Below are 53,383 nucleotides of genomic sequence, written 5' to 3' on the forward strand. Positions count from 1 at the left end.
AGATCCCAGCCTGCGCGCGCGCCCTTCTTATATTCATAGTACGCCGCCGCGCCGATCATCGCCGCATTGTCCGTACAGAAGATCGGTGACGGATGGAAGAACTGGATGCCCGCCTCTTTACAGGCCTTCTCCATGCCCGCCCGGAGAGCGGAGTTGGATGCCACACCGCCGGCGATCGCCACGCGCTTATAGCCGTGCTGTTTCGCCGCCTCGATCGTGCGCGATACCAATACTTCCACAACCGCATTCTGGAACGAAGCCGCCAGATCCGGCACATTGATCTCCTCGCCCATCATTTTCGCATGGTTAATATAATTTAAGACCGCCGATTTTAAGCCGCTGAAGCTGAAATCATATGGATTGTCGCCCACTTTTGCCCGTGGAAACTCAATCGCATGTGGATTCCCCTCTTTTGCCGCCTTATCGACCTTCGGGCCGCCCGGATAACCGAGCCCGACCGCGCGTGCCACCTTGTCAAAGGCCTCGCCTGCTGCATCGTCTCGGGTGCGTCCCAGAATCTCAAATTCGCCATAATCTTTCACAATCACCAGATGTGTATGTCCGCCTGACACGATCAGGCACATGAACGGCGGTTCCAGATCCGGATTTTCGATGAAATTTGCCGATACGTGCCCCTCGATATGGTGTACGCCGACCAGCGGCTTCTTCGCCGCATACGCGAGTGCTTTGGCTTCCGCCACACCGACCAAAAGCGCGCCAACCAGCCCTGGACCGTAGGTAACTGCAATCGCCGTCATCTCCTCCAGACTCATATGTGCCTCTGTCAGCGCCTCTTCAATAACCTGGTTGATCTTCTCGATATGCTTTCTCGACGCAATCTCCGGCACAACGCCGCCAAACAGCGTGTGAAGATCGATCTGGGAAGATATGATATTGGAAAGAACGGTACGTCCGTTTTTCACGACTGAAGCTGCCGTCTCATCACAGGAACTCTCGATTGCAAGAATGTAAACATCTTCTGATGGGTGTCCGTTTTCTGTATCATGCACGGAAATCTCTGCCCCCGATACCGGAGCTTTCCCCGGTCCCCGTTCCAATGCTCCTGAAACTGGCATTTTCATCCGTTCTTCCTTCTTTTCTTCTATATTCTCTCTCTTTTCTTCCGTCTGCATCGCCCTTACTCCTCATCAAATCCCAGCTCTGCCGTCCAGCCATCACGGGCGGCTTTCGCTCTCGGGAATATCTCACGCACTTTATCCATATAATCATCCGGACGGATGAGCGACGGGCTGTAATGAGTCAGCCACATTTCCTTCGGCTGGGCCTCCTTCGCCAGGTGCGCCGCCTCCTGGAATGTCATATGCTTGTATTCTCTCGCCTTGGCTTCTTTCCCGTCCTCGCCGTACATGCCTTCACAGATAAACAGATCCGCATCCTTCGCGTACTCCGCAATTACTGGAAGCGGTCTCGTATCGGTACAGTATGACACCTTGATTCCCTTCCGGTCACCTCCGAGCACCATATCCGGTGTCAGCGTTCTGCCTTCCTCCTCGATCGTCTCCCCCTTCTGCAGGCGGCTCCAGAACTTCTGCGGAATCTCCTGCGCCCGCGCGCGTTCCACATCGAACCGTCCCTTTCTCGGAATCGAAATCGAGTACCCATAACAGGTCACATTATGGTTGACCCGGTACGCATCGATCACATACGGTCCAATCTGAAGCTGCTGTCTCGGCTCCGTCAGCTCGATAAACTCAAGCGGAAACGGCAATTCCGGCGCGATCGTCCGCAGTGCCGTCACCACGCGTTCCAGTCCCTTCGGTCCAATCATCGTGATCGGCTCCGTCCGCTCCGCATTTCCCATCGTCAACAAAAGTCCCGGCAGACCGCTGATATGATCCGCGTGATAATGTGTAAAACAAATCACATCCACCGGCTTCGGACTCCAGCCCTTTTCTTTCAACGCAATCTGCGTGCCTTCCCCGCAGTCTATCAGCAAATTGCTGCCCGAGCAGCGAACCATCAAAGCCGTCAGCCACCGATACGGCAGCGGCATCATCCCGCCCGTTCCCAGCAAACATACATCTAACATGGAACATCCTCTTTTCTATTAAATAAATGATTCATAATAAATCTTTTTAATTAAAAGTCATGCAAAAAGCTGTCAAAACAGCTTTTCTCCTAACTCCCATATCATTTAATAATATCATAAAGAAATACTATGTTGCAAGCCAGAAATTCAGCAATCCAATTCACTGGCGAGACGCAGATGGCGCACCGCCTGTCCCGCGTTTCTCCGTTCCCCTCACGACTCTACAATAGTTCCGTCCTCTCCTCCTTATCTGCCTCAATCAGAAATTCCCGCGTCACTCCATCATAGCACTCCTCGCACAGATCAAAATGATGCACCTCCCCATCTTTCTCCGAAAAATAGTCCCATGCCACATCAAAATGCGCCGCTCCTTCGCGCAGAATGCCTTCTTTCACCGCCAGCTTCTTCCCGCACCGGTTGCAGACAACCGACAGAAGAATGCCGCTCTCTCCATATTTTCTCATGCTCTCCTCGCCTTTCTCTTCTATATACGCAAAATGGAGAAGCCATGTCCTCCACAGCTTCTCCATCATTATACTGTTTTTTATACCGGTTTTTAAGCGGAAAGTGCTGGAAATACTTACAGTACCTTATATCCCTTCGATGTCAGGCAGATGCTGACCTCCCTCACATCGTCCGTGTGAAGCACCATAACCGGCTTGCCAGAATCACGATTGAAGGAGAGATACAGGTAATCTACATTGATATTGCTCTCTTCGAGGGAAATTAACAGACGGTTGAGTGCTCCGACCTCGTCATCCAGTTCGACGCCAAGCACCTCTGTCAGACGACAGAGATAACCAGCTTCCGCCAGCACTTTCTCCGCGTGCTCTGGATTAGAAACAACCATACGGATAATACCGTACTCCGCACTGTCATTCGTGATCGAACCCCAGATGTTAATATTCTCCTTCTGAAGAAGGGATGTAATATTCTGTAAACGTCCTTTCTTATTCTCTGCAAAAATAGATACCTGACTCAGCATATGAACCTCCTACCGTTCTTTTCTTTTAATTTAACACTGTAAAGTGTTACGCTTTTATCTGTTAAACAGTATACTCATTTCCATTTCATCTGTCAATGCTTTTTCCGCTTCTTTTCCAATAAATCAGCGCATCTTCCGTCGGCCCGCTGTAATAATTCTTCCGAACCGCCTCTTTCTGAAAGCCATACGCCTCATACAGCGCAATCGCCGGGGCATTGGATGCACGCACCTCCAAGGTGATATCCTCGACGTTTTCTTCCTCTGCTTCCCTTAACAGCCGTTCCATCAGAAGCCGCCCATAGCCGCGCCCCCGGCACGCGCCGTGAACCGCGATCCGCATCAGCTCGCCTTCCCCGGCAATGACGCGGAAATTGCTGTAGCCACAGACGGTTTCATCCTCTTTCAGCACCCAGGCTTTATCCCAGCTGCTCGTCAGCAGATCCTGTAAAAGCTTCTCCGACCATGCATCCGAAAAGCATTCCAGTTCCAGTGCCCGGACCGCAGGAAGATCCCCCGGCTGTAAATCCACTATCTGAACACAAAGCTCTTTTTGCGTTCCCGTTCCTGCCGCCATTATTTCTTCTCCACGACCACAATACCGGCTGCCAGCTTATCCATCTCGCCCTGACGCTCTGCGACCTCGCGCTCGCGCTCCGCCTGCGATTTCCGCAGATAATCCGGCTTATGCTCGGCTGCCGTCTCGGTCTTTCCCTCTGCCAGATACACTGCGCCAAGCGCTGCCACCGCCGAAGCTCGCTGACGGCTCGCCTGTGCCGGTGCAAACGAATACGGCACCTTCATCTCTTCCTCGATCACCGCCCGGTTGACCGGCACACCGTCCCCCAGGAAAATCACGCGCTCGCCGCGCTCATTTAACTCGGCAATCAACGCATGGATATCCGTAATGCACTGTTCTTTCACAATCTCGAACTTCTCTTCATACCGATAGAGCCCCGTGTACACCTGCTGCCGTCTCGCATCCAGCATCGGGCAGATGAGCGCCGAAGCCCCGTACAGACAATATCCCATCGCATCCATCGTCGGCACATGGATCAGCGGCTTCCCAAGCGCCAGTCCCAGTCCTTTCGCTGTCGCAGAGCCAATCCGAAGCCCCGTAAAAGAGCCCGGACCGCCGGATACTGCGATTGCATCGATGCTTTCCAACGGCACCTCCAGCATTTTCACAATCTCATCAATCATCGGAAGAAGTGTCTGCGAATGCGTTTTTTTCAGATTCACCGTATATTCCGCCGTGATCACATCATCCGTAACAATAGCAACCGATGCCACCAGGGATGCGCTTTCGATTCCCAAAATTCTCATTTTCTCTTTCCTCCTGTCGCCGGCTACTGCTCGTTTACTGAAATTTTCCGGTAATCAAAGCCCTTTTCCAGATCTTTTTCAATTGTGATCTGGATCGGATGTTCCGGCAGGATCTCGCGGATGCGCTCCGACCATTCGATCAGGCAGATGCCCTCGCCGTAGAAATAGTCCTCATAGCCAATCTCATCCATCTCGTCCACATCGCCGAGACGATATACATCAAAATGGTAGAGCGGCAGGCGCCCATCGTCGTACTCCTGCACGATCGTGAAAGTCGGGCTGTTGACCGGTTCCTGAATTCCAAGTCCCGCGGCAAACCCCTGCGTAAAGACCGTCTTTCCCACGCCCAGATCACCATTCAAACAATACACCTGCCCTGCCTGCGCTTCCATTCCAAGCTTTTTTCCAAACGCATACGTCTCTTCCGGGCTGTTTGTTTCTATCATCATGCTCGAATTCCTCTTCTCTTTTCCTGCGGCAGATTTCTTGTAAGCATACTGAGAAAAATCTGCTCCTCCGAACCTCTGAACACGCGCTTCGGCATCAGGTACGCCTTGTCTCGACCCAGGTAAAGCACATATATTCCCGCGATCTTTTTCACTTTTACCAGCTTATCCCAGCTGATCTCACCCTTGCCGTTCGCCTGGCGGGCACGGATGCCCTCGTCTCCAATGTGAAATACAATCTCAGCTCCCGTTTTCGCATCCCGGGCGGTGCGCTCTGCCTGTTTCCAGATTGCAAAAATCTGAAAGCCTGTCAAGGCAATCACTCCCAGAATCACCAGATTCGTCACCTGCGTTCCCAGACGTTCCTCGCTGGCTGCCGCTGCAATAATAACGAGCACCGTCAGTATGATGCATCCGATTCCACGCAGTCCCGCCCAGAAATTGTACATCGAATAAATAAAAATCTCTTTTGGCTGTATTTTTACACGTAAGTCCATTTTATCTTCTCCCTAATTTTCTATGCCTTATCCGCCGCCCCATTCCAGTCAGCGCTCCTGCATCCTATAACCAACGGCTGAATCTGCCGTGGTTTACTTCGTCTCCCGGATTTTCATCGTCAGCGAAATGCGCTTCTTCGCCACATCAACCGCCAGCACCTTGACCTCCACGATATCCCCGACGCTGACCGCCTCCAGCGGATGCTTGATATAGCGGTCTGTCATCTGGGACACGTGAACCAGACCATCCTGATGCACGCCGATATCCACAAACGCACCGAAATCAATGACATTCCGCACGGTTCCTTTTAAAATCATGCCCGGCTTCAAATCCTTCATTTCCAGCACATCCGTGCGGAGAATCGGCTTCGGCATCTCCTCACGCGGGTCGCGCGCCGGTTTTTCCAACTCGCTCACGATATCGAGTAAGGTCGGCTCGCCGATCGAAAGCTCTTTTGCCAGCTTTGCCGTATCCGCGATCTCCTTGCGGATATTGCGGATGCCGCCCGCCGCGATCTCCTTCGGATCATGTCCAAGCTGCTTTAAAAGTGCCTCCGCTGCTTTATAGCTCTCCGGGTGCACACTCGTCGCATCGAGCGGATTCTTGCCGCCCTGGATCCGCATAAATCCGGCGCACTGTTCATACGCCTTCGGTCCCAGCTTCGCCACCTTCAAAAGCTCACGGCGCGTTGAAAATGCGCCATTCTCCTCCCGATATGCCACGATATTTTTCGCAATCGTCTTGTTAATGCCGGAAATATAGGCGAGCAGCGGCGCCGATGCCGTATTCAGATCCACGCCGACCTTATTTACGCACGTTTCCACCACGCCCTGCAGCGCCTCGCTTAAATTTTTCTGGTTCATATCATGCTGGTACTGACCGACTCCAATGGATTTCGGATCAATTTTTACCAGCTCCGCCAGCGGATCCTGCAGGCGTCTCGCGATCGATGCCGCACTTCTCTGTCCGACGTCAAACTGCGGAAATTCCTCCGTCGCCAGCTTACTCGCCGAATAAACCGACGCGCCCGCCTCATTGACGATGACATACTGGACTTTCTCCGGAATTTCTTTTAAGAGTTCCACGATGATCTGCTCAGATTCACGGCTTGCCGTACCATTTCCCACTGAGATCAGGGAAATGCCGTACTTGCGGATCAGCTTTTTCACGATCTCCTTCGACTCTTCCACGCGGTTCTGCGGTGCGGTCGGATAAATGACCGTCGTATCGAGCACCTTTCCCGTCTCATCCACAACTGCCAGCTTGCAGCCCGTCCGGAATGCCGGATCCCAGCCGAGCACCACGCATCCTGCAATCGGCGGCTGCATCAGGAGCTGTTCCAGATTCTTGCCAAATACCTGAATCGCGCCGCTCTCTGCCGTTTCTGTCAGCCCCGTGCGGATCTCGCGCTCGATGGCCGGTCCGATCAGGCGGCGGTAGCTGTCTAAAATGACCTCTTCCATCGCGCGCGCCGCATCCCCATCCGGGCGGATAATCAGCTGTTTCTCCATATACCGGACAATCTGCTCCTCCGGCGCTATAAGCTTCACGCTCAGAATCTTCTCTTTCTCACCGCGGTTGATCGCCAGCACGCGGTGTCCCGCCAGCTTTTTGACTGGTTCGGAAAAATGATAATACATCTCGTACACCGACTGTACCTTCTCATCCTTCGCGGACGCCTCCAAAAGACCGTCCTGCATCGTCTTTTTACGTGCGTAGTTGCGGTACTTTGCCATCTCGCTGATCCGTTCAGCCAGAATATCACGCGCTCCTTCTATTGCCTCTGAAACATCTGCAACGCCCTTTTCTTCCGACACATACTTCGCCGCTTCCGCCTCCAGGCTGCCGCCCGCTTCCTGCTTGTAAATCCAGACCGCTAACGGTTCCAGCCCTTTTTCACGGGCAATTCCGGCACGGGTACGACGTTTCGGGCGGTACGGAAGATACAGATCTTCCACTGCCACCAGCGTCGCAGCCTCGCGGATCTGTTTTTCCAGCGCCGGCGTCAGCTTCTCCTGGGCGCGGATCGCCCCGATCACCTGCTCCTTTTTATCCTCCAGATTCCGGAGATAGCGCAGACGCTCATCTAACTGGCGCAGCACCTCATCGTTCAGGGAACCGGTTGCCTCCTTGCGATAACGCGCGATGAACGGGATCGTGTTTCCCTCATCGATCAGTTTGACCGCCGCTTCGACCTGATTTTTCCCTATCTGAAGCTCTTCTTTTAATGCCTGTATAATATCCATGCAAAAACTCTCCTTCAATATCAATGCGCTGTTTAATCATACCATTCCAGCGCATATTTCGCAAGTCAATGCCTAACTGGACAAGCAGCTTTATTCATGATACACTTTTATCGGATTCAATCTGCCGGATTGGCATAGATTTTGTTTTGCCCTATTTGGCGGCTGTCTCTAATTTTCAGAAAAGGATGTAGCTGTTTTCTTTTTTCACAGTTATGAAAGGATTAGATATACGATGAGTTATTACGATGAAACACCTTCTCCGAAGGAACATTCAGATACAAATGAAACCCGGAGCAATCGTTCGCGCCGCTATGCCACGATGTCAATGATGTGCGGCATCTTCGCATTTTTCTCCCTGTTTTTGAGTTTTTCCGCCGCGATTCTGCTCGGAATGTCGGCGAATGTACTGTTTGTCCTATCCAAGGAGGAAGGACAGCCGCGGCGCGGCAGCGCAGTGGTCGGGCTGATACTGGGAGTTATGTCTACCATCTTTGGAGTAGTTGAGTTTTTCTGCCTGATCCAGGTGTACCATATGATTACGGATCCGCAATATGCGCCGTTTTTTGATCAGGCAATGGAGTTGTATGAGAGTTTGATTGGTCCGTTACAATAAAATGATTGGCAAGAGGACCTTTTTCTGTGTATTTCTTGCGTTAAAAAGCACACCGCGTCATGAATGACTTTGGCGTGCTTTTTACTTTATATCCTATTTTGTATAGCGAATCGTCTGGCGGATATCTTCCTCGAATGCCGCTGCCAGTTTCCGGAAGCGTGCTTCGGTCATTTCTCCGGTTATGACCGCAAATTCGTCCATCTCCGGGAGTTCGATGGTTTCTGCTTCACCGAAGGCTGCACGCACATCGGCAAGTTTGTCGGCTGATTTGCCTGCCAGTCGGAGGAAGTAGCTGAAGGTTACTTCGCCCATCGGTGCAACTGGCTGTTTTTCGTCGGTCCAGCCGGTCGGGATGTTGTCTTCCATGTGTCCGGCGATCTCTACGATGTCGCTGACGACTGCGCTGGCGGTCGGGAGTTTTCCGGCGCCGCTGCCGTAGAACATGACGGTTCCAAGTGTATTGCCGCGAACCATGACTGCATTGTATACGTCATTGACTGCAAAGAGCGGATGATCCGGTCCGATCATCATCGGGCATACATAGACGCTGGCTTTATTGCCTTCCATGCGGCTGGTTCCAAACAGTTTAATCGAAGTTCCCAGCTTTGCCGCATATTTGAAATCAGTATCGGTAATCTTTGTGATGCCCTCGGTCGGCACATCTTCGTAATTTACTTCTTTTCCAGTTGCCAGTGAGGTAAGAATCGTGATCTTGCGGCAGGTATCGTAGCCTTCTACGTCTGCCTCCGGGTTGCGCTCTGCATATCCGAGTTCCTGCGCTTTCTTCAGGGCTTCCTCAAAGGTCTGACCTTCTCTTGCCATCTTGGTAAGGATGTAGTTGGTTGTACCGTTTAAGATACCGCTGATTTCCTCGATCTTCTCGCCTGCAAGAGACTGGGTCAGCGGACGCAGAAGCGGGATGCCGCCGCCTACGCTGGCTTCGAAGAGGAAGTTTAAGTTCTTCTCGCGTGCAATCGCCAGAAGCTCGGTGCCGTGTGCCGCTACAAGTGCCTTGTTGGAGGTCACAACGTGCTTACCGGCTAACAGGCACGCTTTTGCAAACTTGTATGCCGGATTGACGCCGCCCATCGCCTCTACAACGATCTCTACGTCTTCGTCTTTTTCAATGATCTCAAAATCATGAACAATCTGCGCTTCGTGCGGATCACCCGGAAATTCACGCAGATCCAGAATATATTTTACTGCAATCTCTTTGCCGGTTTTTTCTGTGATTTTGTCTTTGTTGGTTTCTAATACTTCTACGACTCCGGAACCAATTGTTCCATAGCCCATCACTGCTACCTGAATCATAATCTTTACTCCCTGGCTATAATTTTTACGTTGTGTACTCCCGAATTTTCTTCCATCTCTTCGACCATATGCGATATATTTCCGGTATCCGAACGGACTTCCACGCTGAGTGTCAGCGTCGCCACATTGTTGACCGGAATACTCTGATGAATCGTCAGAATATTTGCCTTGTAAATCGCTACGATATGAAGAAGATCCGATAAAAGTCCCTGTTCATCATCCATCTGCAGCACCATGGTAATCGTTTTGCCCTTGGCGTTGTCGTAAAATGGAAAAATATCGTCCTTATACTTATAAAAGGAACTCCGGCTGATCCCAAGCTGGTCGGTCGCCTCCTGAATCGTCATCGCCTTTTCCGACGCAATGAGCTTCTTCGCTTCCGCCACCTTCAAAAGGACTTCCGGCACTGCTTTCTGCTTTAACAGATAATACTTTGTTTTTTCTTCCATTCCATCTCCGCTTGTGTACGCACCAGAAATACATTTGTGTTTACCAGAAAGATATTATCACATTTATTGACACTCTGCAATCTATTTCTTTCATTATAGTCGAATTGTATCTGTAAAAAAACAGCCCAAACTGACGGCACTCGACAGAGCGCTTTCTTCTCCGTCAAACTTTTGTGCCGCCAATCCAGGCTGTTTTATCTTCTTTTATGCTTCTTCTGTCTTCTGGTTTTTCAGGCTGATCCACTTTAAATACGCACTGATAAACAGATCAATATCACCGTCCATCACCGCGTTCACATTGCCGTTTTCCGCGTTTGTCCGGTGATCCTTGACGAGCGTGTACGGCTGCATAACGTAGGAACGAATCTGATTTCCGAAGTTGATGTCCTTGACATCGCCGCGGATGTCGGACAACTTCTCGGCATTTTCCTGTTGTTTGAGCAGGTACAGCTTTGCCTTTAACATCTGCATCGCCTTGTCCTTGTTCTGGAACTGGGAACGCTCATTCTGGCACTGTACGACGATACCGGTCGGCAGATGCGTGATACGGATCGCGGAGGACGTCTTGTTGATATGCTGTCCACCGGCACCACTCGAGCGATAGGTATCGATCCGCAGATCGTCCGGATTAATCTCCACATCCAGATCTTCTTCAATATCCGGCATGACATCACAGGAAACGAACGAGGTCTGACGCTTGCCAGCCGCGTTGAACGGGGAAATACGGACCAGACGATGGACACCTTTCTCCGATTTCAGGTAGCCGTAGGCATTTTCGCCGTTGACCTGCAGTGTGATGGACTTAAGTCCCGCCTCGTCGCCATCCAGGAAATCAAGCACCTCGGTCGTAAAGCCCTTTTTGTCCGCCCAGCGCTGGTACATACGATACAGCATACTGCACCAGTCCATCGCCTCGGTACCACCCGCGCCCGCGTTCAGCTTGAGGATCGCGTTGCAGCCGTCGTACTCGCCGGACAGGAGTGTCTTTGTGCGGAGTTCTTCCAGCTCTTTGACGAACTCATCTAACATCTCCTGAATCTCCGGAATCATCGCCGGGTCATTTTCCTCATAGCCCATCTCAATCATGACCTGGATATCCTCATACTGCTGTTCAAGGTGCTTGTAGCCATCCACGGTATCTTTGAGATTTTTCGCCTCACGGACCGTCTTGGTCGAGCGCTCCGGATCATCCCAGAAGCCCGGTTCTTCCATTGATTTGTCAAGCTCCGTGATGCGGCGCTCCTTATTTTCCAGATCCAGGGAATCCTTGACCTCTTTCAGCGTCTCATCGTAGGTTGATAACGTATACTTAAACTGATCTAATTCAACCATGCTCTCACCTTCTCCATTCTCATCTATCTGCTGCCATTTTTCTCAACGGTTCAGCATTCTTTCAGTTATATTTTGTTACGGATCACACACATATAGACCGTAACTCTTTTTTATATTTGGAAAAATTCCCGGAACCAGGTATTTCGCCATAGTTTCGGGAATTTTCTGCACAGACTGCTGCAAAATCACAGCAGCCTGCCTTCTTTCATCTATTAATTCTTCGCGTACAGCTTCCGTCCACAGCACTGTTTGTACTTCTTGCCGGAACCGCATGGGCACGGATCGTTCGGGTAAATCTTCTTCTCCTCACGCTTCTTCGGTGCCTGCACGGTGCTGTCGTCACGGTTGGTTCCCGTTACCTTGGCAGCCGGTTCACGCTCGACCTTCTGCTCTGCACGGATGTGGAACAGAATACGGACGGTATCCTCACGGATCGCTGCCGTCATGCTGTCGAACATCTCATAGCCGCTCATCTTATACTCAACCAGCGGGTCTCTCTGACCATACGCCTGCAGACCGATGCCTTCGCGCAGCTGATCCATATCGTCGATATGAGCCATCCACTTTGCATCAACCACTTTCAGAAGGATCACGCGCTCCATCTCGCGTACCTGTTCCGCGCTTGTAAACTCTGCCTCGCGTGTCTCATAAAGCTTCGTTGCCGCCTCTTTGAGCATATGTTTCAGCTCATTTTTCTTCATATGCTGCTGATCTTCCGCCAGCTGAATCGGCTCTAACGGGATAACCGGAAGCAGCAGGGAATTTAACTCGGACAAATCCCACTCAGCCGGTTCCTGCTCATCAGAGATGGACATATCTACGGCGTTTTCTACGATATCCGTGATCATCTTCATGATAACGGAACGCATATTCTCGCCATCCAGTACACGGCGGCGCTCTGCGTAGATTGCCTCACGCTGCTCGTTCATAACCTCGTCGTATTTTAACAGGTTCTCGCGGATACCGTAGTTGTTGGTCTCGATCTTCATCTGTGCCTTCTCGATCGCCTTGGAAAGCATCTTGTGCTCGATCTGCTCATTCTCCGGTACGCCCATGGCGTTGAACATATTCATCAGACGCTCAGAACCAAAGAGGCGCATCAGATCATCTTCCAGAGACAAATAGAAACGTGATTCACCCGGATCGCCCTGACGTCCGGCACGACCGCGCAGCTGGTTATCAATACGTCTGGACTCATGACGCTCTGTACCGATAATCTTTAAGCCGCCCAGTTCTCTGGAAATCTCATCCAGCTTGATATCCGTACCACGACCTGCCATATTAGTCGCGATCGTAACGGCACCGTGGATACCTGCATCTGCTACGATCTCAGCCTCCAGCTCATGGAACTTCGCATTTAATACCTTATGCGGAATGCCGCGTCTTGTCAGCATCTTGCTCAGAAGCTCGGAAGTCTCGATCGTAATGGTACCAACCAGAACCGGCTGTCCCTTTTCATGGGCTGCTGCCACTTCCTCGACAACCGCATGGAATTTCTCTTTTTTCGTCTTATAAACCGCATCCTCGTAATCAATACGCTGTACCGGGCGGTTCGTCGGGATGGAGATAACGTCCATCTGGTAAATGTTACGGAACTCCTTCTCCTCAGTCTGTGCCGTACCGGTCATACCTGCTTTCTTATTGAACTTATTAAAGAAGTTCTGGAACGTAATGGTAGCCAGTGTGCGGCTCTCACGACGCACATGTACATGTTCTTTTGCCTCAATCGCCTGATGGAGACCATCGGAATAACGGCGTCCCGGCATGATACGTCCGGTAAACTCATCGACAATCAGAACCTCGTCATCTTTTACCACGTAGTCTTTATCGCGGAACATCAGGTAGTTGGCACGCAGTGCCAGAATGATGTTGTGCTGGATCTCCAGGTTCTCCGGATCCGCCAGGTTTTCGATGTGGAAGAAATCTTCGACCTTCTTCACACCAGCCTCGGTCAGGTTGACTACTTTATCTTTCTCATTGACTACGAAATCGCCTGTCTCCTCGATCTCCTCGCCCATGATGGCTGCCATCTTGGAAAATTCTGCTGATTCCTCGCCCTTTTCCAACTGACGTGCCAGAATATCGCACACCTCATAGAGCTTCGTGGACTTGCCGCTCTGTCCGGAAATGATAAGCGGGGTTCTCGCCTCATCGATCAGGACGGAATCGACCTCATCGATGATCGCATAGTCCAGATTCCGCATAACCATCTGCTCTTTGTAGATCGCCATGTTGTCACGCAGGTAATCGAAACCAAGCTCATTGTTGGTAACGTAGGTAATATCACAGTTGTAAGCTTCCCGGCGCTCGTCGGAATTCATTGAATTTAAAACCACGCCGACCGTCAGACCGAGGAATCTGTGAACCTCGCCCATCCACTCTGCATCTCGTTTTGCCAGATAGTCGTTGACGGTAACGATGAATACACCCTTTCCAGCCAGCGCATTTAAGTACGCCGGTGCGGTGGAAACCAAGGTTTTACCCTCACCAGTACGCATCTCTGCGATACGTCCCTGATGCAGGACGATACCACCAATCAGCTGAACCGGGTAATGCTCCATATTTAATACTCGTCTCGCCGCCTCACGCACGGTTGCAAATGCCTCCGGCAGAAGGTCGTCCAGCGTCTCGCCGTTCGCAAGGCGCTCTTTGAACTTGCGCGTATTGTCGCGCAGTTCGTCATCCGATAAGGCAGTCATCTGCTCGCGCATACCTAGAATCTTATCCACGATCGGGCGGATCAGCTTCAGCTCACGTTCGCTGTGGGTACCAAACACTTTCTCTATCAGATTCATGCTTTTCTCTCCTATTTCTTACATTCTAAATCTAGTTATTTTATTTCATTCCATCATAAATGATATGTTTTAATACATAAAGATCATATAGGCATAGTTATACAATCTTATTTATTTTAACACTAACGGGAATTTTATTCAATGATTTCATTATTTTTTTACATTTACGCTGCGCACGCGCCCGGCTGAGATAACCCGAACCTGCCGTACCCGGAAAATCCCAGCCATAAAACAAGATCCTCCATACATGAACAAAGGGACCTGCTTACCTCGCTTTCAGCATGGTAAACAAATCCCTGTTTCTATGAAATATATCCCTGAAAATACCTATTTATTATTTTGCTTTTTTCAGCTCCTCAATTCCCCCGCCTGCTTCCAGAATCCGGGAAAATTCTTCTTCTTTTGCCGCGGACTTCTCCGCTTTTTCAAGCACTTCCTCGACAAGCTCATTCGGAACGATGCAGACACCGGAGCCGTCTGCCACGATCAGATCGCCCGGCATGACAAGGCAGCCGCAGAGGCTGACCGGTCCGTTCACTTCTGCACACTCCATGCGGTATTTTCCGGTCATCGGCGTCACGCCGCAGGAGAATACCGGGAAATCCATCCGGCTGATCTCCTCCGTATCGCGGCAGCTTCCATAAGCGATGCAGCCTGCAAATCCACGTACTTTCGCCAGATGGCAGCTCTGGCCACCGATATTGGAATACTCCAGATTGCCTCCGAAATCCGACACCAGCACATCGCCCGCCTCGCCCAGGTAGAAAATATCCTTCGTGGACATCAAAATCTTATCTTTGTCTCGCTGTCCCTGCGTCGCCGTCTTGCGGGACGGGATGCTGCGGACCGTGACAGCTGTTCCCACCAGGCGTGAGCCTGCCTTGACTGGCTTTAAGCAGGTGTTTGGAACAGCACCGTGAATGCCGTAAGTATCCAGAATGTCCGATACAGCCGTACTCATATCTTCCAGCGCATAGTAGCGGTCAATCACCTCTTTGCTGGTACGTGGAATCTGAATCTGCACAATCTTTTCGCGCGGAACTATTCCCCAGATGCGCCCTTCTGCCTTATATGTTTCATAATCAGCGTCTCTCTGCGTCTGCATTTCTTCTATATTCATAGACTCTCTTTCCCTTTCTTTTAAACTATTTCTCACGTTTTGGCTGTTTCAATCTTTCACGACTGATTATACGCCCGCAGTCCCCTCCCCATCGGGCATCCGGGATTCCGGGCGTACAGACAGGATTCAGCGTCTACTCACAATACTCACAAGCAACCGCCCGCTTCCCATTTTTATTTTGTGTTTTTATAAAAGTTAATCAAGCTTCCCGCCAGCAGAACTTCCTTCTCCGCCTCGGTCACATCCTTGAGATCCAGCATAAGCTTCCGGCTGCTGCCGTCTGTTCCGATAACAGTTGCTTCAAATTCCTTTGCACCCTTTTCAACTGCTTCACGGATACCCGGCAGATATACATACTCGCCAGCTTCCAGATTAATTTCCGCCTCATCGCAGGTAAATGGCAGGATACCCCAGTTGACGCAGTTGCTGCGGTAACGCTTGGTTGCGTACTCGATACAGATGTCAGCCAGACCGCCAAGCACCTTCTGACAGCTTGCTGCATACTCGCGAGCTGAACCATCACCCGGACGTTTTGCATACAGTACGGAACCAATACCGGTTGTCTGCATCAGCTCCTCAAGCGATGTTGTAACGCCAGCTGCCTGCAGTACCTGATAAAATTCACCAGCCTTAGCGCTGTCACCAGCCAGACGAGCTTTCTCATACTCCTGTGCCGCTTTCGCACGGCCAACATACTTCGGATCCTTACGAATCAGGGTAAATTCTGAAATCTTGTACGGATTAGAACGATAGGAGGCTGTCTCACCGGACGGAATCAGTTCGTCTGTGGTTGTCACTTCGTCACGGATTACGCTGGCTACCTGTAATAACAGATTTTCTTTTAACGGCTCCATCTCCGGCCAGTCCTTGATGGACGGTCCATAAACGATCTCTGTCTCCGGTTTTGCTTTTCCAAATCCATTGTATACAATGTTCTCGTAAATGTGCTCATTGAATTCATAGGATGGTGTTTCAAATACAACCGGGCAGTTCTCTGCAGAGGTTAAATAGCCGCCATTAAATGCAGTTGCCGCGATTGACTTGGAATCCATCAGTGCAACCGATGCGATCTGACCGGTTGCCGGGTTGCTTCCCTCACGGTTCGGGAAGTTACGAGTGCTATGACGGATACAGAAATCATTGTTTCCAGGTGCATCCGATGCGCCGAAGCACGGTCCGCAGAATGCTGTCTTCACACGCACCCCATATCCCATCAGGTCATTTAAGACACCGATTTTGTTTAACTCATACATAATCGGCTGAGATGCCGGATAAATATTGAATGGGAAGGTTCCCAGTCCTTTGTCCATCTTCTTCGCGATCTGGTCAACCGCATAGATATTTTCGAAGGAACCGGCTGCACAGCCTGCGATCGCCGCCTGATCAACCTTGATCTTGCCGTCATGAATCTTGGAGCAGAGATCCAGATGAATATCCTTGTTATTCTCGAAAACACGCTCTGCCTCTTTTTCTACCATCTTTAAATATTTCTCCGGTTCAGCGATGACATCTGCCAGCGGATATGCATTGCTTGGATGGAACGGAAGCGCAATCATCGGAACGATCGTATCCAGATTTACCTCTACTACGCCGTCATAGAGTGCTACATTGCCCGGAACCATCTCCTTGAAGCCCTGCGGACGCTTGTGAATCTCAAAATACTCTTTTACCTTATCATCCGTCGCCCACACAGAAGACAGACAGGCAGACTCGGTTGTCATCGTATCAATACCGTTTCTGAAATCCATTGAGAGGCTGTGTACGCCCGGTCCAATGAACTCAAGGACTTTATTCTTCACAAAATTATTCTTAAATACCTTGCCGATGATGCTCAAAGCCACATCCATCGGACCAACCCACGGCTTCGGGGTACCGGTTAAAAGAACGGCAATCACACCCGGATAGTCGATCTCATAGTATTTTCCCAGCATTGCCTTTGCAAGCTCCGGACCGCCTTCGCCGATAGAGACAGAACCCTGTGTACCATAACGGGTGTGGGAATCGGATACAATCGACATATCGCCGGAGTTAACGATCATCTCACGCATGTACTGATGGATGACTGCCTCATGCGGCGGAACGAAGATACCACCGGATTTGCGGCAGGCAGATTCTGCATATTTGTGGACATCGGTGTTAATAGTACCTCCGACTGCACACAGACAGTTATGGCAGTTTGTAAATACACACGGCATCGGGAACTCTTTCAGACCGCTTGCGTAAGCTGTCTGGAGAATGCCGACGTAGGTATTGTCATACACACCCATAGAATCAAACTGGATTTCCAGATGTTCCATATTGTCTGAGTGATTGTGTTTTGAAAGCACCTGCCAGGTCAGTGTTTCTTTCTTTGCTGCTTCTTCAGAAAGCTTTGCAGCTTCCTCTGCACTTGCAATGTGATCGTTATTTATAATGAATTGTTTTCCCTCATGTAAGGTTACCATATATGTACTCCTTTCGTTACGATTCGTGCCAATCGAATCATTCTCATTTTTCTGCTAAAAATCGGCTTTTCAATTCAAAAATATCTCGTTTTTTTCTCTACCGGGTCTTAAATACTATGCAGACTGGGCTCTCCGTTTCTACTACCACCGGATTTTCCTGTAAACTTCCATTCTCATTTCTCTTGAAGCATACAATGGTGTCTGTTACCTCATTGGCTGCAACAACCCACTCTCCATCCGGACTGACAGTCAGAAATCTTGGCTGTTCACCGCCGGTCTTAATGTTCTGCATCCAGCTCATCCGGCCTGTCTCAGCGTACAGATGGTACACGCTCACGCTGTCATGCTTGCGGTTCGATACGTACAGGGTCGTTCCCTCTGCATCCATATCGATAGCGCTCGCCCAGCCGTCTCCGGCATAGTCCTCCGGCAGACTCGTCAAAATCTGCATCGGCTCCAGCGTTCCCTCGTTCTCATCAAACCGGTACGCCGCTACCGTGCTGTCTTTCTCATTCACGCAATAGCAGAAACGATTGCTCGGTGCAAATACGCAGTGTCTCGGCTCTGCCCCTGTGCGTCCCTTGATGGCAAAATGCTCTCTCAGTGTTCCTTCTGTTCCGTTTGTTTCAAATAATGTAATTTTTCCGACACCCTGAAGCCTTCCCTGGGATGGAACTGCCAGCCAGCGTCCGCTCCGATCAAGCATCGTCTGATGCGGATGGGAAATATAACCCGGACCGCCGTTACCGGAAATGAAATACAATTCCTTGATTTTTCCAAGACTTCCATCCTTCAGCACCGGAATCAATGAAACTGCACCGGTCTGTAAATTTGCCACATACAGCCATTTTCCGCTTCTGTCAAGCACCAGATGCACCGGATTCGTTCCGTGTGTGCCCACTGTATTGCAGTAGACAAGATTTCCATCCGGCTGGATTCGATAAGCGCTGACTTCGCTGTAATCACCATGAATGGTATACAGCATGTCCTGTGCTTCATTCAGACAAAAATAGGACGGATTCACCGGACCTTCTAAAAGTCCAACCGGTTTCCAGGTTCCATTTTCTATCTCAAAAATACGGATGCCTTTGCCGCGGGCGTTGCGCTCCTTGGTGGTGCGGCATCCTACATATGCGAACTGTTTCATGGTAGATTCTCCCTATCCTTTCCTTAAACTTCCACTTAACGATTGTTCAGAAACCTGCCTGTTCCATTTTCAAAACCAAATCCATTCAAAATGGCATTCCGGTTTCTGAACTTCCGCTTTCTCCTCTTGGCTCTGTCAATTATCCAACAAAACTTGTCACTCCGATAAAGGTCAGTACACACACAATCACAACGACCGTCGCGGACAGCGCGAACAGAGTACCGAACATCTTCTGCTGCTCCTTATCGCTGCAGTCCGTCTCCTGTGCATAGCTTGCCAGAATCAGGCTGCCGCCGGTTGAAAGCGGGCTGATACCTGCAACGGTTGCGCTGCACACGATTGCAGTGATAATCTGCATGACGGATGCACCGCCCACCTGGGATGCGATATCCGGAACCGTCGGAATCAGAGTCGGGAATACAACGCCGTTTGCACTGGAGAACCAGGACATTAAGCCTGCCGTAAAGCCCATGATCGAACCAGCCGTCCGCTTCGTCATAAAGGATGCCAGGATGGAGGAAAGCAGGTCGATGCCGCCCATTGTCTGGGTAATATTCATCAGGACATTGACGCCTGCAATCAGAATCAGAACACTCCACGGAATCGCCTTGATCGCTTTTTTCTCATCTGCTGTACCAAGTAAAATCAGAATCATTGCCAGTGTGAAGCAGAGAAGTCCTACATCATAGGAGAAGCCGACAACCAACACAACCATGATTACCAGAGCAATCAGGCTGAGCCACTGATTCCGCGTAAATTTCTCCACCTTTTTCTCGCCGCTCTCTGCATTTCCGCGCAGCTTGTAGCCGCCTAAAAGGATATACATCGCAACTGCACAGACAAAGTTGCTGACGCTGACACCGATGAAAATATTGTTGATGGAACCTTCAATTCCCATCTCTGTCATCATATCACCTACGATAATACCTGTCAGGGCAATCGGGGAAGCCGTTCCGCCGACCGCACCGAGAATCGCCATGACACCCATCAGAATCGGACTTACCTTCATCTGTACTGCCAATGCGACTGCAAAAAGGACGGTAACCGACTGCACGCTGATCGCGCCCGGTCCGGCTGCAGATAAACCAAAACTAACTACATAAATGATAATCGGTACTAAAAATAAATGTTTCCCGCAAAGTCCTATTAGACGATCCGATATCTTTTCCAGAGTTCCATTCTGCTGTAAGAGGCTGAAAAACAGCATCGTTCCGAGCAGGGTTGCAAACAGCTTAAATGGAAATCCTTTATAGATATCTGACGCACCTATGCCGCCAATTTTTCCCAGTATCAAAGCCAGACCGAAGCAGACCAGACCTACATTTGTTTTCTTCACAAATCCAAGTACAATCGCCCCAATCAGGCATCCAAGTGCTACTACCTGAAGTCCCATAATCATTCTCCCTCTTCTATCTTGTGTTTGTTGCCAGGTTACCTTTATTCTTTTACGACGTCCATTGCAATGTGGCAAAGCTTGCTTTTTTACTTTTCCAGCTATCTTCCATTTTCATTTCTTGCATTAGTCTCTCACATACACCCAGCCGTCCATGATACGTCTCGCCGTCCGTGTCACGCCGCCCTTGATGACTTTTTCGCCGTCCATCTTAACATCCACTTCGGTCACGCCACTCGCATGTCCCAGACGGATAATATCCTGATCCGGCGCCGGGTTGACAATCTCATTGACGATTGTGCCTGAAATCCGTGCTGCTGCGCCTGTTCCGACTGCTACAGTCATCGGGTACGCCTTGTGAAGTGCGCCGACCGAGATCGCCCGGCAGCAGAGATCCATCGTATCCGCTTTTACTTCATTTCCATCCATATTGATGTAGTCTTGCGGAGCAGAGACGATGGAAACCTTCGGAGCCGACGTCGATTTCGTCCGCGCGTCCTCCCAGTTCTCCACGAAACCGCATTTCACTGCCGCCATGCCGCGGATACGCTCGATGTGTTCCATCACATCTTTATTCTGATTCAGTTCCGTAAGCTCGGATCCCTTAATTCCCAGATCCGATGCTTTGATAAATACCATCGGGTTCGAACAATCAAGTACAGTCACTTCCGCCGGACCATATCCCGGTACATCGAATACCTCTTTTTTCTGCCCGGTCGGGAACAGCTTTCCGGTCTTGGAACCAGCCGGATCCTCAAAATACATATCGATGCGGGAACCTGTTCCCGGAACCCCCTGAATCACCTCGTCGCCGTGTACCATCGCATGGCCATCCTCAACGCGGACATGTTCCTCAATGATCTTATTGGTGTTCGTATTTAACACACGCACCACCGTGATCGGCTCAACCGCCGGAACCAGACCTTCATCAATCGCAAACGGACCAACCGCCGATGAGATGTTTCCGCAGTTTGCACTTCCGTCCACTCTCGGAATCACGATATCCACCTGACGGAATGTGTATTCCACATCCACGCCCGGCTTGTCGGACGGTGCAATGATCGCAATCTTGCTGGTCGAAGAAACCGTTCCTCCCATGCCGTCAATCTGCTTCACATCCGGGGTACCCATGACTTTCAGGAAAATATCATCCCAAAGACTCTTATCCTCCGGCAGATCCTTCTCGTGGAAAAATACCGCTTTGCTGGTACCTCCTCTCATGTAGACACATGGATATTTTTTCATGTACATAATTCTCCTCCTTCTCCTATAATGCTTATTTTCATTGAACCTTCTTTTTTGTTTCACTGCTTCTATGTTGTGTTTTTACTTTCACATCTGCAGCTGCCCTTGTGCTGTGTTTTGAACGGAGTTTTCCTTGGCTCCTGCCCTGTATCGCACGAAATTTTCAGTTCAGAAAATCCCCACCTGTGAACAGTTACAAATTCCTGCTGCCACCACGTTTTCTTACGGCACTTTCGGTTCCAAAAGTGCCTACCTGTGAACAGCAACCAACTTACTATTAATTTTTTCTTATACATACTATAACTCATTGCCCCATCCGCTGTAAAATGGTATGATCTTATCAAACTTCATAACGATTTGGAATGATAAGGAGTTCGATATGGATAAACGTGACTATGAACTGCTGCTGGCGCTCGACCAGCACAAAAATATAACAAAGGCGGCGCAGTCTCTCTATATGACACAGCCTGCCATCACCAAGCGGATTCAGAAGATGAAAGAAGAACTGCACTGTCCGCTGCTCATCCGCTCCAAGCGCGGCGTGCTCCTCACCCCGGCAGCCGAAAGCCTGCTGCCCTGCGCCCGCACGATCCTAAAAAATATGGAGCAGATGGAAGAACTCGCTGCCGCCAGCCAGGACTATATCTGCGGCACGCTGCGACTCGGCTGTTCTCTGAACTACGCCCACTACCGCCTCCCGGCAATCCTCAAGGACTACACAGACCGCTATCCCAAAGTAGAGGTGCATATCACGACCGAGCAAAGCCGCCAGCTCTACAAGATGCTTTGCAAAGAAGAAATCTCCCTCGCCATCCTGCGCGGCGAATATAACTGGGACGGCAAAAAGATTCTTCTCGCCTCCGAACCCATGTGCCTGATCTGCAGCCGCGAGGACGCAGGGCGTCCTCTGACCGACTATCCGTACATCAGCCACAACACCGACTCCGGCTTAAATTCCCAGCTTTTCTCCTGGTTCGAAGCGCGTGGACTGACCGGCATCCGACGGAATTTCCAGATCGACAGCATCGATACCTGCAAGGAAATGGTGCGGTATGGGCTTGGCTGGAGTATCCTGCCGTCCATCTGCCTGAATAATTTTGACGGCTACACCGAGGCACTTTTCTGGCAGGATGGCACACCCTTTGTCCGCAATACGTATCTGCTCTGCCAGCCCACCAGTGATCGGCTTCCGCAGGTCAAGAAGTTTCTGGAACTTCTCTAAATGCCACCCTGCTTCGCTCCCGTTCAGGGTGCCTGCTGTAAAACGCCGCCTCCTTGCCTACCCAGGTAAAACGTTTTTTCTTCTGCCATCCCGCCAACTTTATGGTAAACCAGACAAGTTGCACAAAATATATGTTCGACTTTCTTATTGTCCACATTATCCACATTTTGTCCCCAGTTTTGTGGATAAGTTTTGCACACCCATTTTCTCCCTTTTTTAGGGAAAATGGAGTTTTACACCGACTTATCCACATTATCCACAATTTCCATCTGTTCACGAAGCCCCCGTTTTCCCCGGCGCATTTTGATTTCTTTTTTGTTCAGATCTCATAAACTTGCATATTTCTTCCAAAAATACAAGCAGATCTATTGACAAATGAAGAACCCTCGCATTGCCTCCAAACCCCCGTTTTTCCTAGCTTTTTCGACCTTTTTCTGTTGCAAAAACACACCCATTCCGCCCTATCCTGCAAGACTCTTTTTTAATATTTCATTGTCCGCCGCACAAACCGCGCACAACTCCCTTATAAAACAACAGTAATTCGTGAAAAATCAAACGACACAGTATTTCGACCTGTTTTCCAATTAATTGTGTTGACAATTTTGCGAAAAAGGTTGAATTTAACATCCAAAAGTGGTATACTATAGCCATCCCAATAAAAAGGAGCGATGATTATGCGTTATAAGATTACTGGAAGAAATATCAATGTTACCCCGGGGTTAAAAGCAGCTGTAGAGGAGAAGATCGGAAAGTTAGAGCGATACTTTAATCAGGACACCGAAGTGAATATCACACTTACGGTTGAGAAAGATCGTCAGAAGATCGAGGTTACCATCCCTGTCAAAGGCACCATCATCCGTGCCGAGCAGGAAAGCAACGATATGTATGTATCGATTGATTTGGTAGAAGAAATCATCGAGCGTCAGCTCAAAAAATATAAGAATAAAATCGTAGACAAGAAACAGGCAGCCGTTGCATTCTCTGACCTCTTCATAAATGAAGAGTATGATTCCAACGACGAAGTAGATATCGTCAAAGTAAAGAAATTCGCTATGAAGCCGATGGATCCGGAAGAGGCTTGTGTACAAATGGAACTTTTAGGACATAGCTTCTATGTATTCCTGAATTCCGAAACCGAGCAGGTCAATGTTGTTTACAAACGTAAAGGCAACACCTACGGATTGATCGAACCAGAATTTTAATTCATCGCTTCGTACTATAAGTAGACAAGTTTCCTGGCAAAAAGGGGAGCTGCCATGTGGCAGTTCCCCTTTTTGCATTATGTTAAGTTCCATTCATATTCTATTTCTTTTCTTAAAACAGACCCGTGATCCGTCCATTCTCATCGACATCGATCTTCTCTGCCGCCGGCACCTTCGGAAGTCCTGGCATCGTCATGATATCGCCGGTCAGCGCTACGATGAAGCCTGCGCCCGCGGATACTTTCAGGTTGCGGACAGTTACCGTAAAGTTCTTCGGTGCGCCGAGCAGCTTCGCATTGTCCGAAAAGCTGTACTGCGTCTTCGCCATACAAATCGGATAGTTAGCAAATCCAAGCTCAGTCAGGCGTTTTGCCTGTTTCTTTGCTGCATCCGTGAGTACAACGCCGTCGCCGTGGTAGATCTTCTTCACGATCGCATCCAGCTTCTCCTCGATGGTTGTATCGGTCTCGTAGCAGTAGTGGAAATTGCTCTCAGTCTCGCACAGGCGGATGACTTCTTTTGCCAGCTCCTCGCCGCCTTCGCCGCCTTTCGCCCATACTTCGGACAGAGCCACATTGACACCGACCTCATGGCACTTGTCCTCGATCAGCTTTAATTCTGCCTCGGTATCCATTGGGAAGCGGTTGATCGCTACGACACACGGAAGTCCATATACCTTGGTAATATTTTCTACATGCTGCATCAGGTTCGGAAGTCCCTTCTCCAGCGCTTCCAGATTCTCTGCGTTTAAGTCAGCCTTCGCCACGCCGCCGTGATGCTTCAGAGCACGTACCGTCGCTACTACAACGACCGCCGACGGTTTCAGCTCTGCCATCCGGCACTTGATATCCAGAAATTTCTCCGCACCCAGGTCGGCGCCGAAGCCAGCCTCTGTGATCGTGTAATCACCCAGCTTTAATGCCATCTTTGTCGCAATGACGGAGTTACATCCATGCGCGATGTTCGCGAACGGACCGCCGTGGATAAATGCCGGTGTATGCTCTAAGGTCTGTACCAGATTTGGTTTCAGGGCATCCTTTAAAAGAGCCGTCATCGCGCCCGCTGCTTTCAGATCACCGGCAGTGACCGGTTCCTCGTCATAGGTATAACCTACGATAATCTTGGAAAGGCGTTCTTTCAGATCCGTAATATTGCGTGCCAGGCACAGAACTGCCATGATCTCGCTGGCAACCGTGATGTCATATCCGTCCTCACGGGTCACGCCATCCACGCGGCGTCCCAGACCATCTACGATGTTGCGGAGCTGACGGTCATTCATATCGACAACACGCTTCCAGGTAATACGCTTCGGATCGATGCGGAGTGCATTGCCCTGATAGATATGATTGTCCAGCATCGCTGCCAGCAGGTTGTTTGCTGCGCCGATCGCGTGGAAATCACCGGTAAAATGGAGGTTGATATCCTCCATTGGAATGACCTGTGCATATCCGCCGCCAGCTGCACCACCTTTGACACCAAAGACCGGTCCCAACGACGGCTCACGAAGCGCTACGGTTACCTTTTTGCCAAGACGTTTCAATCCGTCTGCCAGACCGACCGTGGTCGTGGTCTTTCCTTCTCCGGCTGGAGTCGGGTTGATCGCGGTCACCAGAATCAGTTTTCCATCCTTGCCCTCGGTCTCCTTCAGAAGACTGTAGTCTACCTTTGCCTTATAATTTCCATACTGCTCCAGATACTTCTCGTCTACGCCTGCTGCCTGTGCAATCTCACCGATTTTCAGTGGATTCGCTGCCTGTGCAATCTCAATATCTGTCATCATTACTCCTGTACCTCCCTGTTTTTGCGGTTTTGCCTGTTCCGGTCAGTTTCCACACAGTGAATGTTATCTGCTTTATCTGCTGTAAAGATGATCCCCCCCTGTGAATTTCCCAGAAAGGCTGTGAATGTTATCTATTATATACTGTGTCTGACAATTTGGAAAGACACAAAATTGATTTTTCACAAAAAATTGCATCCGATTCCAGTTTTTCTACTCTTTTCTCAAGTTCTGATACATAACTTTCGTCCTTGATCGATGCCAGATTGATCTTCACATTAAAGAGGGCACCCACAACCGCTGTCCGGGCTAACATCGCCGCAATCAGACCGTCAGAAACGGCACCTTTATTGCCTCTCTTTACGACCGCTTCCGCCATCGGAAAAATCTTTGCCGCTGACTCCGCAATCGCAAGCGGCGCTTCGGTTGCCTCTTTTAACCCCTGCTGCAGGGCGGCAGTGCGGATTTTTTTCTCCTCCTCCGTCTCCTTCGGAAGCTTCAGCGCTCTCATATATCCATTGAACGATTCGCTGTCCTTTTTGATCCCTGCCAGCAGCTCCTCATGCAGCGCAGCGCCCTCAGCTGCCAGCGCCTGCATTTCCTCCTGCACCCCGGCATATTTTTCCTTTCCGATGGTCAGATTTGCCACCATTTCCATCAATGCCGCACCCAGCGCTCCCACCATCGCCGACACGCTTCCGCCGCCCGGTACAGACGCCTTCGAAGCAGTTTCTTCTACGAACTGGTTTACGGAAAGTTCTCTTAATTCTGCCATGATTTTTCTCCTTTTTTATGAAAAAGAATGTGCCTTGGCACATTCTCGCGCCTCGCGCGGTCGCCTGCGACATAATTCTTCTTCGCGCGAGTGCACACATTTTCCTATGAAAATGAAAAAATACCGCAAAATTGCTTGTCTCACCGATCAGAAATCTTCTGCCCCGCTGGCAACGTAATTTTGCGGTATTCCCACCGCGCCCTACGGATATGAAATCGTTCCGTAAGAACCGATATACTCCTTTATCTGCGTTTACTAATTTAAGAATGAAACTGCCTTACACGGTGTTCGGTAGTTAGACGGCGAAATCTTGATGCCGCTCTTTGCCGTACTTGCGTGGATAACCTGTCCATTGCCTATGTAAAGTGCTACGTGATTGATATAATTGCCGCTCGCATAAAAAAGCAGATCGCCCGGCTGTACTGCGCTGACCGCAACCTCCTTGCCCTTTGCCGCCTGATCTCTCGAGCTTCGTCCGGTTGAAATACCGAAATGTGCAAATACACTCATTGTAAATCCGGAACAGTCCGCGCCGTTTGTCAGACTGGTTCCGCCGTATACATACGGATTTCCAAGGAACTGCTTTGCGTATGCCACAACCGCAGAACGAGTAGCATTTGTTACTTCATTTCCAGAAGAGGACGTACCGCCTGTGCCTGGTCCGCCGCCCGGTCCAACGCCGCTTGCAGTGGTCGCTTTCGTCGCTGCCGCGGTAGTCGGCGCTTTCGTCTCAGCTGCCTTTGTCGTCTCCTTGGCTGCCGCTGTCGTCCCAGCTGCCTTGCTTTCGCTCGGATTCGCCTCTATTGTTCCGCTGTAGGAAGTCTCCGATGCTTTGGTCGTCTCTTTGGCAGCTGCCGTGGTTTCCTTCGCCGCTGCCGTGGTTTCCGCTGCCCTCGACTCTTCCTCGGCTTTCTTCTTTACCTGTTCCAGGTTCTCGATCGCCGCATTCGCTTCCTGTTTCAGTTTTTCTTCTTCAGCTTTCTGCTGCTGTTCCTCAGCTACGGAAACTGCCTGTTTAAAGTCTACCTGTGTCGTAATATAATCTTTATACACATATCCGACCAGATCATTATCGACGGAAATCTTGGCAAAATCGCCCTCTTCTCCGATCACCTCATACTCTGCATCGGCAGAAAGAAGATCCAGCGTCTTGCCCTCTAAGCTCGGCGTCTCTCTCAGGCGAAGCGTAGAGGTATTTGTAACCTTCGCGTAGGTTGTGCCGACCTCCCTGGCAATCTTGGACGCCTCCTCGCCAGTCACAAAATACTGTGCTTTAATATAACCGGTCACGGACCCCGACTGGATATGGTACCATTTGCCGCCCTCGCCGTCCACCGTGTCCAGAATCGTCGCCGCACAGTTATTGTAAATCTTTCCGACTACCTCGCTGCTGGTGCTCGCCTGTGCGCGCACATTGACATAATTGGTCACACGGGAAATCGCGATATTATCGTAGATCGACTTGGACATCGCGCGGACAACCGCCTCAGTCTCGCCAGTTGTCTCCTTTGGCTGGGCTTTCGTCTCTGCTGGCACCTGTGCCGGTTTGGCCGTCTGCGCGCCGCCTGCCACGCCTGTCTGACCGGCTCCCGCCACTGCCAGAACTTCTTTAGAAGCAAATGCCTCCGCCAGCTCTTTTTCCGGGTTCAAGCTGCTCGCATAGTAATTATTGATCGCCACTGACGCACCAGCGACCGGGGCATCCGTCTCCAGATTCATCGCCGCCTGGGCGCTCATCTGTCCCGTCCCTGCCATCACAAGGCACGCTCCTGATGCTATCAGAAATTTCAGCGTTTTTCTCATAAGAACCTCCTACTCTTCTGTCCGTTCTGTTCCGTCGTTTTATCTCAAACTGTAACTGTTCAGTACCTTCACAGTCACGCGCAAAAATCCATTAAAAATTGCCTACGGCAATGGGATTTTTGCCTGCTGACCCATGTTTTCTTCTATGTTAAAAATGAGTTATGCCTGAAGATATCGCTCTGCAGATGCCACGCAGTTTGCACCGTCCGATGCCGCTGTCAGAATCTGGCGCAACGCCTTGGTCCGGACATCTCCGGCTGCAAATACGCCCGGAACGCTCGTCTGACCGCTCTCATCCGCCCGGATGTAGCCCTGCTCATCAAGCTCTAACTGACCCGCATACAGCTCACTCTCCGGTGCGATTCCGACCGCAATAAAGACGCCATCCACGTCCAGCCGCTTCTCTTCTCCGGTTTTGGTCTGTCTCAGCCGCAATGCCTCCACCTGACCATTTCCTTCAATCGCAGCCGTCTCGCTGTTCCAGACAAATTCAATATTTTCAAGCGCCTGTAAGCGCTCCTGCAGCCGTTTTGCCCCGCGAAGCTTGTCTCTGCGGTGGACGATATATACTTTTTCACACATCCGTGCAAGAAAAATTGCATCTTCCAGCGCCGCGTCGCCGCCGCCCACAACGGCAACCGTCCTTCCCCGGAAAAATGCCCCGTCGCAGGTCGCGCAGTATGAAACGCCTGCCCCGCGAAGTTCCTCTTCTCCCGGCACCTCCAACGTCCTGTGATGTGCTCCGGATGCCAGAATCACACAGCGTGCCTCATACGTCTCTTCCTCGCAGACTACTTTCTTCACATTTCCTGAAAGCTCGACCTGCACGACCTCATCCTGTACAACTCTTGCTCCCAGCTTGTTTGCATGCTCCCGGAACTGTCTGGAAAGCTCAAAGCCGGTCACACCCGGAAATCCCGGATAATTGTCCACCTCCCAGGTATTCAGCACCTGTCCGCCGCTGATTCCATTCTTCTCTATCACAATCGTGTCCAGACATGCCCGCTGTGCATAAATCGCCGCACTCAAGCCAGCTGGTCCGGAACCAATGATTATTATATCATACATGGTATACAGTTCCTTTCTTCCGAATCTGTTCGGTAATTGATCCGCTCTATCGCTGTGTCAGATCCATTTGGTTTTAGTATAACACATTTTGGCACTTTCATACAATGCTGTAAAACACTCAGAACAGCAAAAAATGGATGAAAATTTCTTACGATTTTATGACAGGCGGAAAAATGAAACTATTTCATGAATTTTAAATACATGCTATAATTCAATCAAATATGATGTTGGGGGCAAAAGCTTTTGACCCCTCTAATACCGAATTGCTCTGCACTGCGTGCTCCCGCAATTCTCAAAAACATTCGCAATTCGCTCATTTTTCTTTGAAAAATGGCTACTTACTCATGTTTTTGGCGGGTCCCAAGGTCAAAAATTCTCCTGCAAGCAAGCTTGCGTCGAACTTCTGACCTTTTGACCCTGGTATCATCAAATATACGCATATAAGGAGTTTACTGCCATGAATCATAAAACTATCCTCGTAACCGGCGCTTCCCGCGGAATCGGGAAAGCGATTGCATTAACCTACGCTAAGAACGGCTGGGATGTCGTGATTACCTGCCTAAGGCGGGAAGAAGAATTAAAAAAGACCCAGCGCGAAATCGAAGCGCTGGGCGTTTCCTGCCTTGCCTGGATGGGCGATGCGGGCGATTTTGAGAGCTGTTCCCGCCTGTTTGGCGCGATCCGGGAGCGCTTCGGTTCCCTGGATGTCCTCGTCAACAATGCAGGGATTTCCTACATCGGTCTGTTCCAGGATATGACGCCGGACGAGTGGAACCACATTCTCAATACCAACCTCACCTCCGTCTTCAACTGCTGCCGCCTCGCCGTTCCGATGATGGTGTCACGCAAATCGGGACGCATTCTCAATATTTCCTCCGTCTGGGGCGTCTGCGGCGCTTCCTGCGAAGTCGCCTATTCTGCCACCAAAGGCGGCATCAACGCCATGACGCGCGCCCTCGCGAAGGAACTTGCGCCGAGCAGCATCCAGGTCAACGCGATCGCCTGCGGCGCTATTGACACCGAAATGAACCAGTTTCTCGATGAAGAAGAACGGAATGCCCTGCTGGAAGAAATTCCAGCCGGACGTATGGGGCGTGCCGAGGAAGTCGGAAAACTGGCATACCAGCTGGGGAGCGAGAACTCCTATTTAACGGGACAGATAATTCAACTGGACGGCGGCTGGATCTAAAACCTGAAATAAATAAACGGATTATACGTGCTGCTGACGAGATACATGGTACACAAAAACAGCAGCACAGCCATAATCACAATATCCACTGTCTTTGTCACTTCTTTCTCATACAAATGCTCCCGCAGCTTCGGGCATATACTCTGCACGATGCCCGAAAGCAGCACGCCCAGCACCGCAAGAAAAATCACCTTCCGATTCACGAACAGCGACGCCGGATAGATGCCGTTCTCCCAGGTAAACATCTGATGCAGGATCACTTTCGCATCCGCCAGCGTATCGGCGCGAAAGAACACCCAGCCAACCACTACAACCAACGCCGTATAGATGTGATTCAGTCCCCGGAAGCAGTTCTTCTCCAATAGCTTCCCAAGTCCCATGCGTTCCACCACCAGAAACAGCCCATGGTACAATCCCCAGATGATAAAGGTTGCCCCAGCGCCATGCCAGAGCCCGGTCGCAAAAAAGACAATCAGCAGATTAATATACGTCCGCACCTGCCCTTTCCGGTTGCCGCCCAGCGGGATATAAAGATATTCCCTAAACCAGGTCGAGAGTGAAATATGCCAGCGTCTCCAGAACTCGCGGATCGAGGTAGAGATATACGGATAATTGAAGTTCTCCATAAAATCAAATCCAAACATTCTTCCCAATCCGATCGCCATATCCGAATATCCCGAAAAATCAAAATAAATCTGAAGTGTGTACAAAACCGCCAACATCCACGCATTGACCGTTCCCAGCTGTGCCAGCGGTTTCTCCATCATCCAGTCTACCGTCGCCGCAAAGGTATTAGCAAACAACATTTTTTTCGCCAGTCCGTAGGAAAAGCGCTTGATTCCATACGCCATCCCCTCCGCCGTACACTGCCGGTTCCCAATCTGTTCGCAGACATCATGATACTTGACGATCGGTCCCGCGATGAGCTGCGGAAAGAAAGAAATATAAAGCGCCAGATGAAAGATATTTTTTTGCGCCTGAATCGTCCCCCGGTACACATCCACCACGTAGGAAAGCGCCTGAAACGTGTAGAAGGATATTCCGACCGGAAGAGCAATCTCGCGGAAAGAAAGTGTATGTGCGCCGCCCGCAAAGCGGCTTAACAGAGAATTTGCAATCTCGACTGCGAAGTTAAAATATTTGAAATAGCCCAGAAGAAGGAGGTTTAAAAACACGCAGGTTGTAACAGCAAGGCGCATTCTGTGTTTACTCTGCATCCTCCCAATCCACAATCCAAAGAAATAATTCAGCCCGATCGAAACAAGCATCAGAATCACATACTTCGGCTCGCCCCACGCATAAAAAAAGAGGCTGGCAGCCAAAAGGACGCCATTGCGGATATGCAGATTTTTCGTTATAAAATAAAGCAAAAATACCGCTGGCAAAAAATACCATAGGAACACAAGGGAACTAAATAACATAAATCATACCATCCTGTATTTGTTACTGTTCACGCATACGTGCCCAGTAACGGAATTTGCCGTGGCTTCTCTTTTAAATACGGCAAATTCCTGCCTCCACCACGTTTTCTTACGGCACTTTCGGTTCCAAAAGTGCCTACCCGTAAACAGTAACCTGTATTTTCTTATATAGCAGATAAATCATATCTATATTCCAGACACTCTATTATACGGGTAATCCCCCTTAATCTGTCAAGTGTTTTTGACCAGAATAAAGAATGTGCCTTGGCACATTCTCGCGCCGAGCGCGGTCGCTTGCGACATATTTCTGCTTCGCGCGAGTGCGCATCCTCGCGGAGCGTTTTTTGTTTCATAGGACGCAATTTCCTATGAAACAAAAAACCCTGCCTCCCAGGTTCATCACCTCGGAAACAGGGTTCTCTTTACTCGCTGGCACGGGACTGCGGAGTACTGGGCGGATTCAAGTCGAACGTTCGTGAGACTTGGCGCGTGATTCTGGTCAGCGAAGCTGACATATTCCTATCAGAATCACTGCGCATCCTCGCGGAGCGTTTATCTCAGTCTTCTCGACTGAGATAAATCCGTCCAGCCGGCGCTGTCTCATATATTTATCAGAGAAAAATATACAAAACTCTACTGCTTATTTATTGTAAGAAGATATCTCTTCCTGCTTTTAATTAGTTGTTCTTAGCTGCTGCTTTAGCTTCTTTGATCTTCTCAGTCAGCATCGGAACGATCTTGTTTAAGTCACCTACTACGCCGTAGTCAGCAACATCGAAGATCGGAGCAGACTCATCTTTGTTGATAGCAACGATGATGTCAGACTCTTCCATACCTGCCAGATGCTGGATAGCACCGGAGATACCGATTGCAAAGTATACGTTCGGACGAACAGTCTTACCTGTCTGACCTACCTGAAGATCCTTCGGTTTCCAGCCAGCATCTACAACTGCACGAGAGCAGCTTACGGTACCGCCGATAGCCTCTGCCAGATCATCCAGAATCTTGAAGTTCTCCGGGCTTCCTACGCCACGACCGCCGGATACAAGGATCTTAGCATCCATGATATCAACGGTGTTGGATACAGCCTTAACAACTTCCAGAATATCAACATATTTGTTGTTCTTTGTGAATCCCGGATTGAACTCAGTAACAACAGCTTTTTTGCCAGCTTCCTTCGGAGCCTTCTGCATAACACCCGGACGAACGGTTGCCATCTGCGGACGGAAATCCGGGCAAGCGATGGTAGCGATGGTGTTGCCGCCGAATGCCGGACGAGTCATAAGCAGCTGATTGTGCTTTGTCTCTCTACCCGGAACCGGATTCATCGGGAAATCGCCGATATCAAGTTTTGTACAGTCTGCAGTCAGACCTGTATGGATTCTAGCGCAAACACGCGGACCAAGGTCACGACCGATTGCAGTTGCACCGATCAGGAAGATTTCCGGTTTGAACTCTTTGATAACAGATGCGATTGCATGTGTGTACGGCTCTGTACGGTACTCTTTTAATTCCGGATCGTCTACAACGATAACCTTATCTGCGCCGTACTCTGCTAACTGATCTGCAAGACCCTTAACGTCAGAACCAACTAAAACAGCGGTTACTTCTACTCCTAAATCTTTTGCTAATTCTTTACCTTTGCCAATCAGCTCATAAGCGATATTGCTGATAACATTATCCACCTGCTGTGCAAAGACAAATACGCCCTTATATGCTTCTAAGTTGTTCATCTTATTCACCACTCTTTTCTATAAAATAATTAGATAATGTGTTTCTCTGCCAGTTTGCCAACGATATAATCTGCGGAAGCTGCCGGATCAAGTTCTACTTTCTCGCCAGCACCCTTTCTTACCTTATCGGAAGCTTTTGCGATCTGTGTCGGTGATCCCTTCAGACCAAGGTTGGAATCCTCAACCTCTTTCAGATCTTTTCTGCCCCAAACGGTGATCTCTTTTGCATATGCATCAAAGATTCCGCCCGGAGTCATATAACGCGGCTCGTTTAACTCTGCAAGAGCGGTTAAAAGACACGGAAGCTGTGCTTTTACTACATGATATCTATCATCATACTGACGCTCAACTACGATGTATTTCTCAGCTTCGTTTACTTCACGAATCTTCTGAGCGTAGCTGATTACCGGAAGGCCAAGGTGCTCGGAGATCTGCGGACCTACCTGAGCGGTATCGCCATCGATAGCCTGACGGCCAGTAATGATTAAGTCATAATCCAGGTTGCGAAGTGCGCCTGCGATTGTCTGGGAAGTAGCCCAGGTATCTGCACCACCAAGTACACGATCAGTTACAAGAACACCATTGTCTGCGCCCATAGCCATAGCCTCGCGAAGAACCTCTTCAGCCTTCGGAAGACCCATAGTAACTACGGTAACTTCTGCACCATACTGATCTTTTAAGCGAAGCGCTGCCTCCAGACCTGCTTTATCATCTGGGTTCATGATTGCCAGCATTGCGCTTCTGTCAAGAGTACCATCCGGGTTAAATTTAACTCCGCCTTTGGTATCCGGAACCTGTTTTACACAAACTACAATTTTCACGGTATTTTCACTCCTTATTTTTTTCTTTTTTCTCTAGGACTGAGATTGTTCTGATTTCTCTGCAGACTGAATTATTTTAACAGATCAGCGGAGATAACCATTCTCTGAACCTCAGATGTACCCTCGTAGATCTCAGTGATCTTAGCATCACGCATCATACGCTCTACGTCGTACTCTCTCGTGTAGCCGTAACCACCGTGAAGCTGTACAGCCTTGGTTGTAACTTCCATAGCAACCTCTGCTGCATACAGTTTAGCCATAGCTGCTTCTACAGAATAGGTTTTCTGTGTCTTCTTAGCAACGGCTGCTCTGTAAACAAGGAGCTGAGCTGCTTTAACTTTGGTAGCCATATCTGCCAGCTGGAACTGAGTGTTCTGGAACTGACCGATAGCACGACCAAACTGTTTTCTCTCTTTTACATAATCAACAGTTCTCTCAAGAGCGCCCTCTGCAAGACCAAGTGCCTGGGAAGCGATACCGATACGTCCGCCATCCAGGGTATGCATAGCGATGTGGAAACCTTTGCCCTTCTGGCCAAGCAGGTTCTCTTTCGGGATACGGCAATCTGTGAAGATCAGCTCGTATGTAGCAGATCCACGGATACCCATCTTCTTCTCTTTGGTACCGAAGGTGAAGCCCGGAGTTCCTTTCTCTACGATAAATGCAGAGATCTCTTTTTTCTTTCTGCCCTTTACTTCAACAACGCCTGTTACAGCGATGATAACGTAAATGTCAGCCTCTTTACCATTGGTAATGAAAACTTTGGAGCCGTTTAATACCCACTCGTCGCCGTCTAATACAGCCTTGGTCTGCTGACCCTGAGCATCTGTACCAGCACCCGGCTCAGTAAGACCGAAAGCACCAAGCTTCTCGCCCTTAGCAAGCGGAACCAGGTATTTCTGTTTCTGCTCTTCAGTACCGAAAGTCTGGATCGGATCGCAGCACAGAGATGTGTGTGCAGATACGATAACGCCGGTAGTACCACAAACTTTGGAAAGCTCCTCAACGCACATAGCGTATGTTAACGGATCACAGCCCTGTCCGCCATACTCCTTCGGAACCGGGATGCCCATGAAGCCAAGCTTCTGCATCTTTTTAACGGTTTCCTCCGGGAAGTGCTCTGTCTCGTCAACTTCCTGTGCCAAAGGTTTTACTTCGTTCTCGGCGAAGTCATGGAATAACTTTCTCGCCATTTCATGCTCTTTACTTAATGTAAAATCCATGTGTCTATTCCTCCATCATTTTCTTATATACGCTTAAGAGGCGGCTTTAAGCGCCGCCCCGTTGCGGTTCTTAAAAATCTGGTACTCTATTATGTTTTCATCTGGTCAAGAAGCCAGACTTATGTACATATTAGTTGTACTTGTAGAAGCCTTCGCCAGACTTACGGCCAAGCTTGCCGCCGCGAACCATCTTTCTAAGAAGCGGCTGCGGACGGTACTTCGGGTCACCAGTCTCAGACTGAAGTACTTCCATGATAGCCAGAACAACGTCCAGACCTACCAGGTCGCCCAGTTCAAGCGGTCCCATCGGATGGTTAGCACCCAGCTTCATAGCGGTATCGATACCCTCTACAGAAGCCTCGCCCTCAGCGTAGATACCGATAGCTTCGTTGATCATCGGGATGAGGATACGGTTTACTACGAAACCAGCGCCCTCTTCTACCTGTACCGGGATCTTGCCGATCTCTTCAGAGATCTTCTTAACTTTGTCAACAATCTCTACCGGAGTGTTTAAGCCTGCGATAACCTCAACCAGCTTCATAACCGGAGCCGGGTTGAAGAAGTGCATACCGATAACCGGGCGGTCAAGACCTGCACCGATCTCAGTAATGGACAGAGAAGAGGTGTTGGTAGCGAATACGCAGTCTGCCTTGCAGATAGCGCCCAGCTCTTTGAAGGTCTGTTTTTTGATCTCCATGTTCTCGATTGCTGCCTCAACTACGAGATCGCAGTCGCTGCAGATAGTCTTAACGCCGGTATGGATTCTGGCAAGGATCTTGTCTGCATCCTCTTTTGCCATCTTTCCTTTTGCTACTCTCTTCTCAAAGTTCTTGGAAATTTTCAGTTTGCCGTTGGAAGCAAACTCTTCGTTAATATCACACAGGCATACTTCATATCCATCTACCTGGGCAAATGCCTGAGCGATTCCGGAACCCATGGTTCCTGCACCAATAATACCAACTTTCATGACAAATCCTCCTGAAATTATACAACTATAATTTAACTAACTATCTATTGTTAAACTGCTCCACTTTCCGTTTCTCAAGGAATGCCTGCATACCGTTCTTCTGATCTTCTGTCTCGAAGCATCCGCCAAACAGTTTTTCCTCGATCACGATAGCCTGATCCATATCAGTCTGAAGTCCGTCGTTCATCGCCTTTTTGCTGTTTCTGACAGCGATCGGAGCCATCTTTGCGATAGCGCCTGCCAGCTTCTTCGCAGCCAGCATCAGCTCTTCCTGTGTATAAACAGCATTTACAAGTCCGACACGGTATGCCTCGTCCGCTTTGATGTTGCGGGACGCAAATACCATCTCTTTTGCCTTGCCCGGTCCGATGAGACGTGCGAGTCTCTGTGTACCGCCGAAGCCTGGTGTGATACCCAGACCTACTTCAGGCTGTCCGAATAATGCATTGTCCGAGCAGATACGGATATCACAGCTCATGGCAAGCTCGTTGCCGCCGCCGAGTGCGAAACCGTTTACTGCCGCGATAACTGGAACCGGGAAGGTTTCAATCTTGCGGAAAATATCGTTGCCGAATTTACCGAAGTGCTCGCCCTGCTCCTTGGTCATCACGCTCATAGCAGCGATGTCAGCACCGGCTACGAAAGATTTCTCTCCTGCGCCGGTCAGGATAATTGCACGAATTTCGGAAAGGTCTACTGCATCAAATGCAGCTTCAATATCCTTCAGCACATCCTCGTTTAACGCGTTCAGTGCCTTCGGACGATTAATAGTTATGACTGCGACGTGTCCGTCTACCTCATAGTCTACAAATCCCACTTCCAGTTCCTCCTAAAAAGCTCTTGAATTGAAATACGTAAAACCAGAAACAGCCGGAGCGCCGGGGATAAGCCCCGACGACTCCGGTTCTGCGTCAGAAATTAGTCTCTCTCAACGATCGTTGCGCAGCCCATGCCGCCACCGATACACAGAGTAGCCAGACCCTTCTTAGCGTCACGTTTCTGCATCTCGTATAACAGAGTTGTCAGGATACGGCAGCCAGATGCTCCTACCGGATGTCCGATAGCGATTGCACCGCCGTTTACGTTCAGGATGTCTTTGTTGAAGCCAAGGTCACGAGCTACAGCGATAGACTGAGCTGCGAATGCCTCGTTTGCCTCGATCAGGTCGAAGTCTTCTACCTTCCAGCCTGTCTTCTTCAGAACTTTCTTGGTAGCTGCAACCGGTCCAATACCCATGATGCTCGGATCTACACCGCCCAGAGCGCCTGCTACCCATGTAGCCATCGGTTTGATACCCAGTTCTTTTGCTTTCTCTTCGCTCATAACAACTACAGCTGCTGCACCATCGTTGATGGAGGAAGCGTTACCAGCTGTTACACGTCCGTCTTTCTTGAATGCCGGACGAAGCTTGCCAAGAACCTCTACAGTGGAACCCGGACGCGGACCCTCATCGGTATCTACGATAACAGTCTCTTTTTTCTTCTTAACTTCGATCGGAACGATCTCGTCTTTGAAACGTCCAGCCTCGATAGCTGCGCAAGCCTTCTGCTGGCTAGCTGCTGCAAACTCATCGAGTTCTTCTCTTGTGATACCCCACTGATCGCAGATATTCTCAGCGGTGATACCCATGTGGTAATCGTTGAATGCATCCCACAGAGCGTCATTTACCATGGTGTCGATCATGGTCGCATTGTTCATACGGTATCCGTAACGAGCCTTCATCAGAGCATACGGAGCTGCGGACATGTTCTCTGCACCACCAGCTACTACGATGTCAGCATCGCCTGCAAGGATCATATCTGCTGCTGCGTTTACAGCATTCAGACCAGAACCGCAAACCACGTTCAGGGTAACTGCCGGAACTTCTACCGGAAGACCAGCTTTCAGAGACATCTGACGTGCTACGTTCTGACCAAGACCAGCCTGGATAACACATCCCATGTATACGTGATCAACCTGCTCCGGAGCAACGCCTGCTCTCTTCAGAGCCTCCTTGATAACTACGGCACCCATCTCAGCTGCTGGAACAGTACTGAGCTGGCCACCCATAGAACCTACTGCGGTACGGCATGCACTTGCAATTACGACTTTCTTAGACATTGAAAAAATCCTCCTTGAAAATGATCCACCACGTAAATAACACAACTGCAGTAAATAGTAAAATAGTGATAAATATGATAGTGTATTTGTATCTTAACACCCCACGCGGCTCCTGTCAAATAATTATCAATGGATTTATAAAGATTTAAGATTCTCATTTTTCCGCGTACAATCCACTTATTTCTACATCGTTTTGATCGCCTTTAGGCGGAATGCACAATTTTTTTCTTCTGTTTTCTCAATAAAAGTGGTCTTCTCTGGCATTATAACCAACACGGTATTTTGTTTGTGAATTAATAGACAAACTCGTTTCTCTTCCATTTACATATGCTTATATCTGTAATTCATAAATATGAATATGTCGTCATTTTCCCCTATTTTGTCCTCCGCCTCTTTCGTTGACAAGGGGTAGTGGAGATGATACACTGATAAACAACGGGGGATGTCCGAATCACGCATTTGTACGGACTTCTTCATATTATTAAAAAGGACAAGGTGAATAAGTATGGATTACAAGAAACTGTATGCAGAAAAGCTGGTTTCCGCTGAAAAAGCTGCTTCCGTCGTTAAATCTGGCGACTGGGTTGACTATGGCTGGACCACCGGCACTCCGGTAGCAGTCGATGCTGCTATCGCAAAACGTCTTCCGGAACTGGAGAATGTAAACTTCCGCGGCGGTATCCTGATGTGGGTACCGGAGATCTTCAAGATCGAAAACCCGGCAGCTCATATGACCTGGAACTCCTGGCACATGAGCGGTATCGAGAGAAAGGCAATCGCACAGGGATTCAGCTTCTATGCTCCGATCCGTTATTCCGAGCTTCCGAGATACTATCGTGAGTCCGCAACCAAACCGGATGTAGCTGTATTCCAGGTCGCTCCGATGGATGAGCACGGTTATTTCAACTTCGGACCAAATGCTTCCCATATGGCAGCCTGCTGCGAGACTTCCAAGGTTGTCATCGTAGAGGTCAATGAAAATATGCCGGTCTGCCTCGGCGGATTTGAGAACGGCGTTCATATCTCCAACGTAGACATGATCGTAGAGGGCAGCAACCCGACCATCGCAGAGATGGGAGGCGCCGCAGCAGCGACTGATGTCGATGAAGCAGTTGCAAAACTGATCGTAGACGAGATCCCGGATGGTGCCTGCTTACAGTTAGGTATCGGCGGTATGCCGAACGCAGTTGGTTCCCTGATTGCGAAATCCGACTTAAAGGATCTGGGTGTTCACACCGAGATGTACGTTGACGCATTCGTTGATATTGCCGCAGCCGGCAAGATCACAGGCGCTCACAAAGCACTGGACAAAGGCCGTCAGGTATACGCATTCGGCGCTGGTACCAAGAAACTGTATGACTACTTAAACAACAACCCGGCCTGCATGAGTGCTCCGGTTGATTACACCAACGACGTCCGCACCATCGCAGCCCTGGACAACTTCATGTCCATCAACAACGCGGTTGACCTCGACCTCTTCGGTCAGGTAAATGCAGAGTCCGCAGGAATCAAGCACATCAGCGGTGCAGGCGGACAGCTTGACTTCGTTCTGGGCGCTTACCTGTCCAAGGGCGGAAAGAGCTTCATCTGCTGCTCCTCCACCTTCAAGAACAAGGCTGGCGAGCTGCAGTCCCGTATTCTCCCGACCTTAAATCAGGGTTCCATCGTAACCGATACACGTGCAAACCTGCACTACCTGGTAACCGAGTACGGTAAAGTAAACTTAAAGGGTCTTGCAACCTGGCAGAAATGCGAGGCTATCATCTCCGTTGCACATCCGCAGTTCCGCGATCAGCTGATTAAGGAAGCTGAGAAGATGCATATCTGGAGACAGAGCAATAAGATCTGATAAGAACTCAAGATCTGATAAAATCGGCAGGATTCGGAGACAAAATCCAGCAAACCATCTATGGTATCTGAGACTCCCGGTTCTCCGATACATCAGATACGTTTATTTTCTAAAAAAAGTGCTTTTCCTCTCAAGAAATTTTCTTCGAGAAGAAAGGCACTTTTTTATTTATACTTTTTTTTTTATAGTTTTTGTTCTACAAGTCTCTGTCTACCATCCGCTACTGTTCCAGAGACTTCCACCGGAAGTTCGGAATCACATCCGACCACTTATTAATTCCGATGATTGATTTTGCAAAATTCGAAGTTTCCAGCGTGTATCTCTTCTGATCAATGTCGTGGAAAACTCTCCAGAGCTTTCGATCCTTTACCGCTACAATCTCATTGCCCTGATTCATATCACAGGACCACAGACCGAAGCTTAAGCCTGCCCTTACCTCTGACGGCGCATCGACCTGACGACTCAGAATGTACGCGTCGATATACGGGTTGCTGTCCACGATATAGTAAGAATATGCAAATGCCGCCGCCTGGATATCCGACACATCGCCGCGCGTCAGACTCTGTGCAGTAAATCCTTCCTCCGTCAGAATGACATGGCGCACCTCGCCAGATGCTGTCTTCATCGAATCCTGATTCAGATAATCGGTCAGTACATGCAGGTTTGCAAAGTTGACAATCGGTGAATCTGCACTCTCGGTTACCAGCCCCGTTGCCGGATCATCCCAGAATTCCGATTCCGTCATCGGGTACGGATACGGATGGTAGGCAATGCCCCAGTCCATCTGGCCTTCCGTCACTGCCAGGGCGTTAAACGTATCAACAATGCCTTTGCCCGTATAATGCACCTGATCGTTCAGGTTCTCATACGGAGCTCCCCACCAGAAATCAAGTGAAAAATAAACCCGGTCATTCGCACTTGTGCTCTTGATCGCCGTGTAGAACGTGCGGAATGCCTGCTGATACGTGGATACATATGTATTCAAATCTGCCGGTCCCATGTAGTTCCAAATCTGGTTGTTGATCTCATTGCCCAGAATCCAGTTGGAAATCTTCGCATAATTTGAATTATGATTCTTGCCGCTGTAACGATCCGCCAAAAACGCGAAGATCGCACGCGTTGTCTCAAATCCTTCCTGTGTCTTCGTGTTAAACATATAATAATTGGCGCTCGAAGATTTCGCAGTTCCCGCATGAACCAGTTCCGGGTGCGCGTCATTCCAGTCATTTAAAACGATCGCCGTCACAGATATATCTTTTCCGATATATGTACTGATCACCTTGTCATAATTTTCAACCACCGACTTATTAAAATGATACGTTTTTCCATCGTACTCATAATCAATGCCACTCCCTAAAAACTGGGAAAATGCGATATTGACCGCCACATGTTTGACACCCAGTGTAAATGCATCGTTGAGCATATTTAACTGGATATTCAAGCCCTTTTTCGTCAGCGGCGTCTTAAACGCATCCTGATTGGATGCAACCACCTCCGGATTTGTGATATAATGTGCCGCGCCAACTGCCGTAAATGTAGTTCCGTCAAACACTGCCGGAACAAACCGGCTGTAAAGGCGGTCCTGGGCAGTTCCCTTGTTTAAAGGAATCGAGACGGTCCTCGTTTCCCCTGCGCCTACGCTGCTGACATAATCAGTCCGGCTTCCAATCTCCGACTCATACGGCCGCAATTCAAACAGATAAATCTTTCCGTCCGTCCCCGTTATATCACCGTTGCTTGAAAGTGAAATATCCACTGTATTCTGCCCCGAACCAATCAGACAGGAGCCGATCGAAGCGGTTATCTGAAACGTCTGCGCCGCCAGTGCTGTGAACGCAGCCGCCACACTCAGGCAGACCGCTGCAGCCAGGACAAGCGCCGTTTTCATCCATTTTTTCATCCTGTTCCTTCCTTTCCGTCTAATATCCTATGGTATTTGATCATACTTCATTCTTCCGTCAGATTCAATTACTATTTTATTAAGGATTATTACAACTATTTTGGAAATTCTGTATGATTCCCAGCATTTTATCTTTCCCAAGCCTTGATTTCTTTCCTATTCCTATTCTTTTACCACTTGCAAATATTGGTTTTATATATAAATCCCTTAGAGCCGCAAATTTAAAAAGCTACAGTTTCCGGAACCATCAAGTATTCCTTCCGCCATAGCTTTTTGATATTACCGATTATTTAGTTCTTAATGCCCTCATCGCATTTAAAATTGCAATGACGGAAACACCGACGTCCGCAAACACGGCTTCCCACATATTCGCCACTCCAGCCGCGCCCATCAGAAGCACAACTGCCTTAACCGCCAGGGCAAACACGATATTCTGGTGCGCGATTGCCATTGTCTTGCGTCCGATTTTAACCACACCTGCAATCTTCGCCGGGTTATCATCCATCAGGACAATGTCCGCCGCCTCGATCGCCGCGTCACTTCCCATGCTTCCCATTGCAATACCGACATCTGCGCGGGAGAGAACCGGTGCATCGTTGATGCCGTCGCCGACAAATGCCAGCTTCCGCTTTCCGGTCATCTCCGCCAGCATCTCCTCGACCTTCTGCACCTTATCCGCCGGAAGCAGCTCCGTGTACGCCTGATCGATGCCAACCTTCGCAGCCACCGCCTCGCCGACCGCTTTCCGATCGCCCGTCAGCATAACAGTACGGCGGATTCCAGCCGCCTTCAGTCCACGGATCGCATCCTCCGTCTCCGGCTTGATCGTATCGGCAATCAGGATACTTCCGGCAAATTTTCCGTCCTTTGCCAGATAAATCACAGTGCCGATGCCGTCGCATTCCTGATACGGTATATTTTTACTCTTCATCAGGCGTCCATTACCCGCCAGAACTTTGTGACCGTCGATCGTTGTCTCGATACCATGACCGGAAATCTCGTTGGTTTCACCGATGCGGGTTAAGTCGATCAGGGGTTTGCGTACCACTCCCTGCACACCCTCTTTGGACTGCACCTCTTTTATTGTGTCATTGTCAGCATCCAGAACGATTTCTGCTGTTCCCGCATTCGCCTTTTGAGTTTCTGCTTCTGCCAAACTGCCTTTTCTCTCACGATACGCCTCCCGTATCGATTCCGCGATCGGATGCGTCGAATAATTCTCGGCATACGCCGCCAGCTCCAGAAGCTCATCCTCACTGATTCCCGCCGGATGCAGCTCCGTCACTTTAAACTCGCCCTTCGTCAGGGTGCCTGTCTTATCAAATACAACCGTATCCAGCTCCGAAACTGCCTCCAGATAATTGCTTCCCTTGACTAACACACCGATGCGGGATGCAGCACCAATGCCGCCAAAGAAGCTAAGCGGAACCGAAATCACCAGCGCACACGGGCAGGAAATTACCAGGAAAATACAAGCTCTCTGAATCCACTCGCTAAATTCTCCGCCCAGCACAATCGGCGGCACAAATGCCAAAGCAACCGCCGCGATCACGACCACCGGCGTATAATATCTGGCAAACCGGGTGATAAAGTTCTCCACCTTCGCCTTCTTGCTGCTGGCATTCTCCACAAGCTCCAGAATCCGCGCCACCGTCGAATCATCAAATTCTTTCGTCACGCGCACCCGCAGAAGCCCGCTGCCATTGACACATCCGCTGATGATTTCATCCCCGGCTGCCGCACGGCGCGGTACCGATTCACCAGTCAGCGCCGAGGTATCGATCATCGATTCACCCTCTACCACCACGCCATCCAGCGGAATCCGCTCTCCCGGCTGTACCACGATGATGTCATCCACTTCCACATCATCCGGATCGACCTGCTCTATTTGTCCATCTTTTTCAATATTGGCATATTCCGGACAGATATTCATGAGATCGCTGATCGATTGGCGCGAACGGTTGACCGCATAACTCTGAAACAGCTCGCCAACCTGATAGAACAGCATAACCGCAACCGCCTCAGAAAACTCGCCCACACCGAACGCCCCGAACGTCGCTACTGTCATGAGGAAATTCTCATCAAACACCTGACCATTTTTAATCCCCCGGAACGCCTTGTATACAATATCCCATCCAATAATCAGATACGGAATTAAAAATACGACTAACTCTGTCCACGGCTGCGGCATTCCGGCAAATACATTCATTTTTTTCGCTGCTGCCGCCGCGATATATACGATTGCCGCCGCGACGATCCGCTTCAGCATCGTTTTCTGCTTCTGATTCATAAAGCCTCCCTTCATTCTGGAAACACATTCCCAGAAAAAAAGATATAGGAAAATGTGCCGGCACAGCTCATTTGCCTATATCTTTTTACTTTGCCCTTCTGTGCATTACACAATCTGATTTTATTCTTTTAAAAAGCAGCTTTTGATCCGATTATGCCTTTTTCAATTTTACATATTAATAATGCAGTCCGGTTCCACCTTCTTGCACACTTCTACAACCTCTTTCATGATCTCGTCGAAACGTGCGTCATCTGCATCGATCGTCATTTTCTGCATCATAAAGCTGACACTCGCATCATTGACTCCATCCAGCTTCTTGATCGCATCCTCCATCTTTGCTGCACAGTTTGCACAATCCAGATCAGTTAATTTAAATTTCTTCTTCATGATAATCCTCCTCTTTTTATTGAGTTATAAATTTTTAATATTTGCTTTCCGAGACCTGCAATTTTTTCTTTACAGATAGCACCGCTTTCACATTCATTCAATCCATTATCATCATTCAAGGAACTTGCTATTCTTTAATATGCTCAAAGCCCTGGTTGATAATCCGGTAAACGTGGTCGTCTGCCAGCGAATAGAACACCGACTTTCCGTCCCGGCGGCTCTTGACAAGCTGCGACTGCTTGAGAATCCGAAGCTGATGCGAAATCGCCGACTGCGTCATATTAAGCAGCTGTGCAATGTCGCAGACACACATCTCCGACTCAAACAGAACAAACAAAATCCGGATCCGCGTCGAATCACCAAATACCTTAAACAGCTCCGCCAGATCATACAAATCATCGTCATCCGGCAGCATTCCCCGGACCGACTGCACAACCTCATCGTGAACAGCACACTCCTCACAGCACTCTACATCATGAATTGCCATCCGATTTCTCCCTTCATGCTACGCGTTTCTGCCCTGCTTCACTGCTTCTTTCGTGAAACCAGTTTGCAGGATTTTATCAAGATTTCTTTGAAATATTTTTATTTATATGAATCATTGTTCATATGTTCATTATATGAATGTAACTGGGAAATGTCAAGAAATATTTGTGGGAATTTAAAAGGAGTAAATGAAATGTTTTCTCAATTATAAAATGCTGCAAAAAAGACTGTTCATACAGACAAAATCCACTAAGTAATGCGCGTAAATGTGCTTCTTTCTGCCCGGTTTACAGATGATACTCTGTAAACCGGCACAGTTCAAATATCTATTCTCTACATCCTATGCTTTTTTGTCTATTTATGAACAGTCCGTTCTTTTTTATTCATTATTATATATCTTTTGCAGTTTATTTTTCGACACTGCTTGAGCTATATTATCCATTGGTATATTATCCATCGTCTGATGATCTTTTGCCTCTTTCTGCAACCCCGACTTAGACTTCTAATAGAATCTCTCCTCGCCCGGAATCGCGTCCAAATGTTCCTGCCATTTCTCAGCCGGTACATCATGAACCGATACCGTCACAACCTTCGGATCCTTCTTTAATTCTTCTGATACCAGCGTTCTGACCTTCTCAGCCAGCGCTGCCTTCTCTTCCCGGCTCCGTCCCGGGTACATAGATATTGCAATGTGTGGCATGATTTTCCTCCTTTGTACTAATAGCACTCTTCCAAAATATCCAAGATTTCCGCGTGCGTCAGCTGCCGATACCCGCCGTCATTGCGGATACATGAATCAGCAATCGTTTTCAGCAGACTCTGATCTGTGATTCCCAGTTCCCGCAGCGTCCCCGGCAAACCAATCTCATGAATAAACGCCTGCAATGCGTCAATTCCGCCAAATGCCAGTTCTTCCTCATCGCCGCCATCTGGTGACATTCCCCAGACATTTACAGCAAATTTCACAAATTTCTTGATGCCGTCCCGGCAAATTCGACGATAATACGCCGGATGGATCACGCCAAGTCCCATGCCGTGGTTGCAGTCCGTGTAAGCCCCCATCTGATGTTCAATCATATGCGCCTCAAAATCACACTGTTTTCCTAATTTGATAATGCCAATCTCCGCCATCGTGGACGCCCACATCAGGTTGCTGCGCGCCTCATAATTTTCCGGTTCCCGGATCGCCACCGGCAGGTTCTCAATAATACTCCGCATCAACGCCTCCGAGATCGCATCCGAAAGATTATCCTCATCCGGTGCACTGAAATATGTCTCCATCACATGGCTGAGCATATCAAAACCGCCCGCTGCCGTCTGGAGTGGAGAAACCGTGTAGGTATATTTCGGGTCCATCATCGCAAACACCGGATTGCAGCGCGGATAATTCCGGCTCGTCTTAATTTTCTGTTCCTCATGGGTGATTACACCCTCGCCGTTGACCTCGCTTCCAGTGCCGACCACGGTCACAATCACGCCCACCGGAACCGGCTCAAAATCAATCTCGCCCTTTTTGATCCAGTATTCCTCCCAGACGTCCTTGTCCGTCGCAGCCGCCATTGAGATCGCCTTGCTGCAGTCCATGACCGAACCGCCGCCCACTGCCAGAATCAGATCTACCTGATTTTCCTGTACGACTTTTTTCCCTTCCATTACCTTGCTGTAGGTCGGATTCGGCATGATGCCAGAAAATTCTATCACCTGTTTTCCAGCCAGCTTTAAGACATCCATCACTTCCTGATAAATGCCATTCGTCTTGATCGAGCCGCCGCCATATGCCAGCATCACCGTTTCCCCATACGGCTTCACCGCCTCCAGCAGGTGCTCTTTCACACAACCTCCGCCAAAATAAATCTTTGTCGCATTTTCAAATGTAAACGCCCGCATCGTTCCCTGTCCTTTCTGAACCCGTTCCGGCAAATGCTTTTGCATCCGCCTGATGTTCTGCCTTCTTCTTTGTAGATATGTTTTTTTGAATCTTTATTTTGATTATTTTTCTCCTTTATCTCAGATTCATCAAATGTTCAGCTATAATTCACACTAGATTTGACAAGTTCTCTGTAAGTGTTCATATTATATCACGATTCGCATCTTCGATGCTTACCGCTGCTGACGCAGCTATCGTGATCGCCATTCGCCGTTCGCCATAAATCTGCAAGCAGCTCTCTGGCTCACTTGCGCTCATTATATCATATTACCTTTTTACATTCTATCTATTTCAGAAATTTCACGCATATATTTTCATTTTTATGAATAAAATTGCACAAACTTATATCTGCGTGTCATTTTTATTCCCCCATCCACTTCCAAAATATTTTCCGAAATTTATGATTTCTTCACATTCCGAACATACTTTTATCACATTTTTTCGATATAGTAATACGCGTAAAGGCAAAAGACCTTTCATAATATACTTTTTCATACCTACGCCGGCAGGAGTCCGTTCCTGTCGGCTCCTCCTATTTTAAGGGATATATCTACTCAAGCGGGCAGTTTCATGATAAAATAAACACACAGATAGAATCATCTCTCAAACACAGATTCTATGTTAAATTTACAATAAAAATAGCTGCATGAATCACATATATTAGGAGGAACTTCTCATGAAACACGAACTGACGCAGGAAGAAATCCTGGTTGAAATAAAAGACATTCTATCAGAATACGTAGAAATCACCCGCCCGCTGACATCGGCTGACCGCCTGATCGACGATCTGGGGCTGGATTCATTTTTGATCGTATACTTTATCACAGAGATCGAAGACTGCTTCGAGATCGATATTCCGGAAACGGATTTTATCGAGCTTGTCACGGTCAAGGATCTCTGCGAACGGATTCAGCTGGAAATAAAAAAGCACTCCCCTTATTAATACCAGCGTGTCATCGGCAAGTCATTATCAATTCCTTTTGTAAATAAAATCTGGTGCAGACGCAGATTTTCCACATCCAGGATATAAAATCCATCTGCTGAACCACAAGAAATCATTTCCCAGAGACTTAGAACCATTACGCCCGGGAAAATATATTTTTTAATCCACGAATCGCCCGGATGTTCCTCCAGCACACTGATAAATTGCAACAGAAACAGTCCGTTCCTTCCATCTTAACCTGAAATGGATACTCATCAAACTTTTGGTTATATCTGTCCCTGTTCTTTCAGATATGCCAGAAAACCCACACAGCCCTCCAGAACATCTTCATACGTCGCGTCAAAATCACCCGTATACCACGGATCCGCGATGTCACGGTCTGAACCTGCAAATGTGAGGAATTTATATATTTTCCCCTCCGGATCGCCTTTCAGCATTCGGTTTAAATTTCGGATATTGGCACTGTCCATACCTATGATATAATCAAATTTCTCATAATCCGCCCACGTCACCTGCCGCGCCCGGTGCGGCACCAGAGGAATTCCAACCTTCCTCAGCTTATTCACCGTCCCCCGGTGCGGTGGATTGCCGATTTCTTCGGTGCTTGTGGCGGCGCTGTCGATAAGGAAGTGGGCGGAAAGCCCTTGGGATGCGACTTTGTGGGTGAAGACACTTTGGGCTAGGGTGGAACGGCAGATGTTGCCGTGGCAAATAAATAGTACTTTAATCATCTTTTCATATCTCCATTTAAGTCTTGTATTTCTTCCCAAACGCTTGATATTTCAGGGTTTTCCGACTTTTGAGTTGTCCTTTCTTTTCAAGGTATCTTCTCAAATCTTCTCGTATTTTCTTATGTTTTTCCCTGCAATCTTGGTAAATCCGTTGGTAAAGCAAGCGTCCTTACCAACGGGCTTTTTTAACTATTCGCTATCCGATACACTTCTTCCTTTGCATCATCAAAATTCACATGGGTGTAAGTGTTCAAGGTTACACTGATGTCTGCGTGACCCATGATATACTGCAAGGTTTTCGGATTCATCCCGGATTTTGCCATATTAGAGCAAAAGGTGTGCCTACATACATGAGGGGTAACTTTCGGCATCTGGATACGGTAAATCCTGTTGTATTTCTGAATGATATGCTCCAGATACTTTTCCCAGTGAAGGGCAACCATCGGCATATCGTTTTTATCCAGAAACAAAAATCCTGCATATCCTTCCACCATCGGTTCAACTTTTGGTGTCTTGCGGTTGGCAATGATTCTGCGAAAACACGCTGCGACAGCTTCCGTCATCGGCACATAGCGGATGCCTTTGTCAGTTTTTGGCTCTTCAATTACATACTGCATCTGTGCAGTACGCTGTAACTGATGGTCTACCTTAATACGCATTTCTCCAAACTCGATTTCTGAAACCGTCAATCCACAGAACTCTGAGATACGAAGCCCTGTGTGAAAAAGAATATAGATTGCATCATAGTATCTGCTGAAATGTTTATCTTCCTGAATAAACTTCAACAAATCTCTCTGCTGCTTTCGGGTGATCGCTTCTCTGGTAACAGAATCATTGACAATGACGGAGGCAAGCTCAAATTCAAATGGATTTTTACGAAGCAAATCATCATCTACCGCCATCTGAAATGCCGGTCTGAGAACTCCCCTGATAGAATGAATGGAACTATATCCCCGCCCATCAATTTGTTGGAGCTTAATCAACCATGCCTTGGCGTCTGACAAACGCACCTTATCAATTCGCAGATTCCCAAAACTCTCTTTTTTCAGCATATTGATGACCGTTTTATATCCGGCAACCGTATTGTGACGAACTCCTGTTTTCAATGAAACATACTTTTCTACCAGTTCCAAAACAGTATAGTTGCCACCGTTGGTTACGATACGGTCAAACAAATCCGCTTCAATCTGTTTTTCTTTCTCACGCAGGGAAGGCTCCCGCTTCTTCCCCTTTGGCATTGGGTCATTCTTGTCTAAACGCCAACTGTATACATTTTTCTCTTTTCCGTCCTCATCAATATAGCGGAACCGATACCTCCCATCTTTACGCTGGTACTCGCCCTCTCGCAAAATCCGATTACGGTTATCTCGTCTTTTCTCACTCATCGTGAACTCTCCTTTCAAAAAAGAGAGCCAGACTTGCGCTCTTATCATAGCACAAATCCAGCTCTCCGCATAGTTATATCATGTGAAATCGGTAAATCTGTCAGCTCTGTTTACACAGCAGTAGCCTGATCCAGATACCTCTCAAATTTCTCACGCTTAATGAGGGCACGATTGCCGTTCATCACATAAAAATCCTCATTGGGATGTGTGTCAATAAGCGTTCTCAATTTTCCTTCGCCGATATGATAATATCTGGCTGCTTCCTCAATGGTAAGCGTATATCTACGCCACACCGGAATATCCGAGTAATTTTTTCCTTCAATATTCATCTTATTATTCGCCATAGGCAGTTATCCTCCATGCATGAAAATAGCCAGACAGAGGGTGTCGGCAACGAAGTCCGGCAACGGGCTTCAAAAGACCTTGCAAACAATCTCAATCTGGCGATGGTTACTATTTATATTTTTCTTTTATTTTTCTGTTGTTTTGGTTGTCATAGGGGAGAAAAGCCGATAGTTTCGGGATTTTCCCCGGCAACCGGCTCGTCAACGGGATAGCAACAGGGGGTGCAACGGGCTGTCATTTTCAGAATGGAAGCTCCATCTGTTCTGTGACCTCCACAAAACCGTCCATCGTTTTTTCAGACGGGTTGCCGGAGTCCGTTGCCGGGTTTTCACGCTCCCAGCCCTTTTGTCTGCCATACTCGGAAAACATTCTTGGATTCGGGAAGTACCGCCAGCGGTCAATGCATTGGTTCATAATCTCGTTGATTTCCCGGATTTCCCATTGCTTCGGCTCGTCAAAGGCATGGTTCAAAGCTTCCTTGTAGAGCTGCTTGGAGCAGACCATGCTCCCGGTGTACCTATCAAGATACGCCTGTATCATTCCGGCTTTGGTGTCCTCCGGCATAAAATCCCGCTGGTGTTCTTTGAGATACCGCTGCATGGCGGGGCTGAAAGCCAGCTTGAACCTGCCGCTTCGGTAAATCTCCATAGCTTCTGCCCACATCTGCTCGATATAGGCTCTGGAAGCAGCTTCATCCTCCAAAATGTGAACCTCGGCTTGTTCCGGGTACACCATGACGGGGATAAAGCGGCGATTGCCGGAACGGTCAAGGGGCAGGAAGTCAAGAGCATTGGAAGTGCCGCCAAACACGCACTGGCGGGGGCGGTCTGCCGGGTGGGTTTCATAGGGTATCTTGTAGACCTCCTTCTGCCGGCTTAAAAATGACTTGATTTCTTCGATGCTCTTGGCGTTTGCGGTTGCCATCATTTCCGACATTTCGATAATCCAGTGACCTTGCAGCTTGCGGTACACATTGTCATCGTCCAGCTTCCGCAAATCATCGGAGAACCACTCGTCCCGGACTGCCAGCAGACGGAAGAAGGTGGACTTGCCAGCCCCCTGACCGCCTACCAGACAGAGCATGATTTCAAATTTGCACCCTGGCTGAAAGGCTCGTGAGATTGCACCCAGCAGGAACAGCTTCAACGCTTCATAGGTGTAATCGTCTGCGTCAGCCCCCAGAAAGTGCCGCAGACAGAAACGGATTCGTTCTGTCCCGTCCCACACAAGGGCACTTAGGTAGTCCCGGATGGGATGGTACTTGTTTTCATTCGCCACAATCCCGATGGCGTTATCAATCTTCTTCTCATTGGTAAGCCCGTAGGTTTCTTCCAGATAGAGAAGCAGATACTTCATGTCCGTATCGTTCAGGGCGGTGCTTTCCCTGTGGAAGCCGATGGGCTTTATGATGTCCTTGCGGTCGGTCAGGATGTTGTATGCGATAGCCCCGGAAAGCAGCGGGTCACGCTGGAATACGGTCAGGCAGTTCCGTATGCTCTGACGGACACCGCCTTTCTCGGTAGTTTCCAGCCCCGCCTTGATTTCCTCAATGCTCTGGGGCGGCTGCATGGCGTTCATGGTGTTTTTTAGTTCTTGCTGCGTTTGCGGCGGCAAGCTCTGCCATTCGCTTTTCAAGCTGTATCACATCCTTTCCGTAGTCCGTAATCAAAGCTGCTTTTTCCTCTGTCTCCCCAAAGAGCAGCACATCCAGCAGATATTCCACTTGGTCTTGCTTCTGTAAGGCTTCCACAAACCGTGGATGAAAGGCTTCCTCCGGGGAGTGCGGGGCATAATCCTTTCTCCATGCCCGAAGCAAGTGAAGATAATCGGCAAGAATACGGAAGCAGCGGCTCTTTGCTTCCTGAAACTGTTCCTCCTGGGATTTCTGCCGGGGCTTGGGCTTTTTTACCTTCCCCGGCGGTTTCCAGTCCTCATAGGAAAGCCCGAAGTCCTGTGCCAGCTGTACGGCGGCTTCTTTCTTTCCCAGCCCATACAGGGCGGCGGCAAAATCAATCACATCCCCATCCGCACCGCAGCCGAAGCAGTGGTAACGCCGATCCAGCTTCATGCTTGGGGTTTTATCGTTATGGAACGGGCAGCAAGCCATCCCGTTCCGGCCTACACGGATTCCATAATGCTCCGCAGCCTGTCTTGTTGTGACGGACTGCTTCACAGCTTCAAATACATTCAAAGCTATCCCTCCTTGAAAAAAAGAAAAGCACCTGACATTCTCAATCTGAAAATGGCAAGTGCCTGTTAAAGTTCCATATCCTGTTGTTTGTGTTTTGTCTGCACCGGGGCAGTTCTTTGTGCTTTTTTCTCGTCAGCCTTATCCTGCAAGACTTCTTTGATAGGCTGTTTCTTGGGCGGCTCTTTGCTTTCTTCTGTGCCGGGGGTGGCTTTCTGTACCCAGTAGCGGATATCCCGCAGCTTCTTCAAATC

At 49.0% G+C, this 53,383-nt stretch carries 46 protein-coding genes and 2 pseudogenes (1 of these 48 only partly in view); 6 read left to right on the forward strand and 42 right to left on the reverse strand.

Going from position 1 to position 53,383, the window contains the following annotated elements; genetic code table 11:
• The 9 genes from tsaD to DW931_RS05530 all read right to left on the reverse strand — a co-directional run.
• Positions 1-1,133 carry the 5' portion of a tRNA (adenosine(37)-N6)-threonylcarbamoyltransferase complex transferase subunit TsaD gene (gene tsaD / locus DW931_RS05490; protein WP_227589677.1) on the reverse strand. Its footprint begins 37 nt before the window's first position, so 1,133 of the gene's 1,170 nt are visible here — the first part of the coding sequence; it begins with the start codon at positions 1,131-1,133; its stop codon lies off the left edge, out of view.
• 5 nt (positions 1,134-1,138) lie between these two features.
• On the reverse strand, positions 1,139-2,050 hold the full coding sequence (locus tag DW931_RS05495; protein WP_118293360.1) for a ribonuclease Z: 912 nt from the start codon (positions 2,048-2,050) through the stop codon (positions 1,139-1,141).
• Positions 2,051-2,271: 221 nt separating this feature from the next.
• Positions 2,272-2,583: a hypothetical protein gene (locus DW931_RS05500; RefSeq protein WP_107001380.1), complete on the reverse strand. Its 312-nt coding sequence runs from the start codon at positions 2,581-2,583 to the stop codon at positions 2,272-2,274.
• Positions 2,584-2,630: 47 nt separating this feature from the next.
• On the reverse strand, positions 2,631-3,035 hold the full coding sequence (locus DW931_RS05505) for an ACT domain protein (protein ID WP_022360619.1): 405 nt from the start codon (positions 3,033-3,035) through the stop codon (positions 2,631-2,633).
• An 85-nt stretch (positions 3,036-3,120) separates the two neighbouring features.
• Complete coding sequence (gene rimI, locus DW931_RS05510; RefSeq protein ID WP_107001379.1) at positions 3,121-3,609, reverse strand: ribosomal protein S18-alanine N-acetyltransferase; 489 nt, start codon at positions 3,607-3,609, stop codon at positions 3,121-3,123.
• Entirely contained in the window at positions 3,609-4,358 is a 750-nt protein-coding gene (tsaB, locus tag DW931_RS05515) for a tRNA (adenosine(37)-N6)-threonylcarbamoyltransferase complex dimerization subunit type 1 TsaB (RefSeq protein WP_117796084.1), read from the reverse strand. Before tsaB ends, rimI begins: the two co-directional genes overlap by 1 nt.
• Before the next feature lie 23 nt (positions 4,359-4,381).
• Positions 4,382-4,807, reverse strand: coding sequence for a tRNA (adenosine(37)-N6)-threonylcarbamoyltransferase complex ATPase subunit type 1 TsaE (gene tsaE, locus DW931_RS05520; protein ID WP_022360622.1), 426 nt, complete (start codon positions 4,805-4,807; stop codon positions 4,382-4,384).
• Positions 4,804-5,301 (reverse strand): YcxB family protein, encoded by a 498-nt coding sequence (locus DW931_RS05525; RefSeq protein ID WP_107001377.1) that lies wholly within the window; start codon positions 5,299-5,301, stop codon positions 4,804-4,806. Before DW931_RS05525 ends, tsaE begins: the two co-directional genes overlap by 4 nt.
• Positions 5,302-5,394: 93 nt before the next feature.
• Positions 5,395-7,548 (reverse strand): Tex family protein, encoded by a 2,154-nt coding sequence (locus DW931_RS05530; protein WP_118468413.1) that lies wholly within the window; start codon positions 7,546-7,548, stop codon positions 5,395-5,397.
• A 232-nt stretch (positions 7,549-7,780) separates the two neighbouring features.
• Here DW931_RS05530 and DW931_RS05535 point away from each other — a divergent pair, with 232 nt between their 5' ends.
• On the forward strand, positions 7,781-8,161 hold the full coding sequence (locus DW931_RS05535) for a hypothetical protein (RefSeq protein WP_118468415.1): 381 nt from the start codon (positions 7,781-7,783) through the stop codon (positions 8,159-8,161).
• 93 nt (positions 8,162-8,254) lie between these two features.
• On the opposite strand, the gene DW931_RS05540 is transcribed toward DW931_RS05535, so the two are convergent.
• From DW931_RS05540 to DW931_RS05580, 9 genes are all read right to left on the reverse strand, one after another.
• Complete coding sequence (locus tag DW931_RS05540) at positions 8,255-9,472, reverse strand: homoserine dehydrogenase (RefSeq protein ID WP_117796088.1); 1,218 nt, start codon at positions 9,470-9,472, stop codon at positions 8,255-8,257.
• Between the two features lie 5 nt (positions 9,473-9,477).
• Entirely contained in the window at positions 9,478-9,921 is a 444-nt protein-coding gene (locus DW931_RS05545) for an ACT domain-containing protein (RefSeq protein ID WP_107001373.1), read from the reverse strand.
• A gap of 204 nt (positions 9,922-10,125) precedes the next feature.
• On the reverse strand, positions 10,126-11,253 hold the full coding sequence (gene prfB / locus DW931_RS05550; protein WP_117796089.1) for a peptide chain release factor 2: 1,128 nt from the start codon (positions 11,251-11,253) through the stop codon (positions 10,126-10,128).
• Between the two features lie 212 nt (positions 11,254-11,465).
• Complete coding sequence (gene secA / locus DW931_RS05555; protein ID WP_118468417.1) at positions 11,466-14,048, reverse strand: preprotein translocase subunit SecA; 2,583 nt, start codon at positions 14,046-14,048, stop codon at positions 11,466-11,468.
• A 334-nt stretch (positions 14,049-14,382) separates the two neighbouring features.
• Positions 14,383-15,168 carry an RraA family protein gene (locus tag DW931_RS05560; protein ID WP_207663859.1) on the reverse strand — a complete coding sequence of 262 codons (786 nt, stop codon included), beginning with the start codon at positions 15,166-15,168 and terminating at the stop codon, positions 14,383-14,385.
• Between the two features lie 173 nt (positions 15,169-15,341).
• On the reverse strand, positions 15,342-17,612 hold the full coding sequence (locus DW931_RS05565; RefSeq protein WP_118468419.1) for a hydratase: 2,271 nt from the start codon (positions 17,610-17,612) through the stop codon (positions 15,342-15,344).
• 97 nt (positions 17,613-17,709) lie between these two features.
• On the reverse strand, positions 17,710-18,759 hold the full coding sequence (locus DW931_RS05570) for a lactonase family protein (RefSeq protein ID WP_118468420.1): 1,050 nt from the start codon (positions 18,757-18,759) through the stop codon (positions 17,710-17,712).
• 139 nt (positions 18,760-18,898) lie between these two features.
• Positions 18,899-20,152, reverse strand: a complete 1,254-nt coding sequence (locus DW931_RS05575) for an SLC13 family permease (RefSeq protein ID WP_118468422.1) — start codon at positions 20,150-20,152, stop codon at positions 18,899-18,901.
• Between the two features lie 126 nt (positions 20,153-20,278).
• A complete protein-coding gene (locus DW931_RS05580; protein ID WP_207661056.1) occupies positions 20,279-21,397 on the reverse strand; it encodes a PrpF domain-containing protein in 1,119 nt (372 codons plus the stop codon).
• A 379-nt stretch (positions 21,398-21,776) separates the two neighbouring features.
• Here DW931_RS05580 and DW931_RS05585 point away from each other — a divergent pair, with 379 nt between their 5' ends.
• Both DW931_RS05585 and raiA read left to right on the forward strand, forming a co-directional pair.
• Positions 21,777-22,619, forward strand: coding sequence for a LysR family transcriptional regulator (locus DW931_RS05585; protein ID WP_118481927.1), 843 nt, complete (start codon positions 21,777-21,779; stop codon positions 22,617-22,619).
• A 674-nt stretch (positions 22,620-23,293) separates the two neighbouring features.
• A complete protein-coding gene (gene raiA / locus DW931_RS05595) occupies positions 23,294-23,821 on the forward strand; it encodes a ribosome-associated translation inhibitor RaiA (protein ID WP_022360630.1) in 528 nt (175 codons plus the stop codon).
• Positions 23,822-23,933: 112 nt separating this feature from the next.
• Here raiA and DW931_RS05600 read toward each other — a convergent pair whose 3' ends face one another.
• The 4 genes from DW931_RS05600 to trxB all read right to left on the reverse strand — a co-directional run bounded on the left by DW931_RS05600 (position 23,934) and on the right by trxB (position 29,253).
• A complete protein-coding gene (locus DW931_RS05600) occupies positions 23,934-25,601 on the reverse strand; it encodes a formate--tetrahydrofolate ligase (protein ID WP_118468428.1) in 1,668 nt (555 codons plus the stop codon).
• A gap of 127 nt (positions 25,602-25,728) precedes the next feature.
• The gene (locus DW931_RS05605; RefSeq protein ID WP_118468430.1) at positions 25,729-26,373 is read right to left on the reverse strand and encodes a cyclodeaminase/cyclohydrolase family protein; all 645 of its coding nucleotides are present in this window, start codon (positions 26,371-26,373) and stop codon (positions 25,729-25,731) included.
• Between the two features lie 255 nt (positions 26,374-26,628).
• Positions 26,629-28,176, reverse strand: coding sequence for an SH3 domain-containing C40 family peptidase (locus DW931_RS05610; RefSeq protein WP_118468432.1), 1,548 nt, complete (start codon positions 28,174-28,176; stop codon positions 26,629-26,631).
• A 159-nt stretch (positions 28,177-28,335) separates the two neighbouring features.
• Positions 28,336-29,253, reverse strand: coding sequence for a thioredoxin-disulfide reductase (gene trxB, locus DW931_RS05615; protein WP_118468434.1), 918 nt, complete (start codon positions 29,251-29,253; stop codon positions 28,336-28,338).
• Positions 29,254-29,701: 448 nt separating this feature from the next.
• On the opposite strand from trxB, the gene DW931_RS05620 reads away from it, so the two are divergent.
• Positions 29,702-30,433 (forward strand): SDR family oxidoreductase, encoded by a 732-nt coding sequence (locus DW931_RS05620; RefSeq protein WP_118468436.1) that lies wholly within the window; start codon positions 29,702-29,704, stop codon positions 30,431-30,433.
• On the opposite strand, the gene DW931_RS05625 is transcribed toward DW931_RS05620, so the two are convergent.
• From DW931_RS05625 to DW931_RS05655, 7 genes are all read right to left on the reverse strand, one after another.
• Entirely contained in the window at positions 30,430-31,803 is a 1,374-nt protein-coding gene (locus tag DW931_RS05625; RefSeq protein WP_347559427.1) for an MBOAT family protein, read from the reverse strand. The two genes, DW931_RS05620 and DW931_RS05625, sit on opposite strands and share 4 nt — an antisense overlap.
• A 728-nt stretch (positions 31,804-32,531) precedes the next feature.
• Positions 32,532-33,587 carry an electron transfer flavoprotein subunit alpha/FixB family protein gene (locus DW931_RS05630; RefSeq protein WP_022360637.1) on the reverse strand — a complete coding sequence of 352 codons (1,056 nt, stop codon included), beginning with the start codon at positions 33,585-33,587 and terminating at the stop codon, positions 32,532-32,534.
• A 29-nt stretch (positions 33,588-33,616) separates the two neighbouring features.
• Positions 33,617-34,408: an electron transfer flavoprotein subunit beta/FixA family protein gene (locus DW931_RS05635; RefSeq protein WP_107001363.1), complete on the reverse strand. Its 792-nt coding sequence runs from the start codon at positions 34,406-34,408 to the stop codon at positions 33,617-33,619.
• A 71-nt stretch (positions 34,409-34,479) separates the two neighbouring features.
• Positions 34,480-35,631 (reverse strand): acyl-CoA dehydrogenase, encoded by a 1,152-nt coding sequence (locus DW931_RS05640; RefSeq protein ID WP_107001362.1) that lies wholly within the window; start codon positions 35,629-35,631, stop codon positions 34,480-34,482.
• 130 nt (positions 35,632-35,761) lie between these two features.
• A complete protein-coding gene (locus DW931_RS05645) occupies positions 35,762-36,598 on the reverse strand; it encodes a 3-hydroxyacyl-CoA dehydrogenase NAD-binding domain-containing protein (RefSeq protein WP_107001361.1) in 837 nt (278 codons plus the stop codon).
• 40 nt (positions 36,599-36,638) lie between these two features.
• Positions 36,639-37,415 (reverse strand): enoyl-CoA hydratase-related protein, encoded by a 777-nt coding sequence (locus DW931_RS05650; protein ID WP_118468440.1) that lies wholly within the window; start codon positions 37,413-37,415, stop codon positions 36,639-36,641.
• A gap of 101 nt (positions 37,416-37,516) precedes the next feature.
• Positions 37,517-38,698 carry an acetyl-CoA C-acetyltransferase gene (locus tag DW931_RS05655; protein ID WP_107001360.1) on the reverse strand — a complete coding sequence of 394 codons (1,182 nt, stop codon included), beginning with the start codon at positions 38,696-38,698 and terminating at the stop codon, positions 37,517-37,519.
• A 505-nt stretch (positions 38,699-39,203) separates the two neighbouring features.
• Between DW931_RS05655 and DW931_RS05660 the strand changes: the two genes are divergently transcribed.
• Positions 39,204-40,547, forward strand: a complete 1,344-nt coding sequence (locus DW931_RS05660) for a butyryl-CoA:acetate CoA-transferase (RefSeq protein ID WP_107001359.1) — start codon at positions 39,204-39,206, stop codon at positions 40,545-40,547.
• 220 nt (positions 40,548-40,767) lie between these two features.
• Here DW931_RS05660 and DW931_RS05665 read toward each other — a convergent pair whose 3' ends face one another.
• The 6 genes from DW931_RS05665 to DW931_RS05690 form a co-directional block, all read right to left on the reverse strand.
• Complete coding sequence (locus DW931_RS05665; RefSeq protein ID WP_118481925.1) at positions 40,768-42,447, reverse strand: DUF5722 domain-containing protein; 1,680 nt, start codon at positions 42,445-42,447, stop codon at positions 40,768-40,770.
• A gap of 286 nt (positions 42,448-42,733) precedes the next feature.
• Positions 42,734-44,737 carry a heavy metal translocating P-type ATPase gene (locus tag DW931_RS05670; protein WP_118481924.1) on the reverse strand — a complete coding sequence of 668 codons (2,004 nt, stop codon included), beginning with the start codon at positions 44,735-44,737 and terminating at the stop codon, positions 42,734-42,736.
• 168 nt (positions 44,738-44,905) lie between these two features.
• Positions 44,906-45,124 (reverse strand): cation transporter, encoded by a 219-nt coding sequence (locus DW931_RS05675; protein WP_022358590.1) that lies wholly within the window; start codon positions 45,122-45,124, stop codon positions 44,906-44,908.
• 127 nt (positions 45,125-45,251) lie between these two features.
• Entirely contained in the window at positions 45,252-45,611 is a 360-nt protein-coding gene (locus tag DW931_RS05680; protein WP_022358591.1) for a metalloregulator ArsR/SmtB family transcription factor, read from the reverse strand.
• Positions 45,612-46,112: 501 nt separating this feature from the next.
• Positions 46,113-46,310 (reverse strand): tautomerase family protein, encoded by a 198-nt coding sequence (locus DW931_RS05685; protein WP_117796107.1) that lies wholly within the window; start codon positions 46,308-46,310, stop codon positions 46,113-46,115.
• A 17-nt stretch (positions 46,311-46,327) separates the two neighbouring features.
• Positions 46,328-47,497 carry an iron-containing alcohol dehydrogenase gene (locus DW931_RS05690; protein ID WP_022358593.1) on the reverse strand — a complete coding sequence of 390 codons (1,170 nt, stop codon included), beginning with the start codon at positions 47,495-47,497 and terminating at the stop codon, positions 46,328-46,330.
• 716 nt (positions 47,498-48,213) lie between these two features.
• Here DW931_RS05690 and DW931_RS05695 point away from each other — a divergent pair.
• Positions 48,214-48,480, forward strand: coding sequence for a phosphopantetheine-binding protein (locus tag DW931_RS05695; RefSeq protein ID WP_118481922.1), 267 nt, complete (start codon positions 48,214-48,216; stop codon positions 48,478-48,480).
• Here the strand turns inward: DW931_RS05695 and DW931_RS05700 are convergent.
• The 7 genes and pseudogenes from DW931_RS05700 to DW931_RS05735 all read right to left on the reverse strand — a co-directional run.
• A pseudogene (locus DW931_RS05700) lies at positions 48,477-48,701 on the reverse strand (SAM-dependent methyltransferase); the annotation flags it as partial. The gene DW931_RS05695 and the pseudogene DW931_RS05700 overlap by 4 nt on opposite strands.
• A gap of 45 nt (positions 48,702-48,746) precedes the next feature.
• The gene (locus tag DW931_RS05705; RefSeq protein ID WP_022358595.1) at positions 48,747-49,211 is read right to left on the reverse strand and encodes a low molecular weight protein-tyrosine-phosphatase; all 465 of its coding nucleotides are present in this window, start codon (positions 49,209-49,211) and stop codon (positions 48,747-48,749) included.
• A gap of 185 nt (positions 49,212-49,396) precedes the next feature.
• A complete protein-coding gene (locus tag DW931_RS05710) occupies positions 49,397-50,596 on the reverse strand; it encodes a site-specific integrase (protein ID WP_008703747.1) in 1,200 nt (399 codons plus the stop codon).
• A 110-nt stretch (positions 50,597-50,706) separates the two neighbouring features.
• Positions 50,707-50,940 carry an excisionase gene (locus tag DW931_RS05715; protein WP_016218019.1) on the reverse strand — a complete coding sequence of 78 codons (234 nt, stop codon included), beginning with the start codon at positions 50,938-50,940 and terminating at the stop codon, positions 50,707-50,709.
• 241 nt (positions 50,941-51,181) lie between these two features.
• Positions 51,182-52,519, reverse strand: coding sequence for a virulence-associated E family protein (locus DW931_RS05725; RefSeq protein WP_118468448.1), 1,338 nt, complete (start codon positions 52,517-52,519; stop codon positions 51,182-51,184).
• On the reverse strand, positions 52,488-53,132 hold the full coding sequence (locus DW931_RS05730) for a CHC2 zinc finger domain-containing protein (protein WP_099323100.1): 645 nt from the start codon (positions 53,130-53,132) through the stop codon (positions 52,488-52,490). Before DW931_RS05730 ends, DW931_RS05725 begins: the two co-directional genes overlap by 32 nt.
• 65 nt (positions 53,133-53,197) lie before the next feature.
• Positions 53,198-53,383, reverse strand: a pseudogene (locus DW931_RS05735) (conjugal transfer protein); the annotation flags it as partial.

Origin of the sequence: Clostridium sp. AM43-3BH, from assembly GCF_003479985.1 — a bacterium.
Classification (GTDB): domain Bacteria; phylum Bacillota; class Clostridia; order Lachnospirales; family Lachnospiraceae; genus Otoolea; species Otoolea fessa.

Coding starts and splice junctions, on each gene's coding strand:
- DW931_RS05495 (WP_118293360.1), bottom strand. CDS start 2,050: ATGTTAGATGTATGTTTGCTGGGAACGGGCGGGATGATGCCGCTGCCG.
- DW931_RS05500 (WP_107001380.1), bottom strand. CDS start 2,583: ATGATGGAGAAGCTGTGGAGGACATGGCTTCTCCATTTTGCGTATATA.
- DW931_RS05505 (WP_022360619.1), bottom strand. CDS start 3,035: ATGCTGAGTCAGGTATCTATTTTTGCAGAGAATAAGAAAGGACGTTTA.
- rimI (WP_107001379.1), bottom strand. CDS start 3,609: ATGGCGGCAGGAACGGGAACGCAAAAAGAGCTTTGTGTTCAGATAGTG.
- tsaB (WP_117796084.1), bottom strand. CDS start 4,358: ATGAGAATTTTGGGAATCGAAAGCGCATCCCTGGTGGCATCGGTTGCT.
- tsaE (WP_022360622.1), bottom strand. CDS start 4,807: ATGATGATAGAAACAAACAGCCCGGAAGAGACGTATGCGTTTGGAAAA.
- DW931_RS05525 (WP_107001377.1), bottom strand. CDS start 5,301: ATGGACTTACGTGTAAAAATACAGCCAAAAGAGATTTTTATTTATTCG.
- DW931_RS05530 (WP_118468413.1), bottom strand. CDS start 7,548: ATGGATATTATACAGGCATTAAAAGAAGAGCTTCAGATAGGGAAAAAT.
- DW931_RS05535 (WP_118468415.1), top strand. CDS start 7,781: ATGAGTTATTACGATGAAACACCTTCTCCGAAGGAACATTCAGATACA.
- DW931_RS05540 (WP_117796088.1), bottom strand. CDS start 9,472: ATGATTCAGGTAGCAGTGATGGGCTATGGAACAATTGGTTCCGGAGTC.
- DW931_RS05545 (WP_107001373.1), bottom strand. CDS start 9,921: ATGGAAGAAAAAACAAAGTATTATCTGTTAAAGCAGAAAGCAGTGCCG.
- prfB (WP_117796089.1), bottom strand. CDS start 11,253: ATGGTTGAATTAGATCAGTTTAAGTATACGTTATCAACCTACGATGAG.
- secA (WP_118468417.1), bottom strand. CDS start 14,048: ATGAATCTGATAGAGAAAGTGTTTGGTACCCACAGCGAACGTGAGCTG.
- DW931_RS05560 (WP_207663859.1), bottom strand. CDS start 15,168: ATGAATATAGAAGAAATGCAGACGCAGAGAGACGCTGATTATGAAACA.
- DW931_RS05565 (WP_118468419.1), bottom strand. CDS start 17,612: ATGGTAACCTTACATGAGGGAAAACAATTCATTATAAATAACGATCAC.
- DW931_RS05570 (WP_118468420.1), bottom strand. CDS start 18,759: ATGAAACAGTTCGCATATGTAGGATGCCGCACCACCAAGGAGCGCAAC.
- DW931_RS05575 (WP_118468422.1), bottom strand. CDS start 20,152: ATGGGACTTCAGGTAGTAGCACTTGGATGCCTGATTGGGGCGATTGTA.
- DW931_RS05580 (WP_207661056.1), bottom strand. CDS start 21,397: ATGAAAAAATATCCATGTGTCTACATGAGAGGAGGTACCAGCAAAGCG.
- DW931_RS05585 (WP_118481927.1), top strand. CDS start 21,777: ATGGATAAACGTGACTATGAACTGCTGCTGGCGCTCGACCAGCACAAA.
- raiA (WP_022360630.1), top strand. CDS start 23,294: ATGCGTTATAAGATTACTGGAAGAAATATCAATGTTACCCCGGGGTTA.
- DW931_RS05600 (WP_118468428.1), bottom strand. CDS start 25,601: ATGATGACAGATATTGAGATTGCACAGGCAGCGAATCCACTGAAAATC.
- DW931_RS05605 (WP_118468430.1), bottom strand. CDS start 26,373: ATGGCAGAATTAAGAGAACTTTCCGTAAACCAGTTCGTAGAAGAAACT.
- DW931_RS05610 (WP_118468432.1), bottom strand. CDS start 28,176: ATGAGAAAAACGCTGAAATTTCTGATAGCATCAGGAGCGTGCCTTGTG.
- DW931_RS05620 (WP_118468436.1), top strand. CDS start 29,702: ATGAATCATAAAACTATCCTCGTAACCGGCGCTTCCCGCGGAATCGGG.
- DW931_RS05630 (WP_022360637.1), bottom strand. CDS start 33,587: ATGAACAACTTAGAAGCATATAAGGGCGTATTTGTCTTTGCACAGCAG.
- DW931_RS05640 (WP_107001362.1), bottom strand. CDS start 35,631: ATGGATTTTACATTAAGTAAAGAGCATGAAATGGCGAGAAAGTTATTC.
- DW931_RS05645 (WP_107001361.1), bottom strand. CDS start 36,598: ATGAAAGTTGGTATTATTGGTGCAGGAACCATGGGTTCCGGAATCGCT.
- DW931_RS05655 (WP_107001360.1), bottom strand. CDS start 38,698: ATGTCTAAGAAAGTCGTAATTGCAAGTGCATGCCGTACCGCAGTAGGT.
- DW931_RS05660 (WP_107001359.1), top strand. CDS start 39,204: ATGGATTACAAGAAACTGTATGCAGAAAAGCTGGTTTCCGCTGAAAAA.
- DW931_RS05665 (WP_118481925.1), bottom strand. CDS start 42,447: ATGAAAAAATGGATGAAAACGGCGCTTGTCCTGGCTGCAGCGGTCTGC.
- DW931_RS05670 (WP_118481924.1), bottom strand. CDS start 44,737: ATGAATCAGAAGCAGAAAACGATGCTGAAGCGGATCGTCGCGGCGGCA.
- DW931_RS05675 (WP_022358590.1), bottom strand. CDS start 45,124: ATGAAGAAGAAATTTAAATTAACTGATCTGGATTGTGCAAACTGTGCA.
- DW931_RS05680 (WP_022358591.1), bottom strand. CDS start 45,611: ATGGCAATTCATGATGTAGAGTGCTGTGAGGAGTGTGCTGTTCACGAT.
- DW931_RS05685 (WP_117796107.1), bottom strand. CDS start 46,310: ATGCCACACATTGCAATATCTATGTACCCGGGACGGAGCCGGGAAGAG.
- DW931_RS05690 (WP_022358593.1), bottom strand. CDS start 47,497: ATGCGGGCGTTTACATTTGAAAATGCGACAAAGATTTATTTTGGCGGA.
- DW931_RS05695 (WP_118481922.1), top strand. CDS start 48,214: ATGAAACACGAACTGACGCAGGAAGAAATCCTGGTTGAAATAAAAGAC.
- DW931_RS05705 (WP_022358595.1), bottom strand. CDS start 49,211: ATGATTAAAGTACTATTTATTTGCCACGGCAACATCTGCCGTTCCACC.
- DW931_RS05710 (WP_008703747.1), bottom strand. CDS start 50,596: ATGAGTGAGAAAAGACGAGATAACCGTAATCGGATTTTGCGAGAGGGC.
- DW931_RS05715 (WP_016218019.1), bottom strand. CDS start 50,940: ATGGCGAATAATAAGATGAATATTGAAGGAAAAAATTACTCGGATATT.
- DW931_RS05725 (WP_118468448.1), bottom strand. CDS start 52,519: ATGAACGCCATGCAGCCGCCCCAGAGCATTGAGGAAATCAAGGCGGGG.